The sequence below is a fragment of the Pseudomonas sp. BN102 genome (assembly GCF_029871245.1).
In the GTDB taxonomy this organism is placed as follows: domain Bacteria; phylum Pseudomonadota; class Gammaproteobacteria; order Pseudomonadales; family Pseudomonadaceae; genus Metapseudomonas.
In genome coordinates, this window is the sequence record NZ_SSON01000075.1 from 127,179 (window position 1) to 183,800 (window position 56,622).

General features: G+C 65.3%; 50 protein-coding genes (2 of these 50 running past the window's edge). 24 read left to right on the forward strand and 26 right to left on the reverse strand.

The features are described 5' to 3' along the window. A protein-coding gene (locus E8F12_RS21850; RefSeq protein WP_280327273.1) for a succinylglutamate desuccinylase/aspartoacylase family protein crosses the window boundary here: on the forward strand, positions 1-721 show its 3' portion. It extends 293 nt beyond the left edge of the window; the window shows 721 of its 1,014 coding nt (coding positions 294-1,014); its start codon lies beyond the left edge, outside the window; the stop codon is at positions 719-721. Positions 722-822: 101 nt separating this feature from the next. Here the strand turns inward: E8F12_RS21850 and E8F12_RS21855 are convergent, their stop codons facing one another. Further along, positions 823-2,406, reverse strand: a complete 1,584-nt coding sequence (locus tag E8F12_RS21855) for a peptide chain release factor 3 (protein ID WP_280327274.1) — start codon at positions 2,404-2,406, stop codon at positions 823-825. 436 nt (positions 2,407-2,842) lie between these two features. Here E8F12_RS21855 and E8F12_RS21860 point away from each other — a divergent pair, with 436 nt between their 5' ends. The 9 genes from E8F12_RS21860 (at position 2,843) to E8F12_RS21900 (ending at position 16,295) form a co-directional block, all read left to right on the forward strand. Then, positions 2,843-4,006: a type III PLP-dependent enzyme gene (locus tag E8F12_RS21860; RefSeq protein ID WP_280327275.1), complete on the forward strand. Its 1,164-nt coding sequence runs from the start codon at positions 2,843-2,845 to the stop codon at positions 4,004-4,006. 283 nt (positions 4,007-4,289) lie between these two features. Beyond that, a complete protein-coding gene (locus tag E8F12_RS21865; RefSeq protein ID WP_280327276.1) occupies positions 4,290-6,503 on the forward strand; it encodes a TonB-dependent siderophore receptor in 2,214 nt (737 codons plus the stop codon). A 181-nt stretch (positions 6,504-6,684) separates the two neighbouring features. Then, complete coding sequence (locus E8F12_RS21870; protein ID WP_280327277.1) at positions 6,685-7,365, forward strand: Fe2+-dependent dioxygenase; 681 nt, start codon at positions 6,685-6,687, stop codon at positions 7,363-7,365. A gap of 11 nt (positions 7,366-7,376) precedes the next feature. Continuing rightward, positions 7,377-8,480 (forward strand): alpha-hydroxy acid oxidase, encoded by a 1,104-nt coding sequence (locus E8F12_RS21875; RefSeq protein ID WP_280327278.1) that lies wholly within the window; start codon positions 7,377-7,379, stop codon positions 8,478-8,480. Between the two features lie 295 nt (positions 8,481-8,775). Continuing rightward, positions 8,776-10,980, forward strand: coding sequence for a TonB-dependent siderophore receptor (locus E8F12_RS21880; protein ID WP_280327279.1), 2,205 nt, complete (start codon positions 8,776-8,778; stop codon positions 10,978-10,980). A 185-nt stretch (positions 10,981-11,165) separates the two neighbouring features. Beyond that, positions 11,166-13,724 carry a sulfite reductase flavoprotein subunit alpha gene (locus E8F12_RS21885; protein ID WP_280327621.1) on the forward strand — a complete coding sequence of 853 codons (2,559 nt, stop codon included), beginning with the start codon at positions 11,166-11,168 and terminating at the stop codon, positions 13,722-13,724. Positions 13,725-13,957: 233 nt separating this feature from the next. Further along, a complete protein-coding gene (locus tag E8F12_RS21890; protein WP_280327280.1) occupies positions 13,958-14,704 on the forward strand; it encodes a 5-oxoprolinase subunit PxpA in 747 nt (248 codons plus the stop codon). Next, positions 14,701-15,378 (forward strand): 5-oxoprolinase subunit PxpB, encoded by a 678-nt coding sequence (gene pxpB, locus E8F12_RS21895; protein WP_280327282.1) that lies wholly within the window; start codon positions 14,701-14,703, stop codon positions 15,376-15,378. Before E8F12_RS21890 ends, pxpB begins: the two co-directional genes overlap by 4 nt. After that, entirely contained in the window at positions 15,375-16,295 is a 921-nt protein-coding gene (locus tag E8F12_RS21900) for a biotin-dependent carboxyltransferase family protein (RefSeq protein WP_280327283.1), read from the forward strand. The genes pxpB and E8F12_RS21900 overlap by 4 nt, the downstream gene beginning before the upstream one ends. Before the next feature lie 143 nt (positions 16,296-16,438). On the opposite strand, the gene E8F12_RS21905 is transcribed toward E8F12_RS21900, so the two are convergent. Next, positions 16,439-16,921, reverse strand: a complete 483-nt coding sequence (locus E8F12_RS21905; RefSeq protein WP_280327284.1) for an Lrp/AsnC family transcriptional regulator — start codon at positions 16,919-16,921, stop codon at positions 16,439-16,441. 133 nt (positions 16,922-17,054) lie between these two features. On the opposite strand from E8F12_RS21905, the gene E8F12_RS21910 reads away from it, so the two are divergent. Then, the gene (locus tag E8F12_RS21910) at positions 17,055-17,672 is read left to right on the forward strand and encodes a LysE family translocator (RefSeq protein WP_280327285.1); all 618 of its coding nucleotides are present in this window, start codon (positions 17,055-17,057) and stop codon (positions 17,670-17,672) included. Between the two features lie 146 nt (positions 17,673-17,818). Here E8F12_RS21910 and E8F12_RS21915 read toward each other — a convergent pair whose 3' ends face one another. From E8F12_RS21915 to E8F12_RS21940, 6 genes are all read right to left on the reverse strand, one after another. After that, complete coding sequence (locus E8F12_RS21915) at positions 17,819-18,790, reverse strand: peptide ABC transporter ATP-binding protein (protein WP_280327286.1); 972 nt, start codon at positions 18,788-18,790, stop codon at positions 17,819-17,821. Continuing rightward, positions 18,787-19,761 carry an ABC transporter ATP-binding protein gene (locus E8F12_RS21920; protein WP_280327287.1) on the reverse strand — a complete coding sequence of 325 codons (975 nt, stop codon included), beginning with the start codon at positions 19,759-19,761 and terminating at the stop codon, positions 18,787-18,789. Before E8F12_RS21920 ends, E8F12_RS21915 begins: the two co-directional genes overlap by 4 nt. A 141-nt stretch (positions 19,762-19,902) precedes the next feature. Further along, positions 19,903-20,808 (reverse strand): ABC transporter permease subunit, encoded by a 906-nt coding sequence (locus E8F12_RS21925; protein ID WP_280327288.1) that lies wholly within the window; start codon positions 20,806-20,808, stop codon positions 19,903-19,905. A gap of 12 nt (positions 20,809-20,820) precedes the next feature. After that, complete coding sequence (locus E8F12_RS21930) at positions 20,821-21,831, reverse strand: ABC transporter permease subunit (RefSeq protein ID WP_280327289.1); 1,011 nt, start codon at positions 21,829-21,831, stop codon at positions 20,821-20,823. Between the two features lie 202 nt (positions 21,832-22,033). After that, positions 22,034-23,635: an ABC transporter substrate-binding protein gene (locus E8F12_RS21935; RefSeq protein ID WP_280327290.1), complete on the reverse strand. Its 1,602-nt coding sequence runs from the start codon at positions 23,633-23,635 to the stop codon at positions 22,034-22,036. Between the two features lie 264 nt (positions 23,636-23,899). Continuing rightward, positions 23,900-24,463: a cupin domain-containing protein gene (locus tag E8F12_RS21940; RefSeq protein ID WP_280327291.1), complete on the reverse strand. Its 564-nt coding sequence runs from the start codon at positions 24,461-24,463 to the stop codon at positions 23,900-23,902. A gap of 160 nt (positions 24,464-24,623) precedes the next feature. On the opposite strand from E8F12_RS21940, the gene E8F12_RS21945 reads away from it, so the two are divergent. Continuing rightward, the gene (locus E8F12_RS21945) at positions 24,624-25,838 is read left to right on the forward strand and encodes a Xaa-Pro peptidase family protein (protein ID WP_280327292.1); all 1,215 of its coding nucleotides are present in this window, start codon (positions 24,624-24,626) and stop codon (positions 25,836-25,838) included. Positions 25,839-26,007: 169 nt separating this feature from the next. Here the strand turns inward: E8F12_RS21945 and E8F12_RS21950 are convergent, their stop codons facing one another. From E8F12_RS21950 to E8F12_RS21960, 3 genes are all read right to left on the reverse strand, one after another. Beyond that, a complete protein-coding gene (locus tag E8F12_RS21950; protein ID WP_280327293.1) occupies positions 26,008-27,594 on the reverse strand; it encodes an ABC transporter substrate-binding protein in 1,587 nt (528 codons plus the stop codon). 52 nt (positions 27,595-27,646) lie between these two features. Continuing rightward, entirely contained in the window at positions 27,647-29,248 is a 1,602-nt protein-coding gene (locus E8F12_RS21955) for an ABC transporter substrate-binding protein (RefSeq protein ID WP_280327295.1), read from the reverse strand. A gap of 212 nt (positions 29,249-29,460) precedes the next feature. After that, on the reverse strand, positions 29,461-30,177 hold the full coding sequence (locus tag E8F12_RS21960) for an SIMPL domain-containing protein (protein WP_280327296.1): 717 nt from the start codon (positions 30,175-30,177) through the stop codon (positions 29,461-29,463). Between the two features lie 347 nt (positions 30,178-30,524). Between E8F12_RS21960 and E8F12_RS21965 the strand changes: the two genes are divergently transcribed. From E8F12_RS21965 to E8F12_RS21975, 3 genes are all read left to right on the forward strand, one after another. Further along, positions 30,525-31,781: an ATP-binding protein gene (locus E8F12_RS21965; RefSeq protein WP_280327297.1), complete on the forward strand. Its 1,257-nt coding sequence runs from the start codon at positions 30,525-30,527 to the stop codon at positions 31,779-31,781. 24 nt (positions 31,782-31,805) lie between these two features. Beyond that, positions 31,806-32,366, forward strand: coding sequence for a response regulator transcription factor (locus tag E8F12_RS21970; RefSeq protein WP_280327298.1), 561 nt, complete (start codon positions 31,806-31,808; stop codon positions 32,364-32,366). 217 nt (positions 32,367-32,583) lie between these two features. Further along, positions 32,584-33,525 (forward strand): AEC family transporter, encoded by a 942-nt coding sequence (locus E8F12_RS21975; RefSeq protein WP_280327299.1) that lies wholly within the window; start codon positions 32,584-32,586, stop codon positions 33,523-33,525. Between the two features lie 142 nt (positions 33,526-33,667). On the opposite strand, the gene E8F12_RS21980 is transcribed toward E8F12_RS21975, so the two are convergent. From E8F12_RS21980 to gatC, 5 genes are all read right to left on the reverse strand, one after another. After that, positions 33,668-34,045 (reverse strand): carboxymuconolactone decarboxylase family protein, encoded by a 378-nt coding sequence (locus tag E8F12_RS21980; protein ID WP_280327300.1) that lies wholly within the window; start codon positions 34,043-34,045, stop codon positions 33,668-33,670. Between the two features lie 13 nt (positions 34,046-34,058). Then, positions 34,059-34,445, reverse strand: coding sequence for a septal ring lytic transglycosylase RlpA family protein (locus E8F12_RS21985; protein WP_280327301.1), 387 nt, complete (start codon positions 34,443-34,445; stop codon positions 34,059-34,061). 139 nt (positions 34,446-34,584) lie between these two features. After that, positions 34,585-36,030, reverse strand: a complete 1,446-nt coding sequence (gene gatB, locus E8F12_RS21990; RefSeq protein ID WP_280327302.1) for an Asp-tRNA(Asn)/Glu-tRNA(Gln) amidotransferase subunit GatB — start codon at positions 36,028-36,030, stop codon at positions 34,585-34,587. Positions 36,031-36,041: 11 nt separating this feature from the next. Further along, entirely contained in the window at positions 36,042-37,493 is a 1,452-nt protein-coding gene (gene gatA / locus E8F12_RS21995; RefSeq protein ID WP_280327303.1) for an Asp-tRNA(Asn)/Glu-tRNA(Gln) amidotransferase subunit GatA, read from the reverse strand. Between the two features lie 14 nt (positions 37,494-37,507). Further along, a complete protein-coding gene (gene gatC / locus E8F12_RS22000) occupies positions 37,508-37,795 on the reverse strand; it encodes an Asp-tRNA(Asn)/Glu-tRNA(Gln) amidotransferase subunit GatC (RefSeq protein ID WP_280327304.1) in 288 nt (95 codons plus the stop codon). A 218-nt stretch (positions 37,796-38,013) separates the two neighbouring features. On the opposite strand from gatC, the gene mreB reads away from it, so the two are divergent. Genes mreB through tldD form a run of 8 tightly spaced genes read left to right on the forward strand, consistent with a single transcriptional unit; the run spans position 38,014 to position 48,934 of the window. Continuing rightward, on the forward strand, positions 38,014-39,051 hold the full coding sequence (mreB, locus tag E8F12_RS22005; protein ID WP_280289767.1) for a rod shape-determining protein MreB: 1,038 nt from the start codon (positions 38,014-38,016) through the stop codon (positions 39,049-39,051). A 33-nt stretch (positions 39,052-39,084) separates the two neighbouring features. Continuing rightward, positions 39,085-40,155, forward strand: coding sequence for a rod shape-determining protein MreC (mreC, locus tag E8F12_RS22010; protein ID WP_280327622.1), 1,071 nt, complete (start codon positions 39,085-39,087; stop codon positions 40,153-40,155). Further along, the gene (gene mreD / locus E8F12_RS22015; protein WP_280327305.1) at positions 40,155-40,643 is read left to right on the forward strand and encodes a rod shape-determining protein MreD; all 489 of its coding nucleotides are present in this window, start codon (positions 40,155-40,157) and stop codon (positions 40,641-40,643) included. Before mreC ends, mreD begins: the two co-directional genes overlap by 1 nt. A 51-nt stretch (positions 40,644-40,694) precedes the next feature. Continuing rightward, a complete protein-coding gene (locus E8F12_RS22020) occupies positions 40,695-41,285 on the forward strand; it encodes a Maf family protein (protein WP_280327306.1) in 591 nt (196 codons plus the stop codon). A gap of 9 nt (positions 41,286-41,294) precedes the next feature. Next, positions 41,295-42,752: a ribonuclease G gene (gene rng / locus E8F12_RS22025; RefSeq protein WP_280327307.1), complete on the forward strand. Its 1,458-nt coding sequence runs from the start codon at positions 41,295-41,297 to the stop codon at positions 42,750-42,752. Between the two features lie 37 nt (positions 42,753-42,789). Next, positions 42,790-46,584, forward strand: coding sequence for a YhdP family protein (locus E8F12_RS22030; protein ID WP_280327623.1), 3,795 nt, complete (start codon positions 42,790-42,792; stop codon positions 46,582-46,584). A gap of 56 nt (positions 46,585-46,640) precedes the next feature. Continuing rightward, the gene (locus tag E8F12_RS22035; RefSeq protein ID WP_280327308.1) at positions 46,641-47,495 is read left to right on the forward strand and encodes a carbon-nitrogen hydrolase family protein; all 855 of its coding nucleotides are present in this window, start codon (positions 46,641-46,643) and stop codon (positions 47,493-47,495) included. Then, entirely contained in the window at positions 47,492-48,934 is a 1,443-nt protein-coding gene (gene tldD, locus E8F12_RS22040) for a metalloprotease TldD (protein WP_280327309.1), read from the forward strand. Before E8F12_RS22035 ends, tldD begins: the two co-directional genes overlap by 4 nt. An 18-nt stretch (positions 48,935-48,952) precedes the next feature. Here the strand turns inward: tldD and yjgA are convergent, their stop codons facing one another. Then, positions 48,953-49,474, reverse strand: coding sequence for a ribosome biogenesis factor YjgA (gene yjgA, locus E8F12_RS22045; RefSeq protein WP_280327310.1), 522 nt, complete (start codon positions 49,472-49,474; stop codon positions 48,953-48,955). 143 nt (positions 49,475-49,617) lie between these two features. Between yjgA and pmbA the strand changes: the two genes are divergently transcribed. Then, positions 49,618-50,964, forward strand: coding sequence for a metalloprotease PmbA (gene pmbA / locus E8F12_RS22050; RefSeq protein ID WP_280327311.1), 1,347 nt, complete (start codon positions 49,618-49,620; stop codon positions 50,962-50,964). A 161-nt stretch (positions 50,965-51,125) separates the two neighbouring features. Here the strand turns inward: pmbA and E8F12_RS22055 are convergent, their stop codons facing one another. The 9 genes from E8F12_RS22055 to E8F12_RS22095 form a co-directional block, all read right to left on the reverse strand. After that, complete coding sequence (locus tag E8F12_RS22055; RefSeq protein ID WP_280290805.1) at positions 51,126-51,398, reverse strand: HPr family phosphocarrier protein; 273 nt, start codon at positions 51,396-51,398, stop codon at positions 51,126-51,128. 15 nt (positions 51,399-51,413) lie between these two features. Further along, positions 51,414-52,271 (reverse strand): RNase adapter RapZ, encoded by an 858-nt coding sequence (gene rapZ, locus E8F12_RS22060; RefSeq protein WP_280327312.1) that lies wholly within the window; start codon positions 52,269-52,271, stop codon positions 51,414-51,416. Positions 52,272-52,280: 9 nt separating this feature from the next. Further along, positions 52,281-52,745, reverse strand: a complete 465-nt coding sequence (gene ptsN / locus E8F12_RS22065; RefSeq protein ID WP_280327313.1) for a PTS IIA-like nitrogen regulatory protein PtsN — start codon at positions 52,743-52,745, stop codon at positions 52,281-52,283. A 10-nt stretch (positions 52,746-52,755) separates the two neighbouring features. Then, positions 52,756-53,064 carry a ribosome-associated translation inhibitor RaiA gene (raiA, locus tag E8F12_RS22070; protein ID WP_280290808.1) on the reverse strand — a complete coding sequence of 103 codons (309 nt, stop codon included), beginning with the start codon at positions 53,062-53,064 and terminating at the stop codon, positions 52,756-52,758. Between the two features lie 86 nt (positions 53,065-53,150). Continuing rightward, the gene (locus E8F12_RS22075) at positions 53,151-54,647 is read right to left on the reverse strand and encodes an RNA polymerase factor sigma-54 (protein WP_280327314.1); all 1,497 of its coding nucleotides are present in this window, start codon (positions 54,645-54,647) and stop codon (positions 53,151-53,153) included. Positions 54,648-54,794: 147 nt separating this feature from the next. Continuing rightward, positions 54,795-55,520: an LPS export ABC transporter ATP-binding protein gene (gene lptB, locus E8F12_RS22080; RefSeq protein ID WP_280290810.1), complete on the reverse strand. Its 726-nt coding sequence runs from the start codon at positions 55,518-55,520 to the stop codon at positions 54,795-54,797. Beyond that, the gene (gene lptA / locus E8F12_RS22085) at positions 55,520-56,056 is read right to left on the reverse strand and encodes a lipopolysaccharide transport periplasmic protein LptA (RefSeq protein WP_280327316.1); all 537 of its coding nucleotides are present in this window, start codon (positions 56,054-56,056) and stop codon (positions 55,520-55,522) included. Before lptA ends, lptB begins: the two co-directional genes overlap by 1 nt. Then, positions 56,043-56,612: an LPS export ABC transporter periplasmic protein LptC gene (gene lptC / locus E8F12_RS22090; protein WP_280290812.1), complete on the reverse strand. Its 570-nt coding sequence runs from the start codon at positions 56,610-56,612 to the stop codon at positions 56,043-56,045. Before lptC ends, lptA begins: the two co-directional genes overlap by 14 nt. Before the next feature lie 7 nt (positions 56,613-56,619). After that, a protein-coding gene (locus tag E8F12_RS22095; RefSeq protein ID WP_280327317.1) for an HAD family hydrolase crosses the window boundary here: on the reverse strand, positions 56,620-56,622 show its final stretch. It continues 522 nt past the right edge of the window; 3 of the gene's 525 nt are visible here — the last part of the coding sequence; its start codon lies off the right edge, out of view; its stop codon occupies positions 56,620-56,622.

Below are 56,622 nucleotides of genomic sequence, written 5' to 3' on the forward strand. Positions count from 1 at the left end.
CCGCAACTTCAACCGGGGCTTCCCCGCATCCCTGGCCCAGGCTCGCCCGCTGGGTAACCTGGCCGTCTGGCAGAAGGCCTTGGCAAGCCTCGCGGCGGATGCCGACATCGTCCTCGACCTGCATACCGACGACGAGGCGCTGCAATACGTCTACCTGCACCAGTGCTTCTGGCCCGTCGGCCAGGACCTGGCGGCGGCCCTGGGGGCCGAGGTGGCGATCATCTGGGAGGGCGACAGCGATGGTGCCTTCGAGGAAGTGGTGATCGCTCCCTGGCTGGCGGAGGGACGCTTCGAGGGGCGCCTGGTCGCCACCGTCGAATTGCGCGGCCAGGGCGACGTCAGCGATGCCCTGGCGCAGCAGGATGCCGACGGCCTCTACGCCTTCCTCTGTGCCCGTGGCCTGATCGCGCAAGCGGCGGAGCTGCCGGAATGGCAGGGCAGGGCGGTGCCCATCGGGCATATGGAAACGGTCTTCGCGCCAGCGGCAGGGGTGCTGGTGTTCGAGCGGGAGCTGGGTGATGTCGTCCAGGCCGGCGAGCGCTTCGCGCGAGTCATCGCCATCCCCGGCGACCCGGCCAGCGAGCAGGTGCTGGTGGCGCCTCAGGCGGGGCGGATGGTCACCCGCTACCGCGACCGGCTGGTGCCGGAGGGAGCGATAGTCGCCAAGTTCACCGGCTCGGCGCCGTCCAGTACCTGGACCTCCGGTGCGCTCGATCCGTGATCCAGCGCGCCAGGGCTTGATCGTAGGGTGCGCCATGCGCACCGGAACTCCAACGCGGGGCTCCTGGCGCGCGCAGCGCAACCTACGGGGCTCCAGCTACGTCAGTGGTGCTCGCGGGTGGCGCGGAACTTGATATCCGGCCAGCGCTCTTCCATGAGGCTCAGGTTGACCCGGGTCGGCGCCAGGTAGGTAAGGTGGCCGCCGCCGTCCACGGACAGGTTCTCGAAGGCCTTGTCCTTGAACTCCTTGAGCTTCTTCTCGTCGCTGCACTCGATCCAGCGCGCCGACCAGACGTTGATCGCCTCGTAGGCGCACTCCACCTTGTATTCCTCCTTCAGGCGGCTGGCGACCACGTCGAACTGCAGCACACCGACCGCGCCGAGGATGATGTCGTTGTTGCGCTCGGGGAAGAACACCTGGGTGGCGCCTTCCTCGGCCAGCTCCTGCAGGCCCTGGCGCAGCTGCTTGGATTTCAGCGGGTCCTTCAGGCGCACACGGCGGAACAGTTCCGGGGCGAAGTGCGGGATGCCGGTGAAGCCCAGGGGTTCGCCTTCGCTGAAGGTGTCGCCGATCTGGATGGTGCCGTGGTTGTGCAGGCCGATGATGTCGCCGGCGAAGGCTTCGTCCAGCTGCTCACGTTCGGAGGAGAAAAAGGTCAGCGCATCGGCGATCTTCACGTCCTTGCCCAGGCGCACGTGGCGCATCTTCATGCCCTTCTCGTACTTGCCCGAGCAGATGCGCATGAAGGCGATGCGGTCGCGGTGTTTCGGGTCCATGTTCGCCTGGATCTTGAACACGAAGCCGGAGAACTTCTCCTCGGTGGGCTCGACAATGCGCTCGTGGGTGGCGCGCGAAAGCGGCTGCGGCGCCCAGTCGACGATGCAGTCGAGCACCTGGTCGACGCCGAAGTTGCCCAGCGCAGTGCCGAAGAACACCGGGGTCATATGGCCCTTGAGGAACTCCTCCTTGTTGAAGCTGTGGCAGGCGCCCTGCACCAGCTCCAACTGCTCGACGAAGTCGTCGTAGAGGTCGCCCAGGTGGGCGCGGGCCTCATCCGAGTCGAGCTTGTCGATGACCTTCATCTCGGTGCGTTCGTGGCCGTGGCCGGGGGTATAGACGATGACCTTGTCCTGGGCCAGGTGATACACGCCCTTGAAGTCCTTGTAGCAGCCGATCGGCCAGGTGATCGGTGCGGCCTTGATCTTCAGCACCGCTTCGATCTCGTCGAGCAGCTCGATCGGGTCGCGGATGTCGCGGTCGAGTTTGTTGATGAAGCTGACGATGGGCGTATCGCGCAGGCGGCAGACTTCCATCAGGGCGATGGTCCGCGGCTCCACGCCTTTGCCGCCGTCGAGCACCATCAGCGCCGAGTCCACCGCGGTCAGGGTGCGGTAGGTGTCTTCGGAGAAGTCTTCGTGGCCGGGGGTGTCGAGCAGGTTGACCATGTGCTCGCGGTAGGGGAACTGCATCACCGAGGTGGTGATGGAGATGCCGCGCTGCTTTTCCATCTCCATCCAGTCGGAGGTGGCATGGCGGTCGGACTTGCGCGACTTCACGGTCCCGGCCACGGCGATGGCCTTGCCCATCAGCAGCAGCTTCTCGGTAATGGTGGTCTTACCGGCGTCGGGGTGGGAGATGATCGCGAACGTGCGGCGTTTCGCGACTTCGGCGGCCTGAATGCTCATGGAAATGGAATCCGTCGACGAGTAGTCGGTCTGTCAAAAAAGGCGGCGATTATAGCGGTATTCGCAGGCCAAGCGGCGCCCATCGGGCGAGCGGAATCTCGGCGGTTGTGCGGTATTCCAGTTCGTTGTGTTGGATATCTGAAACAGTCAACTGGCGATGCGACAAAGGGATGCGCCAAAGCGGCAATTTTTGATTGATCTGTGCTTCCTGTGGTCCTAAAGTTCGCGCCCGAACGTCCATGCTGGCAACGATCCATCCGGCTCAAGTACTGACGACGAGAGGTTTGCAGTCCTGATCGACTGAAAATCCTCGGCGACATGCCTTGGGAAGTAGGCGAACCAAAGTGGGGAAACTGATCAGACGTTCAGGCCTGTTGTCCAAAGACTCGGCCACCCCTAACAACTTTCGTTTGTTTTGCCATATGGAGTCCCTCGCATGTCGATCAAGGTCGAAGATTACTTCTCGCCCGAAACTTTCCAGCGCATGAAGGCGTTTGCCGACAAGCAAGAAACCCCGTTCGTGGTGATCGACAAGCAGACCATCGCCGATTCGTACGACCAGTTGGTGAGCTGCTTCCCCTTCGCCAAGATCTACTACGCAGTGAAGGCCAACCCGGCCACCGAGATCACCGAGCTGCTGCGTGACAAGGGTTCGAATTTCGACATCGCCTCCATCTACGAGCTGGACAAGGTGATGAAGACCGGTGTCGGCCCTGAGCGCATCAGCTACGGCAACACCATCAAGAAAGCCCGTGACATCCGCTATTTCTTTGATAAGGGCGTGCGCCTGTTTGCCACCGACTCCGAAGCCGACCTGCGCAACATCGCCAAGGCCGCTCCGGGCGCCAAGGTCTATGTGCGCATCCTCACCGAAGGCTCCACCTCGGCCGACTGGCCGCTGTCGCGCAAGTTCGGTTGCAACCCGGACATGGCCCTGGACCTCTTGATCCTCGCCAAGCAACTGGGCCTGGTGCCCTACGGCGTGTCCTTCCACGTGGGCAGCCAGCAGCGCGACATCGACGTCTGGGACGCCGCCATCGCCAAGGTCAAAGTGATCTTCGAGCGCCTGAAGGAAGAAGACGGCATCACCCTGCAGATGATCAACATGGGCGGCGGCTTCCCGGCCAACTACATCCAGCGCACCAACAGCCTGGAAACCTACGCCGAGGAAATCATCCGCTTCCTCAAGGAAGACTTCGGCGACGAACTGCCGGAAATCATCCTCGAGCCGGGCCGTTCGCTGATCGCCAACGCCGGTATCCTGGTCAGCGAAGTCGTGCTGGTTGCGCGCAAGTCCCGCACCGCAGTGGAGCGCTGGATCTACACCGATGTGGGCAAGTTCTCCGGCCTGATCGAAACCATGGACGAGGCCATCAAGTTCCCGATCTGGGTCGAGAAGAAGGGCGAGGTGGAAGAGGTGGTGATCGCCGGCCCCACTTGCGACAGCGCCGACATCATGTACGAGAACTACAAGTACGGCCTGCCGCTGAACCTGGCCGCCGAGGACCGCCTCTACTGGCTGTCGACCGGCGCCTACACCACCAGCTACAGCGCAGTGGAGTTCAATGGCTTCCCGCCGCTGAAGGCCTTCTACCTGTAAGGTTGCATGCGTTTCAGACAAGGCCCGCCACATGGCGGGTTTTGTTTTTGGGCCGCGCAGAGGCGCGGGCGGACTTTGCCGTAGGTTGGCGCAGAGCGCAGCGAAGCCCAACGGATCGCGAGTCCGGGTCGTCAGCTTCCACCGCCTCCCAAGCCCTATTTGGCGCGTTGCCTGTAAGGCTCTTCCGTAACGATCAATGGCTTTTCCGAGTCTGCGTCGGATAGCTATTTGTGATAATCATTCTCAAATAGAGTCTCTCCCCATTCAACTGGGGAGCACTCTCATGCAACACCAAACCGCACCACTCAAGCTTTCGCCGCGCAACCTGCTGGCCGCCGCCGTCGGGATCGCCCTCGCCGGCTTCGGCACCCATGCCATGGCCGATGCAAAGGGCAAGGCATTGGAACTCGACAATGTGAATGTCGATGGCCAACGCGAAAAATCCTACAAGGTCGAGCGCTCGGCTTCGGCGAAGTACGCCGTCCCCCTGCTGGATACGCCGCAGACCATCACGGTGGTGCCCCGGGAAGTGATCCAGGACCAGAAGGCGCTGAGCCTGCGCGAAGTGCTATCCAATGTCTCCGGGATCACCTTCAACGCCGGCGAGGGCGGCGGCGGCTCCGGCGACAGCATCAACATCCGCGGTTTTTCCGCCAACTCCAACATGCAGATCGACGGTCTGCGCGACAGCGCCCAGAACAACCGCACCGACATGTTCAACATCGAGCAGGTCGAGGTGATCAAGGGCCCCAACTCGGTCTTCGGCGGCGCCGGCACCACCGGCGGCACGGTCAACCAGATCACCAAGCAGCCCCTGGCCGAACGCTTCACGCACATCGGCGCGGGCCTGGGCACCGACAGCTACCACCGCCTGACCCTGGACACCAACCAGCCACTGGAGGAGGTCGGCAACGGCAGCGCCTTCCGCCTCAATCTCATGGCCCACGAGAACGACGTGCCCGACCGCAAGCAGATCGAGCGTCAGCGCTGGGGGCTTGCGCCTTCCCTGGTGCTGGGGTTCAGCGAAGATACGCGCCTGACCCTGAGCTACTTCCACCAGACCGACGACAACCAGCCCGACTATGGCGTGCCCGCCTTCAACGGCAAGCGGGTCGCCGGTGTCAGCCGCGATGCATTCTTCGGCTGGCGCAACCTGGACAAGGAAGAGATCAGCCAGAACGCTGTCACCATCAAGCTGGAGCACCAGTTCAGCGACGATCTCTCGCTGCAGAACCTCACCCGCTACGGCCAGGTCCACCGCGACACGGTGATCTCCGCCGCCCACATCAAGATCGACAAGCTGCCGCCGGGCAAGTATCTGCCGGCGGGCCCGCAGGCCTACGGCCGCGACGTCACCAGCAAGATGTGGATCAACCAGACCAGCCTCACCGCCGACTTCGACACCTTGGGACTCGGGCATACCTTCGTCGGCGGCCTGGAGTCTTCCCGAGAGACCTATGACCGCGACGTCTATTCCTACGGCCTCCAGTTCCCGAAAGGCGGGTACGACCTGGCCAGCCCGCTGGGCTACTGGAGCGGCCCGACCGACAAGGGAACGTCCTCCAAGGTCGAGACGCGCCTGATTGACCGGGCGCTCTACGCCTTCGACACCATCGCCCTGGACGAGATGTGGGACCTGAGCCTGGGCCTGCGCTATGACTGGGTGGATGGCGACGCCGAGAATCGCAGCCTGGCCAAGGGCGCCTGGACCACCAAGGGCTACAGCTCCAGCGACGAACGTCTCAGCAGCCGTGCTGGGCTGGTCTTCAAGCCCACCGAATTCGGCCGCCTCTATATCGCCTGGGGCAACTCCTTCAACCCCTCGGCGGAGAACCTCGCCACCTCGGGCTCGGGCCTGAGCGAGGCAACCCAGAAGCTCGGTCCGGAAAAGAACGAGACCTGGGAACTGGGCACCAAGTGGGAGCTGCTGGACCGCCGCCTCGGGCTGGACGCCGCCATCTTCCAGGTGGACAAGAAGAACGCGCGGACCACCATGGCCGACGGTTCCACGGCGCTGGCTGGTGATCGCCGGGTACAGGGTTTTGAACTCGCGGCGACCGGCAAGCTCACCGAGCAGTGGAACCTGTTCACCAACTTCACCTTCCTCGACAGCGAAACCCGCAAGGACGCCAACACGCCGAAGGGCCTCGCAACCGTGGGCCAGGCCCTGGCCAACACGCCGCCACGCTCCTTCAACCTGTGGACCACCTACGACCTGCCGGGCAACGTCCGCGTCGGCTATGGCACGCGCTACGTCAGCGAGCGCAACCTCACCTCGTCCGACGACCGGATCAAGCTGGACGCCTACTGGCTGCATAACGCCATGCTGGGCTACAAGGTCAACGAAACCCTGGACCTGCAGCTGAACCTGAACAACCTGTTCGACAAGGACTATGTGGAACGCGTGCGAACCACCCTGGGCGACGCGGCGCGTTCCTCGGCCATCGAATACGGTGACGCGCGCTCGGCCGTGCTCTCCGCGATGCTGTCCTTCTGACCGTCCCCACTGGCACACGCCCCGGCCGCGCAACCGACCGGGGCGTTCGGCATGGGGAAGGGTCCTTTTCCCTGGTCTGGATCAAGGCTCGTCGACCACGGCGCTGTCATAGTGCTCCATCCCAATTTAGAATCATTCGCTACTGATTGGGGTTCGCCAAAGCCCACGGAGACGACCGACGATGATGCTGACCATCCCCGATGTACTGACGCCCGAGCAGGTACTGAAGTGCCGCGCGGCGCTGGAGCGGGCCAGTTGGCAGGACGGCCGCAATACGGCTGGACACATCGCCGTCAGCGCCAAGGACAACGAGCAACTGGCGCAGGACGATCCACTCGCCATCGAGATCGGCGACTTCATCCTCGAGCGCCTGGGCGGCAATCCGCAGTTCATGGCCGCCGCGTTGCCGCTGAAAGTGCTGCCGCCGCGCTTCAACCGCTATACGAGCGGCGGTACCTACGGCAACCACATCGACAACTCCATCTTCACTGTCCCGGGCACGCCGCATCGGGTACGTGCCGACCTGTCCGCGACCCTGTTCTTCAGCGAGCCGGAGGACTATGACGGTGGCGATCTGGTGGTGGAAGACCATTTCGGCAGCCACCGCGTGAAGCTGCCAGCCGGGCACCTGGTGCTGTATCCGAGCGGCAGCCTGCACCGGGTCGAGCCGGTCACGCGCGGTGCGCGGCTTGCGTCCTTCTTCTGGATCCAGAGCCTGGTCCGCGAGGACGGCCAGCGGGCGATGCTGCTGGAGCTGGACGAAAGCATCCAGGCGCTGACCCGCCAATTGCCGGACAGCCCGGAGCTGGTGCGCCTCACCGGCCTCTATCACAACCTGCTGCGGCATTGGTCGAACACCTGAGCAGGCCCGCCATGACGCTCCTTCCGAAGCTCCAGCAGATTCCCGCCGAAATCGCCGCGGTCGCCGACTACGAGCCCTTCGCCCGTGAGCGGATGACGCCCCAGGCCTGGGCCTATCTGGCCGGCGGTGCGGCGGACGAACTCACCCTGGCCGACAACCTCGCGGCCTTCCAGCGCGTGCGCCTGCTCAATCGGGTGCTGGAAGACCTCAGGGGCGGTCATACGCGGCTGCAGCTCTGTGGCCTCGACCTGGACTACCCCATCCTCCTGGCTCCTGTGGCCTTCCAGAAACTGGCCCATCCGGACGGTGAACTGGCTAGCGTGCTCGGCGCCTCGGCCATGGGAGCGGCCATGGTGGTCAGCACCCAGTCCAGCGTCAGCCTGGAGGCCATCGCCCAGGCGGCGCAGACGCCGCTCTGGTTCCAGCTCTACATCCAGCCGGACCGGGGGTTCACCCGTGAGTTGGTACAGCGCGCCGAGGCCGCCGGCTACCGCGCGCTGGTGGTGACGGTGGACGCACCGGTGAATGGCATGCGCAACCGCGAACAGCGCAGCGGCTTCGTCCTCCCGGATGGTGTCGATGCCGTCAATCTGAAGGGCATGCGCAGCCTGCCGCCAAGCGTCGCCCAGCCGGGCGCCAGCCCGCTGTTCGGCAGCCCGCTGCTGGAGCACGCGCCCACCTGGAAGGACCTCGAGTGGTTGCAATCGCTCACCCGCTTGCCGGTGCTGGTCAAGGGCGTGATGAACCCACGGGATGCCACGCGGGCGGTGGAGCAGGGCGTGGCCGGCATAGTGGTCTCCAACCACGGCGGGCGCACCCTGGACGGCATGCCTGCCACCCTGGATGTGCTGCCGGCGGTGGTTCGGGCGGTGGAGGGCAAGGTGCCAGTATTGCTGGATGGCGGTATCCGCCGCGGCACCGACGTATTCAAGGCCCTGGCCCTGGGCGCCAACGCGGTGATGATCGGCCGGCCCTATGTGCATGGCCTGGCAACGGCCGGCGCTTCGGGGGTGGCCCACGTGCTGCACCTACTGCGCGCGGAGCTGGAGGTGGCCATGGCCCTGGCTGGGTGCCCGAACCTTGGCGCCATCGACGCTTCGCTGATCTGGCGCTGAGATTGGGCGTTGCCTGAAGGCTCTCGTATCGGCGGGCATTGTTTAACGCCTGAAAAATGACCGATCAGTCACGATTACTTTCTCTTTTCTCAGAACGCGAGTAGTTCATTGAAATTCGGGATGATTCCTGGAGATCGATGAATTTGGTCTCTTCTTGTCTAGAGGTTCGCAGCCTATATCTATGTAGGAAATTTCCGATAGAAATGTAAATTTTGTGTAAAGATCGTGTGCTTATCTTTACTGATAAACGTTCGCAAATAGAATCGCGCCTCAAATTCACTGGGGAGTGATTCTTATGAGCAACAAGAATAATCTACCGCAACGCGCCATCCTGGCCACGGCCATCGGCTTGGCGATTACTTCTTTCGCAGGTCTCGCAATGGCGGCCGAAAAGAACGAGGCGCTGCAACTCGATAGCGTCAAGGTCGATGGCAAAGTAGAAAAAACCTACAAGGTCGAGCAATCCTCCTCCGCGAAATACACCGCGCCGCTGCTGGACACCCCGCAGACCATCACCGTGGTACCCAAGGAAGTCATCCAGGAGCAGCAGGCCCTGAGCTTGCGCCAGGTGCTGTCCAACGTCTCCGGCATTACCTTCAACGCCGGCGAGGGCGGTGGCGGCTCTGGCGACAGCATCAACATCCGCGGCTTCTCCGCGAACAACAACATCCAGATCGACGGCCTGCGCGACAGCGCCCAGACCAGCCGTACCGACACCTTCAACATCGAGCAGGTCGAGGTCATCAAGGGCCCGAACTCGGTGTTCGGCGGCGCCGGCACCACCGGTGGCAGCATCAACATCATCAGCAAGCAGCCCATGGACCGTGCCTTCGCCCGCCTTGGCGGCGGCCTCGGCACCGACAACTACCACCGCCTGACCCTGGACGCCAACCAGCCGCTGGAAGGCGTGGGCAGCAACAGCGCCTTCCGCGTGAACCTGATGGCCCACGAGAACGACGTGCCCGGCCGCGACGAAATCGACCGTGAGCGCTGGGGCGTTGCGCCCTCCCTGCGCCTGGGCTTCAACGATTCCACCCGCCTGACCCTGAGTGCCTTCCACCAGACCGACGACAACCTGCCCGACTACGGCGTACCCGCCCTGAACGGCAAGAAGCTCGGCGGCGTCAGCCGTGAGGACTACTTCGGCTGGGAAAACCTGGACAAGGACGAGATCGAGCAGAACGCCTTCACCGCGAACCTCGAGCACGATTTCAACGAGAACCTGCGCCTGCAGAACCTGACGCGCTACAGCCGCATCGACCGCAACACCATCGTCTCGGCATCCCACGTGGACCTCACCGGCGTGCCGGCGGGCCGCTACCGCCCGACCGGCCCGCAGGCCTCCGGCCGCGACACCACCACCGAGATGTGGATCAACCAGACCAACCTCCGGGCCAGCTTCGACACCCTGGGCCTCGGCCACGAACTGGTAACTGGCGCCGAGATCTCCCGCGAGGACTTCGATCTCAAGAGCTACAACCACGGTCTCGGCAACGCCCTGTATCCGTCCAACGGTTTCGACCTGAGCAATCCGCCCGGTCACTGGGATGGCCCGGTGAGGAAGGCCACCACCGGCTACACCGAGAACCAGCTGGACGACAAGGCGCTGTACGTCTTCGACACCATCGCCCTGCACGAGCAGTGGGACCTCAACATCGGCCTGCGCTACGACTGGTTCAAGGGCCACAGCGACACCTTCTCGGCGACCCACGCCCAGACCGGCAGCTTCACCTCCAAGGACGAGAAGCTCAGCAGCCGCGCCGGCCTGGTCTACAAGCCGGTGGAAAACGGTCGCTTCTACGTGGCCTGGGGCAACTCCTTCAACCCCACCGCCGAAGGCATCGCCTCCAACGGTGGTGGCCTGACCGCGGCGACCGAGAACCTGGATCCGGAAAAGAACGAGACCTGGGAGCTGGGCACCAAGTGGGAACTGCTGGCTGGCCGCCTGGCGGTGGATGGTGCGCTGTTCCGCGTGGAGAAGACCAATGCGCGTGAAACCATGCTCGACGGCTCGACCCAACTGGCTGGCAAGCAGCGCGTGGAGGGTGTGGAACTGGGCCTGACCGGCCACATCACCGAGCAGTGGGACGTGTTCGCCAACTACACCTTCCAGTCCAGCGAGACGCTGAAGGCCGCCGACACCGCCGCCGGTATCGCCCGCGAAGGCCAGGCGCTGGGTAACACCCCGCCGCGCTCCTTCAACCTGTGGACCACCTACGAACTGCCGGAAGGTTGGACCCTGGGCTACGGCGCGCGCTACGTCAGCGAGCGTAACGTCAGCTCCAGCACCACCGCCAAGCTGGACGCCTACTGGGTGCATAACGCCATGGTCGGCTACCGGGTCAACGAAGACCTCGACCTGCAGCTGAACGTCAACAACCTCTTCGACAAGGACTACGTGGAGCGCGTACGCCAGCAGAACGGTACCAACGCACGTTCCTCGGCCATCGAGTACGGCGATGCCCGTTCGGCGATCCTGACCGCGACCTACGCGTTCTGACGAACGACCCGGGGGCCCTGCGCAAGGCAGGGTCCTCGGACAAGGCTGTAAATAAAAGGTAAAAGATCCGATTCCTGGTTTAATGCATCCCGTTCTCAAATAAAATCGCCTCCCGGTCAGGCATGGGGCCGACCGCAAGAGCGATCCGCCGCGCCGTCAGGCGCGCGCCCGAGGAAGATCACGTGTTGAAGAAGACCCTGTTCCAGCTGCACTGGCTATTCGGTATCAGTGCCGGGCTGGTTCTGGCCCTGATGGGCATTACCGGGGCCGCCTACAGCTTTCAGGAGGAAATCCTCCGTCTGCTCAACCCAGAGAGCCTGCAGGTCCAGGTGCGCGACAGTGGCGTGCTGCCGCCTGCCGAGCTGGTGAGCAGGATCGAAGCCGCCGAAGGCAAGAAGGTCGTCCGCCTCGGGGTGGAAACCGGGTCTGATCACGCTGCCCGTGTCTTCTTCGCGCCCCCGCCCGGTGAGCACCGTGGCCCCATGCGTTACTTCGACCCTTACACCGGTGAGCTGCTGGGCGAGCCGTCTGGCCAGCAGTTCTTCGACCTGATGCTGCAGCTGCACCGCTTCCTCGCCATGGGCGAGTTCGGCAAGCAGATCACCGCCGCCTGCACCCTGATCCTGATTTTCTTCTGCCTCTCCGGCCTCTACCTGCGTTGGCCGCGCAAGGCCGGCAGCTGGCGCGCCTGGCTGACCCTCGACTGGTCGCGCAAGGGTCGCAGCTTCAACTGGGACCTGCACGCGGTGGCCGGTACCTGGTGCCTGCTGTTCTACCTCCTGGCCGCGCTGACCGGCCTGTTCTGGTCCTACGAGTGGTACCGCGAAGGCCTCAACCGCCTGTTGTCCGATGCTCCCGCCGGCCAGCAGGGCAAGCCCGGCGAGCGCCGCGGCGAGGGCCGCGGCCGACCCGGCATGCAGGCGCCCTCCGGCCCGCCGCTGGTGGTTGACTACGACGCCGTGTGGAAGAGCATCCGTGACACCGCGGGCCCGGACATGACCGCCTATAACCTGCGCCTGCCGCCGGTGGGCGGCCAGCCGGCCACCGTCTTCTACCTGCTGGAAGGCGCCGACCATCCGCGCGCGCTGAACCAGATGACCCTCGACCCGGCCAGCGGCAAGGTTCTGCGCAGCGACCGCTACACCGACAAGAGCTTCAAGGCCCAGTTGCTCACCAGCATCTACGCCCTGCACGTAGGCGAATACTTCGGCCTGCCGGGGCGCATCCTGGTGATGCTGGCCAGCCTGAGCATGCCGCTGTTCTTCGTCACCGGCTGGTTGCTTTACCTCGACCGCCGGCGCAAGAAGCGCGCGATCAAGGCCACCCGTGGCGGGCTGGCGGAAAGCGCCGGCAACGATTCCTGGCTGATCGGCTTCGCCAGCCAGAGCGGTTTCGCCGAGCAGGTGGCCTGGCAGAGCGCCGGCCAGCTGCAGGCTGCAGGCCTGCCGGTGCGCGTCGAGCCCCTTGCGGCTCTGGACGGCGGCACCCTGGCCCAGGCCCGCAATGCGCTCTTCGTGGTCAGCACCTTCGGTGACGGCGAGGCCCCGGACAATGCCCGCGGCTTCGAGCGCAAGGTGCTCGGCCAGGCCTCCCAGCTCGCCGGCCTGCGTTTCGCCGTGCTGGCCCTGGGTGATCGCCAGTACGAGCAGTTCTGCGGCTTCGGCCGGCGCCTGCAGGCCTGGCTGAAAGGGCAGGGCGCCAGCCAGTTGTTCGACCCGGTGGAAGTGGACAATGGCGACAGCGGCGCCCTGCAGCAGTGGCAGCAACAGCTCGCCCAGGTTTCCGGCAACGCCGTACTGACACCCTGGAGTGGCCCGGCTTTCGAGAGCTGGACCCTGGAAGGCCGCGAACACCTCAACCCCGGCAGCCAGGGCGAATCCACCTGGTTGCTGCGCCTGCGTGCGCCCTCGGGCAGTCAGATGGACTGGCAGGCCGGCGACCTGGTGGAGATCCTGCCGCGCCAGGCCGAGCCGCGCATCCAGGCCTGGCTCGACCGGCATGGTCTGGACGGCAGCGCCCAGGTGGAACTGGACGGCCTGCGCCAGCCGCTGCGCCAGGCCCTGGGCGGACGCCTGCTGCCGAGCTCCTTCGAGCACCTGGTGGGCCTGCAGCCGCAAGCCCTGGTGCAGGCGCTGATCGGCCTGTCGGTGCGCCAGTACTCCATCGCCTCGCTGGCCAGCGACGGCATGCTGGAGCTGATCGTGCGCCAGGAACAGCACGCCGACGGCAGCCTGGGTATCGCCTCCGGCTGGCTGACTCACTACCTGCAAGAGGGCGCCGCCGTGCCCTTGCGCCTGCGCCGCAACAGCCGTTTCCACCTGATCGACGAAGACCGCCCGCTGATTTTCATCGGCAACGGCACAGGCCTTGCCGGCCTGCGCAGTCTGTTGAAAGCGAGCATCGCATCCGGGCGCCAGCGCAATTGGTTGCTCTTCGGCGAGCGTAACCAGGCCCATGACTTCTACTGCCGCGATGAGTTGCAAGGCTGGCTCGCCAGCGGTGACCTGCAGCGCCTCGACCTGGCCTTCTCCCGCGATCAGGCGCACAAGGTCTATGTGCAGGACCGCCTGCGCGAGGCCGCCGATGAATTGCGCGCCTGGCTGGCGGAGGGTGCGGTGATCTATGTCTGTGGCAGCCTGCAGGGCATGGCCGAAGGCGTCGACCTGGCCCTGCGCGACATCCTGGGTGACGAAGCCCTGCAACAGTTGAGCGACGAAGGCCGCTACCGCCGCGACGTGTATTGAAGGCGCCCGGCGCCGCACCGAGTGATCCCTGCTCCTGGGGAAACGTTCGCCCCGCCAAGTGCGGGGCGTTTTTTTGGGACGTTCGGAGGCGCTTCTGTAGGTTGGGCAGAGCGCAGCGAAGCCCAACGACGGCCCTGTCGGCGCACTGGATGTTGGGCTTCGCGTCGCTCAGCCACAACCTACGAGGAGATTCGCCCCTACAAGAACGGCGGCTTTTAGCCATAATCGGCTTCATGAACAGACGAATCCTGCTGAACTGCGACATGGGGGAAAGCTTCGGTGCCTGGAACATGGGCAACGATGAGCACGCCATGCCGCTGGTGGACCAGGCGAACCTCGCCTGCGGTTTCCACGCCGCCGACCCCCTGACCATGCAGCGTACCGTCGAACTGGCGTTGCGCCACAACGTGCGCATCGGCGCCCATCCGGCCTATCCGGACCTCGCTGGTTTCGGCCGCCGCCATATGGCCTGCACGCCGGAGGAGGTGCGAGCCCTGGTGCTCTACCAGATCGGCGCGTTGGAAGCTTTTTGCCGCGCCGTCGGTACTCAGGTCGCCTATGTGAAGCCCCATGGCGCCCTGTATAACGACCTGGTGCGCGACGACTCGCTGCTCGCCGCGGTGCTCGACGCCTGCGCCAGCTACCGCAAAGGCCTGCCGCTGATGGTCCTGGCCCTGGCGGACAACAGCCGCGAGCTACAACTGGCCGACGCGGCTGACGTGCCGCTGATGTTCGAGGCCTTCGCCGACCGTGCCTACCTGTCCGACGGCCAATTGGCGCCCCGGCGCCTGGCGGGCGCGGTGCATCACGAGCCCGAGCGCATCCTCGACCAGGCCATGGCGATCGCCACTGGCGAACCATTCCCCGATATCGACGGCAAGCCGCTGCGGCTGACCGCCGACAGCCTCTGCGTGCACGGCGATAACCCGGAGTCCCTGGCTGTACTGCGCCGTCTGCGAGGCAAGCTGGACGCCCTATGATCCGCCTCGAACCCGCTGGCGCCGAAGCCCTGCTGCTGGTGCTGGCCGACGAACCGGATGCGCGGCTGCCACAGCGCATCGCCGTGCTGGCCGAGACCCTGCGCCAGCAATTCGGCCACCTGCTGGTGGACCTGGTGCCGGGCTGGACCACCCTGCTGCTGCACTACGACCTGACCCGCACCGACCATCTCGCCCTGGCCCAGCATATCGAACCGCTGCTCGAGGACTGGCTGAAGGCGCCGGCTGCGACCGACGCCGGCAAGCTCCACCAGATTCCCATCTGGTACTGCGGCGAGGACCTGGCGAAGGTGGCCGAATCCTGTGGCCTTTCCGCGGCTGAGGTAGTGGATATCCACAGCGGCGGCGAATACCACGTCGGCGCCATCGGCTTCTCCCCCGGCTTCGCCTATCTCGGCGGCCTGGATGCGCGCCTGGCGCTGCCGCGCCGAGGCAGTCCGCGCATCCGCGTGCCCGCCGGCAGCCTGGCTATCGCCGAGCGCCAGACCGCCATCTATCCACAGGCCTCCCCCGGTGGCTGGCACCTGCTGGGGCTGTGCCCCTGGTCGCTGTTCGACGCCAGTCGCGACCCGCCGTGCCCACTGGCCCTGGGAGACCGGGTGCGCTTCTTTGCCATCGACGAAGCGCGCTACCGCGCCGAAGGCGGCGAGGCATGAGCGGCCTGCGGGTGATCAAGCCCGGCCCGCTGAGCCTGCTGCAGGATGCCGGGCGCTTTGGCTGGCAACACCTGGGGGTTTCCCCCGCCGGGCCGATGGACCCGCTGGCGATGGCCTGGGCCAATCGTCTGCTGGGTAATCCTTTCGGCTGCCCAGTGCTGGAAATCGCCTTGGGCGGTGTCGAGTTGGAAGCCGAAGAGACGCTCTGGGTAGCGCTGGCCGGCGCGGATATGCCGCTGGACGTGGACGGCGAACCACGACGCAATTGGTCGCGCTTTCGCCTGGAGGCCGGGCAGCGCCTGCAGGTCGGCTTCGCCCGCAGCGGCCAGCGCGCCTCCCTGGCGATGGCGGATGGCATCCGCGCCAAGCCGGTGCTGGGCAGCGTCGCCTGCCAGTTGCGCGAAGGCCTGGGCGGACTGGACAGTGAAGGCGCCAAGTTGGCCGAGGGTGACCTGCTGCAAGGCGGCAACGCCGACTTTCCCCGCGGTGCCAGCGTGCCCTGGCCCTGGCAGCCGGACTACAAGGCCGCGCAATTGATGCGGGTGATGCTGGGGGGCGATGCGGCCAGCTTCGCCGAGGAGCAGGTCCGCGCCTTCTTCGAGCAGCCCTGGCAGTTGAGCCCGCAGTCGGACCGCATGGGTGCGCGACTGCAAGGCGCGCCCATCCTGGCGCCGCGGCGGCAGTGGTCGCAGGGCGTGGTCAGCGGCGCCATCCAGGTGCCGCCGGACGGCCAGCCAATAGTGCTGATGGCCGACCGCCAGACCATGGGTGGCTACCCCATCCTCGGCTGGGTCCACCCGCTGGACCTGGGACGCCTGGCGCAGTGCACGGCGAACCAGATCCTGCGCTTCACCCCCATGAGCCTGGAGGATGCCCAGAAAGAACTGCGGGAGTTCTATCGCTTCTTCGGCCGTTGAGGGCATCGACCTTGCCGGTTCCTTGTGGGGGCGAATTCATTCGCTAAGCAGCCCGCAGGGGTGCCCTTCAGCGCCGCAGGGGGGCTGCTGCGCAGCCCTTAGCGAATGAATTCGCCCCCACAGAAGAGCGGTTCGCCCCCCGTTTATCTCGGCAGGTGGTTCAACGGCAGCGGCGAAGGCGCCTTTACTGTCTGGATCGCGAAGTTGCTGCGGATATCGCTAACGCCGGGGAGCTTGAGCAGGGTGCCGGTAAGGAAGTGCTCGTAGGCCCGCAGGTCCGGCACCACCACTTGCAGCAGGAAGTCCGCCTCGCCCGATACCAGGTGCACGGAGATGACTTCCGGCAGGCTGATCACCGCTTCGCGGAAAGCGTCGGCCTGTTCCTGGCGATGACGTTCCACCTTGATGCCAACGAACACTGTCAGCCCCAGGCCCACTTCGTCGCGGTCGAGGCTGGCGTGGTAGCCCCGGATGACGCCGGCTTCCTCCAACAGCCGGACCCGGCGCAGGCAGGGCGAGGCGGACAGGCCGATCTCGTCGGCCAGTTGCACGTTGGAAAGGCGGCCGTCGCGCTGCAGGGCGGCGAGAATCCGGTGGTCGAGGGCATCCAGTTTAAGTTTTGGCATGAGTGGCCTGTCTATCTGCATATGGTTGGCAGGAAATGCCATGAATCATGGCTGTGCCAGTCAAATACGCAAGCACCTGCCCCGGCCTTCGGGCCTAGAATTTTCCCTCTCGACACTGCTCTGGAGCGGAAAAATGACCGGATTCCTTATCGCCCTGGCAGTGGTCTACCTGCTGCCAGGGCCGGACATGATCCTCCTGCTGCAAACCGGGGCCCGCCAGGGCCGCGGCATGGCTCTGGCCACGGCACTGGGGTTGGCCCTGGCGCGCAGCTGCCATGTGGCGCTGGCCGGCCTGGGGCTGGCGGTGCTGTTCAAGACCGCGCCCTGGACCTTCGACCTGGTGCGCCTGGCCGGTGCGGCCTACCTGCTCTGGCTCGGGCTGCGGCTGCTCCAGGCGCAGTCCTCGGCCCTGGTGGTGGAGGGTGAGCGGCAGCCATCGCGGGCCTACTGGCTGGCCATGCGCCGGGGCCTGCTGACCAACCTGCTCAACCCCAAGGCGCTGGTGTTCTGTTCCGTACTGCTGCCGCAGTTCGTCAGCCCCGAGGCCGGGCCGCTGGCGCTGCAGTTCGCCGGGCTGGGTGCCCTGCTGGTGGCGGTGGGGCTGGCGTTCGACACGGCCTATGCCCTGGCGGGCGCGGGCCTGGGCCGCTGGCTGGGGCGGCGGCCGCTGGTGCAGCGGTTGCAGCAGTGGCTGTTCGGCGGGGTGCTGGTGGGGTTCGGGGTGAGGTTGGCGGTGTTGCGGGAGCTGTGATCCGGGCGAATGTTGGGCTTCGCAATCGTAGGTTGGGCCGGGCGGCGTTCCGCTGGGTTCGACGAAGCCCAACGATCCCGACTTCGGAGCGGGGAATGTTGGGCTTCGCTGCGCTCTGCGCCAACCTACGGGGCCGCTTTGCGGCCCTAGGCGTTGATGGTCTCCGCATGGTGGCAGGCCACCTGGCGGGCATCGAGCAGGCGCAGTTCCGGCACTTCCACCTTGCAGCGCTCGGTGGCGTAGGGGCAGCGTTTGTGGAAGGCGCAGCCGGACGGCGGGTCGAGGGGGTTGGGCAGTTCGCCGACGATCTTGATCTTCGGCTTCAGCGGGTCCGGGTGGATGACCGGTGTGGCCGAGAGCAAGGCCTTGGTGTAAGGGTGCAGCGGGCGGGCGTAGATCAGTTCGCTCGGGCCCATTTCCACCGGGCGGCCGAGGTACATCACCAGCACGTCGTTGGCGACGTGGCGCACCACCGCGAGGTTGTGGGAGATGAATACGTAGCCGGTGTTGTAGCGCTCCTGCAAGTCCATGAAGAGGTTGAGCACCTGGGCCTGGATGGACACGTCCAGCGCCGAAGTGGGTTCATCCGCCACCAGCACCTTGGGGTTGAGCATCATGGCGCGGGCCAGGGCGATGCGCTGGCGCTGGCCGCCGGAGAACATGTGCGGGTAGCGCTGGTAGTGCTCGGGGCGCAGGCCCACCTGCTGCATCATCGCCTGCACCTGCTCGCGTCGCTCGGCACGGGACAGCGGGGTGTTGATCAGCAGCGGCTCGGCCAACTGGTCGCCCACCTTCTGCCTCGGGTTGAGCGAGGCATAGGGGTTCTGGAAGACCATCTGCACGTCGCGGCGCAGTTGCTTGCGGTCTTCCTTGCTGGCGCCGGTCACTTCGCGGCCGGCGATTCGCAGGGAGCCGGAGGAGGGCTCCTCGATCAGGGTCAGGGCGCGGGCCAGGGTGGACTTGCCGCAACCGGATTCGCCAACCACGGCCAGGGTCTTGCCGGCTTCCAGCTCGAACGACACGCCGTTCAGGGCGCGCACCAGGGCGTGGGGCTTGAACAGGCCGCGGGAGATGTCGTAGTGGCGGGTCAGTTCGCGGGCGGTCAATACGGCACTCATTGCGCCACCTCAATCAGGTTAAGGGGGTAGAAGCAGCGCACGGCGCCATGGGCGTGCGGGTCCAGAGTCGGACGGTGAGCTACGCAGTTGGGCTGGCCGTAGGGGCAGCGCGGCGACAACAGGCAGCCGTGGGGCCGGTCGTAGCGGCCGGGGACGATGCCGGGCAGGGTCGCCAGGCGGCGGGCGCCCAGGCAGTGCTCGGGAATGGCCTTGAGCAGGGCTTCGGTATAGGGGTGGGTGGGCGCATCGAACAGGCGCGGCACTTCGCCGATTTCCACTGCTTGCCCTGCGTACATCACGCAGACGCGGTCGGCGGTTTCGGCGACCACCGCCAGGTCATGGGTGATCAACACCAGGGCCATGCCCTGGTCGCGCTGGAGGTCGAGCAGCAGGTCCATGATCTGCGCCTGGATGGTCACATCCAGGGCGGTGGTGGGTTCGTCGGCGATCAGCAGCTTGGGCTCGGCGGCGATGGCCATGGCGATGGCGACGCGCTGGCTCATGCCCCCGGAAAGCTGGTGCGGATAGGCGTCGAGGCGGCTGGCGGCGCCAGGGATTTCCACCCGCTCCAGCAACTGCAGGGCGCGCTGGCGGGCGGCCTTGCCCTTCAGGCCCATGTGCTGGTGCAGCACTTCCTCGATCTGGAAGCCCACGGTGTAGCTGGGGTTGAGGGCGGTCATCGGGTCCTGGAAGACCATGGCCAGGTCCTTGCCCACGATGTGCCGGCGCTGCTTGCCCTTGAGCCTGAGCATGTCGTGGCCGTCGAAGCTCAGGCTGTCGGCGCTGACGATGCCGGGAGCGTCGATGAGGCCCATCAGGGCCATCATGGTCACCGACTTGCCGGAGCCGGACTCGCCGACGATGGCCAGCACTTCGCCCTTGTCCACCGAAAGGTCGAGTCCATCGACCACGGGTACCGCGTTGGCGTCGCCGAAGCGCACGCTGAGGTTCTTGATTTCAAGGAGGCTCATACGGCGGTCTCCAGGCAATACGCAACGCTTGAACGCGACATTGCGGGAGCGAGCTTGCTCGCGAAGGGGGGCAGCAGGTTCGCCAGCAAGCTGGCTCCTACGGGGAGCCGGCGCGGAACGAAGATTTTCATAACGGGCTCCTCAGACTGCATTCTTGAGTTTCGGGTCCAGCGCATCGCGCAGGCCGTCACCCATCAGGTTGATCGCCAGCACGCTGAGCAGGATGGTCAGGCCGGGCAGCGAGACGACCCACCAGGCGCGTTCGATGTAGTCGCGCGCGGAGGCCAGCATGGTGCCCCACTCGGGAGTGGGCGGCTGTACGCCGAGGCCGAGGAAGCCCAGGGCGGCGGCGTCGAGGATGGCCGAGGAGAAGCTCAGGGTCGCCTGCACGATCAGCGGCGCCATGCAGTTGGGCAGCACGGTGACGAACATCAGGCGCCACAGGCCGGCACCGGCCAGGCGCGAGGCGGTGACGTAGTCGCGGTTCTGCTCGACCATCACAGCTGCGCGGGTCAGGCGCACGTAGGAGGGCAGCGAGACGATGGCGATGGCGATCACGGTGTTGATCAGGCCCGGGCCGAGGATGGCGACAATGGCCACCGCCAGCAGCAGCGAGGGCAGGGCCAGCATGATGTCCATCAGGCGCATGATCGAGGGGCCGAGCAGGCGCGGGAGGAAGCCCGCCACCAAGCCGAGGAGAATGCCCGGGATCAGCGACATCACCACCGAGGACAGGCCGATCAGCAGCGACAGGCGCGCGCCGTGGATCAGGCGCGAGAGCAAGTCGCGGCCCAGCTCGTCGGTGCCGAGCAGGAACTGTGCCTGGCCGCCTTCCAGCCAGGCCGGCGGGGCCAGCAGGAAGTCGCGGAACTGCTCACTGGGGTCATAGGGCGCGATCCAGGGGGCGAACAGCGCGCAGATCACGATCAGGATCATGAAGGCAAGGCCGCCGACGGCGCCCTTGTTGTGGGAGAAGGCTTTCCAGAACTCCTTGAGCGGAGACGGATAGAGGATGCTCGGGTCGACCTGGGGTTGCATGGCGTTCAAGGTCAGGTCTCCTCAGCGTTGATGACGGATGCGCGGGTTCACCAGGCCGTAGAGGATGTCCACGACGAAGTTCACCAGGATGACCAGGCAGGCGATTAGCAGGATGCCGTTCTGCACCACCGGGTAGTCGCGGGCGCCGATGGCCTCGATCAGCCATTTGCCGATGCCGGGCCAGGAGAAGATGGTTTCGGTCAGTACCGCGCCGGCGAGCAGGGTGCCGACCTGCAGGCCGAACACCGTGAGCACGGGGATCAGCGCATTGCGCAGGCCGTGGACGAAAACCACGCGGGCTGGCGATAGGCCCTTGGCGCGGGCGGTGCGCACATAGTCCTCGCGCAGCACTTCGAGCATCGCCGAGCGGGTCATGCGGGCGATCACCGCCAGCGGGATGGTGCCCAGGACGATGGCCGGCAGAATCAGGTGGCGCAGGGCGTCGCCGAAGGCGCCTTCCTCCTCGCTGAGCAGGGTGTCGATGAGCATGAAGCCGGTCTTGGGCTCGATGTCGTAGAGCAGGTCGATGCGCCCGGACACCGGGGTCCAGCCCAGGCCCACGGAGAAGAACATGATCAGCAGCAGGCCCCACCAGAAGATCGGCATGGAGTAGCCCGCGAGCGAGATGCCCATAACCCCGTGGTCGAACAGCGAGCCGCGCTTGAGCGCGGCGATCACCCCGGCCAGCACGCCCAGGGTGCCGGCGAAGATCAGCGCGGCGATGGCCAGTTCGAGGGTGGCGGGGAAGAGGGTGAGGAATTCGTCCCAGACACCCTCGCGGGTGCGCAGCGATTCGCCCAGGTCGCCCTGTGCCAGCTTGCCGACGTAGTCCAGGTACTGCTCCGGCAGCGGTTTGTTGAGGCCGAGGCGTTCCATGGCCTGGGCGTGCATTTCCGGGTCGACCCGGCGTTCACCCATCATCACTTCCACCGGGTCGCCGGGAATCAGGCGGATCAGGGCGAACGTGAGCAGGGTGACGCCGAAGAAGGTGGGGATCAGAAGCCCCAGTCGGCGTGCAATGAAACTCAGCATCTTGGCGAATCACTCCTCATCTTTTATTCGTGCCGGCCAACAAAGGTGGCCGTTCCCAGCAGTTTAGGCCGCGTGGGTAAAGGCGCCGGCCCGAGGGTGTCGGGTACGGCGCCTGGCATTCGTCGTGGCAGGTGAGAAAAGCCTCGTCCGGTCTGTGCCGGTTGGAGGAATGCAACGAGGCCGGTTGCCCGGCCCCCTCTGCTCAGCGCTCGTTGGAAACGCCGTAGAAGCTGTTGCGGCCGAACGGGCTGATCAGGAAATCCTTCACGCTGGCGCGCATCGGCTGGTAGACCGTGGAGTGGGCGATCGGGGTGATCGGCACCTGCTGTTGCAGGACGTGCTGGGCCTGCTTGTAGAGCGCGGTGCGCTGCTCGACATCGGCGGTGGCCTTGGCGGCCTTCACCAGTTTGTCGTAGCGGGCGTCGCACCATTTGGAGAAGTTGTTGCCGTCCACGGAGTCGCAGCCGTAGAGGGTGCCCAGCCAGTTGTCCGGGTCGCCGTTGTCGCCGGTCCAGCCGATCAGCATGGCGTCGTGCTCGCCGGCGTGGGCCCGCTTGATGTACTCGCCCCACTCGTAGCTGACGATGCGCGCCTTGATGCCCACCTTGGCCCAGTCGGCCTGGAGCATCTCGGCCATCAGCTTGGCGTTGGGGTTGTACGGGCGCTGCACCGGCATGGCCCAGAGGGTGATCTCGGTGCCTTCCTTGACGCCGGCGGCCTTCAGCAGCGCCTTGGCCTTTTCCGGGTCGAAGGCGCGGTCCTTGATGGTCTCGTCATAGGACCACTGGGTCGGCGGCATGCCGTTCACAGCGAGCTGGCCGGCGCCCTGGTAGACGGCGTCGATGATGGCCTGCTTGTTCACCGCCATGTCCAGCGCCTGGCGCACTTCGAGCTTGTCGAAGGGGGCGCGGGTGACGTTGTAGGCGATATAGCCGAGGTTGAAGCCGGGCTCGCTCGGCACCTGCAGGTTCGGGTCCTTCTTCAGGGCCTCGATATCCGCCGGGCGCGGGTTGAGGGTGACCTGGCATTCGCCGGCCTTGAGCTTCTGGGTGCGCACGGAGGCGTCGGTGTTGATGGCGAAGATCAGGTTGTCGATCTTCACGTCACCCGGAACCCAGTAGTCCTTGTTGCCGGTGAAGCGGATCTGCGCATCCTTCTGGTAGCGCTTGAGCACGAAGGGACCGGTGCCGATGGGCTTCTGGTTGATTTCCGCAGCCTTGCCGGCCTTCAGCAGCTGGTCGGCGTACTCGGCGGACTGGATGGCCGCGAAGTTCATCGCCAGGTTCTGGATGAAGGCGGCGTCCACTTCGTTCAGCGTAAAGGCCACCGTCAGGTCGTCGACCTTTTCCACCTTGGCGATGTTCTTGTCCAGGCCCATGTCGGTGAAGTAGGGGAATTCGGTGGGGTAGGCCTTACGGAAGGGGTGGTTCTTGTCGAGCATGCGCTGGAAGGTGAAGAGCACATCATCGGCGTTGAGCGTGCGGCTCGGCTTGAAGTACTCGGTGGTGTGGAACTTCACGTCTGGGCGCAGGTGGAAGACGTAGCGCTTGCCGTCCTCGCTGATGTCCCAGTTGGTTGCCAGGGCCGGCACGGCGCGGGTGCTGCCGCGCTCGAACTGCACCAGGCGGTTGAAGACGGTTTCCGAGGTCGCGTCGAAATCGGTGCCGGTGGTGTACTGGCCCGGGTCGAAGCCGGCGGGGCTACCTTCGGAGCAGAAGACCAGGTTGCTGGCGGCGTGGGTGAGGCCGGAGCCGAGGATCAGGCCGGCGGCGAGCATAGTCTTGAGCTGGGTTTTCTGACGCATGCGAACCTCGTTGTTGTTGTTCTGAGGGCGGCGTATCAGGTGGTCGAAGCCTGTTGTGTCCGTAACACCTGGCCCTGCGGCGTCGTGGGCCGCAGGCTGCCCGTCAATCGCGAGCCTGGGGCCGGATGCCGGCGTTCCCGGGCGGGCGATGGCCGCTTAGCGCGAAGGGATGCTCCCGCGCCTGCCGGTCGAGGCCGAACTTAAGTGATGCTGAAATTAAGGTCAACTTAAATTCAGTGGCGCTTACTTACGGGAACCGGGCGGTCAGGGCGTGGGGTGATCGTCGAACAGGCCCATGGTGGTGACGGTCAGCACCTCGGCCACTTCGTCGCCGGCATTGGCGAGGAAATGCGGCTTCGCAGCATCGAAATGCACCGAATCCCCGGGGCCCAGGGGGTAGTTGCGGCCTTCGATGGTGTAGACGATCTGTCCGGAGAGGACATAGGCGAACTCCGCGCCCTCGTGGGAAATCAGCTCGGACTGGTAGCCCACCGGCATGCTCATTTTCACGGCGTTGATCAGGTTGCCGGGGAAGTTGCTGGACAGGCGCTCGTAGGCCAGCGGTTGGCCGCCGATGGTGTAGCGCACGCGCTGGCCCTGGTGGGAATCGGGCTGGTGCTGGGCGGGTTGGTCGAACAGGCTGTTCAGTGGAATTCCCAGGGATTTGGCGATGTTCGCCAGGGACGATATGGACACGCCGGTGAGGTTGCGCTCCGCCTGGGACAGGAAGCTGGCCGTGAGGCCCGATTCGGCGGCGACTTGGCTCAGGGTCTTGTTGGCGGCGCGGCGATAGCGGCGCAGACGTTCCCCGATGCGATCTACGGTCATTGGCGTGGCTCTTGTTCTGAAGGGCGCCAGTATAACGAGTGGCGCTTCATAGAAAAGGCTTGTCGCATTACTGAAATTAAGTGGGACTGAAAAATTGCTTTGACGGTTGTTTAAGTAGTACTTAAATTCTCCGGACTGCAACATCACTCGGGAGAACAAGATGACAGTGGGTGTGGGTGGGAAGACCCCGGAACAGGCTCTCGCTGGCCTGACCAACATGACCGCGGGCATGGAGCCAATCGGGCTGGGCGAATACCAGGCGCGGATCGCCAAGGCCCAGGGTCTGATGCGTGAGCAGGGCCTGGCAGCCCTCTACCTCGATGCCGGGAGCAACCTGCGCTACTTCACCGGCGTGAAGTGGAGCCCCAGCGAGCGCATGGTCGGCGCGGTGCTGCCCGCAAACGGCGCGCTGGCCTACATCGCCCCGGCCTTCGAGGAGGGCACCATCCGCGATTTCCGCGAGGTGGAGGGGGGCATCCACACCTGGCAGGAACACGAGAGCCCCTACCGCCTGCTGCTGGAAGTGCTGGGTGGCATGGGCATCGCCCCTGACGCTGTGGTGGGTCTGTGCCCGTCCCTGGCCTTCTTCATGTTCGACGGCATCCGCCGCCTCGGTTCGGGCTACGAATTCGTCGATGCGGCCCGCGTGATCGATCCCTGCCGCTTCCACAAGTCCACCGCGGAGCTGGCGCTGATGCAGCAGGCCAAGGACATGACCCTGGAGGTGCACAAGGCGGCCGCCAGCATCCTGCGCGAAGGCATTAGCACCCTCGAGGTCGCCGAGTTCATTCACCAGGCGCACCGCAAGGTGGGCGCGCCGGGTTCCACCTTCTGCATCGTGCTGTTCGGCGAAGCCAGCGCCTTCCCCCATGGGGTGAAGCATGCGCAGGTGCTGAAGGAAGGCGACATGGTGCTGATCGACACCGGCTGTCAGCTCCATGGCTACCAGTCGGATATCACTCGCAGCTATGTGTTCGGAACCCCGAGCGAACGCCAGCGCGCCTTCTGGAGCCTGGAAAAGGCGGCGCAACAGGCGGCTTTCGACGCGGCTCGCCTCGGCGCGCCCTGCGGCTCGGTCGACGCCGCTGCCCGCCGTTGCCTGGAGGCCGGTGGCCTCGGGCCGGGCTATCAGCTGCCCGGCCTGCCGCACCGCACTGGCCATGGCATCGGCCTGGACATCCACGAAGGGCCCTACCTGGTGCGTGGCGACGAGACGCCGCTGGCCGAGGGCATGTGCTTCTCCAACGAGCCGATGATCTGCGTGCCGGGCGAGTTCGGGATTCGCCTGGAGGATCATTTCTACATGACCGCCGAAGGCCCGCGCTGGTTTACCCGGCCGAGCCATTCCATCGACGATCCATTCGGGTTGGTCTGAGGGGCGGACCTTCGGCCCGCTTGGCGAATGAATTCGCCCCTACAGGGAAGGCACGGAGAGGTCGGCCTGAGTCACCCCTCGCCCTTTGGGAGAGGGGCCGGGGCGGGCCGCGTTCGGGTGAGGGAGGTTGGGTTGGCTCGGTGTTGGGCTTCGCTTCGCTCTGCCCAACCTACGGAAGGACCCTTACCCTTGAGAAGTTGTTCGACCCCAGCGGACTCAGCTGGAACCCCTCGACCCCCTTGCGCAGGGCGGCGAACTGCTTGGGGTGGGCCAGGGGAATCCAGGGCGCCTGCTCGTGGAAGATCGCCAGGGCCTGGCGGTAGAGCTCAGCGCGGCGGGCCGGGTCGGTCACCTTGCGGGCTTCGCGGATCAGCCCGTCGAACGCCTTGTCGCACCAGCCGGCCTGGTTCTCCCCTGATTTCGCTGCGGCGCAGGACAGGTTGGGGGTAAGGAAGTTGTCCGGGTCGCCGTTGTCGCCGGCCCAGCCCATGAACACCAGGTCGTGTTCGCCATTCTTGGCGCGCTTGATCAGCTCGCCCCATTCATAGACGCGAATCTCCGCCTTGATGCCGATGGCCGCGAGGTCCGCCTGGAGCATCTGCGCGCCAATGCCGGGGTTGGGGTTGGTCGGACCGCCGCCCGGGCGGGTCCAGATGGACAGCTTGAATCCCTCCTTGTGGCCAGCCTCGGCCAGCAGCCGCCGGGCCTGTTCCGGATCAAAGGGCCACGGGTTCAGCTTGTCGTTGAAGCCGAGCAGGGTGGCCGGGTAGGGCGCCACGGCGATACTGGCATTGCCTTCGCCATACTGCGCGCGCAGGTAGGCGCGGGTGTCGACGGCGAGGTTGATGGCCTGGCGCACCCGCACGTCGTCCAGCGGTGGGTGGCGGGTGTTGATGCCGACGTAGGCGACGAGCAGGGAATCCAGTTCGAGGACATTCAGCGCCGGATCCTGGCGCAGGGCGGCGATGTCGGTGGGGCGCGGGTACACCGCCACCTGGCAGGCGCCGGCCTTGAGCTGCTGCACGCGCACGTTGGGATCGGGGGTTATGGCGAACAGCAGCTTGTCGATTGCCGGTTTGCCTTGCCAGTAGTCCGGGTTGGCGCGGAAGCGGATCTGCGCGTCCTTGCGGTAGCGCTCGAAGACGAAGGGGCCGGTGCCCACCGGCTCGCGGTTGAGCTGTTCCGGCTTGCCGGCCTTGAGCAACTGGTCGGCGTACTCGGCGGAATAAATGGAGGCGAACCCCATGGCGAGATCCGCGAGGAAGGGGGCCTCGGGGTGCTTCAGGGTGAAGCGCACGCGGTGCTCGTCGAGCTTCTCGGTGCGCTCGATCAATTGCCCCAGGGCCATGGATTCAGCATAGGGGAAGCCGCGCGGGGAGAGCTTGTGCCAAGGGTGGTTCGGGTCGAGCTGGCGCTGGAAGCTCCAGAGCACATCGTCGGCGTTGAACGCGCGGCTGGGCGTGAACCAGGGCGTGGCGTGGAACTTCACGTCCTTGCGCAGTTGCAGTTCATAGACCAGGCCGTCGTCGCTGATGCTCCAGCTTTCCGCCAGGCCCGGTTGCAGGCGGGTGCTGCCGGGGGCGAACTGTACCAGGCGGTCGAAGACGGTTTCAGATGAGGCATCGGCCGTGGTGGCGGCGGTGTACTGGACGATGTCGAAGCCTTCGGGGCTGGCTTCGGTGCAGACCACCAGGGACTGGCTGGCTGCGGCGTGGAGGGGAAGGCAGAGGGCGAGGGACAGCAGGCAACGACGCATCGGGCTTCCTTCATGAAAAAGAAAACGGGGCCCGAAGGCCCCGTTTGCCGGCTTACTTGCCGATGCTCACACCGTAGAAGGAGTTGAGGCCGAACGGGCTGATCTTGAAGTCCTGCACGTTCTTGCGCATCGGTTGGTACACGGTGGAGTGGGCGATCGGGGTGATCGGCACATTGTCCTTGAGAATGTGCTGCGCCTGCTTGTACAGCTCGGTGCGTTTGGCCTGATCGGTGGTGCGTTTGGCTTCCTTGATCAGTTTGTCGTAGCTGGCGTCGCACCACTTGGAGAAGTTGTTGCCGTCTACCGCGTCGCAGCCGTAGAGGGTGCCCAGCCAGTTGTCCGGGTCACCGTTGTCGCCGCTCCAGCCGATCAGCATGGTGTCGTGCTCGCCGCCCTTGGCGCGCTTGAGGTATTCGCCCCATTCGTAGGTGACGATCTTCGCCTTGATACCCACCTTGGCCCAGTCGGACTGCAGCATCTCCGCCATCAACTTCGCGTTGGGGTTGTAGGGGCGCTGCACCGGCATGGCCCAGAGGGTGATCTCGGTGCCTTCCTTGACGCCTGCGGCCTTCAGCAGCTCCTTGGCTTTTTCCGGGTTGTAGCCGGCATCCTTGATGGTCTCGTCATAGGACCACTGGGTCGGCGGCATGCCGTTCACGGCCAGTTGGCCGGCGCTCTGGTAGACCGCGTCGATGATGGCTTGCTTGTTCACCGCCATGTCCAGCGCCTGGCGCACTTCCAGCTTGTCCAGCGGCTTGTGCAGGACGTTGTAGGCGATATAGCCATCGTTGAAGCCCGGCTGCGATGGCATTTTCAGGTTCGGGTCTTTTGTCAGCGATTCCAGGTCGGCCGGGCGCGGGAAGAGGGTGATCTGGCATTCATTGGCCTTGAGCTTCTGCATGCGCACCGAAGCATCGGTGCTGATGGAGAAGATCAGGTTGTCGATCTTCACGTCACCCGGAACCCAGTAGTCCTTGTTGCCGGTGAAACGAATCTGCGCGTCCTTCTGGTAACGCTTGAACACGAAGGGGCCGGTGCCGATCGGCTTCTGGTTGATGTCCGCGGCCTTGCCTTGTTTCAGCAGCTGGTCTGCATATTCGGCGGACTGGATCGATGCGAAGCTCATCGCCAGGTTCTGGATGAAAGCGGCGTCGACGCTGGCCAGGGTGAACTTGACGGTCTGGTCATCGACCTTCTCCACCTTGGAGATGTTCGCGTCCATGCCCATGTCGGTGAAGTAGGGGAATTCGGTCGGGTAGACCTTACGGAACGGGTGATCCTTGCTGAGCATGCGCTGGAAGGTGAAGAGCACGTCATCGGCGTTGAATTCTCGGGTCGGCTTGAAGTACTCGGTGGTGTGGAACTTCACGCCCTTGCGCAGGTGGAAGGTGTAGGTCAGGCCATCTGCGGATACGTCCCACTTCTCGGCCAGGCCCGGGATCACGGCGGTGCCGCCGCGTTCGAACTGGGTCAGGCGGTTGAAGACGGTTTCCGCGGAAGCGTCGAAATCGGTGCCGGTGGTGTATTGGCCCGGGTCGAAGCCGGCGGGGCTGCCTTCGGAGCAGAAGACCAGATTGCTTGCAGCGCTGGCGAAAGGTGCGCTGGCGATCAGCCCAGCAGCGACTAGAGCCTGGATGACGGCGTTTTTACGCATGTTGACCTCATGTTTTGTTCTGTTTGTCATCGTGAGGGGTCCCTTTTGGGGACCTTGCGTGAAGCTATGCAGGGCATATGCCCGACGCAATAGCTGGACGGGAAAGAGTGTAGCCGGCGGAATAAAGCTGTAAGGGCTTGTCGCAATTCTGCAAATTCAGGCCGCAGAAAGGAGAAGGGCGCCGCGCCGAGCGGGCGGCACCCAGTGCCGCATCAGGGCATTTGCACTTCGATGGTGCCGTCGGCGCTGACGTTGACGCGGCTGGTGCCGGCCTCGATCTCCGGGGCGGCGGCGCCTTCGGCATAACCCTTGGCGGCCATGGCGCGCATCATGATCGGCTGCGGTGGCTGGAAACCGCCGCTGTTCAGGCTCAGATTGACCAGCTTGTAGGCCTTGCCGCCGAGGGCGGCGGTAGCGAGCTGGGCGCGGGCCTTGAAGGCGTCCACGGCCTGCTTGATCAATTCGTCCTCGTGGGTCTTGCGAGTCTTCTCGGCGATGCTGAAGTTCATCCCAGCCATCTTCAGTTTACCCAGCAGGTCGGCGCTGAGCTGGGACAGGGTGGCGAAATCGGCGCTTTCCAGGCGCAGTTCCGCGCGTTCGCGCCAGGCGGTGATCTTCTGGCCCTTATCGTCGTACACCGGGTAGCTGTTGCGGCTCCCCAAGCTGACGGTGACGCCCTTGGACTTGCGTGCTTTCTCGACGGCGGCGTTGAGGGTGCGGGTGATTTCGTCGGCCAGCTTGGCCGGGTCGGTGTTCTGCGACTCGCTGTACAGGATCACGTGCATCAGGTCATGGGCCACTTCCTGGCTGACTTCGGCGCGCACCGCCACCTGGTTGTAGTGGACCTCGTCGCCGGCCTGGGCCGAGAGGCTGCCGAGGCTGGCGGCGCAAAGGGCGAGGGCGGCGGCGAGGCGGGTGAACTTGGGCATGACGACTCCTTGTGGGACTGGGTTCGCGCGGGTTGCGCGGTGATTCTCCGTATTGGACGAGGGTAACCGGCCATTCGGGTTAACCGGCGCAGTTGACCAGAAGCAGGGACGGATGTTCCAGGCATGCTGGCTTTCTGATGACGTGGTAGGGGCGAATTCATTCGCCAAGCAGACCGCAGGTCTGCCCCACGAGGTCGAAGGGGGCAGCTGCGCCGCCCTTGGCGAATGAATTCGCCCCTACAGGAATGCCGTACCCGCATTGGGTAGATGACTACTGCGGCGAGTTGCCGCACAGCGGCGGGCCGGGGCGTGCCTTGGTTATACTCCGGCCAACTTTGGGAGTGCCCATGCTCGAACCCGTACAGCTGTTGTCCGCCAGCCGCCAGAACCTCCTGCGGCTGACCCTGATCCGCATCCTCGTCCTCGCTGCCCAGGCCGGCTCGGTCGGTCTCGCCTACAAGTCCCAACTGCTGCAGCTGCCCTGGTTGGCCCTGAGCCTGACCCTCGGCGTGTCGCTGGTGCTCTGCCTGGGCACGGCGCTGCGCCTGCGCGGCCCCTGGCCGGTGACCGAGCTGGAATATTCGGTGCAGCTGGGCTTCGACCTGATCATCCACAGCGTGCTGCTGTATTTCTCGGGGGGCTCTACCAACCCCTTCGTCTCCTATTACCTGGTGCCGCTGACCATTGCCGCAGCGACCCTCCCCTGGCTCTACACCGTTACCCTGGCCGGCCTTGCGCTGGCGGCCTACACCCTGCTGCTGGTGCTCTTCCACCCGCTGGAGATGCCCGCCGGACAGCGCGAGTCGCTGCTGGTCTACGGCATGTGGCTGAGCTTCGCCCTGGCGGCGGCGCTGATCACCTTCTTCGTCGCGCGGATGGCCGAGGAGCTGCGTCGGCAGGACCAGCTGCAAGCTGTGCGCCGCGAGGAAAGCATGCGCGACCAGCAACTGCTGGCGGTGGCGACCCAGGCCGCCGGCGCCGCCCACGAGCTGGGCACGCCGCTCGCGACCATGAGCGTGCTGTTGAAGGAGCTGCGCCAGGAGTATGGCGACAGGCCGGCGCTGCAGGATGACCTGGCCCTGCTGCAGGAGCAGGTGATGCTCTGCAAGGACACCCTGCAACACCTGGTGCGCGCTGCCGAGGCGGACCGCCGCCAGGCGGTGGTGGAACAGACAGTGATGGAATGGCTGGAGGTTGCTCTCAACCGCTGGCACCTGATGCGCCCCGAAGCCACCTACCGCTACCAATGCCTGGGCCTTGGTACGGCCCCCCGGCTGAAACCCCCGGCGGACCTGACCCAGGCTCTGCTGAACCTGCTCAACAACGCCGCCGATGCCTGCCCGGAAAAGCTCGACATCCGCCTCAACTGGGATCACCAGTGGATAGTCCTGAGCATCCGCGACCACGGCGCCGGCGTGCCCCTGGCCATCGCCGAGCAACTGGGCCGGCCCTTCTTCACCACCAAGGGCAAGGGTTTCGGCCTGGGCCTGTTCCTGAGCCAGGCCAGCGTCACCCGTGCCGGCGGTACGGTTAAACTCTATAACCATGAAGAAGGCGGCACCCTGACCGAGCTGCGCCTGCCGCGCGCCTACGGCGTCGCCTGAGTGCCTTGACGACGAGGAAACGAAATGACTGACGAACCCCTGATCGAAGGCGAAGAACAGCCCCACCTGCTGCTGGTGGACGACGATGCCACCTTCACCCGCGTCATGGCGCGGGCCATGGGCCGTCGCGGATTGCGGGTGTCGGTCGCCGGCTCCGCTGAGGAAGGCCTGCTGCTGGCCAAGGAAGACCTGCCCGACTACGCCGTGCTCGACCTGAAGATGGACGGCGACTCGGGTCTGGTGCTGCTGCCCAAGCTGCTGGAGCTGGACCCGGAGATGCGCGTGGTGATCCTCACCGGCTATTCGAGCATCGCCACGGCGGTGGAAGCCATCAAGCGCGGCGCCGCCAACTACCTGTGCAAGCCGGCCGACGCCGACGACGTACTCACTGCGCTGCTTTCCGAGCACGCCGATCTGGACAGCCTGGTGCCGGAAAACCCCATGTCGGTGGACCGACTGCAGTGGGAACACATCCAGCGGGTGCTGGCCGAGCACGACGGCAATATCTCCGCCACCGCCCGCGCCCTGGGCATGCACCGGCGGACATTGCAGCGCAAGCTGCAGAAACGGCCTGTGAAGCGCTAAGCCTGCTTCGGCCTGTCTCGTTCTTGTAGGGGCGAATTCATTCGCCAAGGGACACGCAGTGTCCCCCTGCAAGCCAGTGGGGCAGTCCTTCGGCTTTCTTGGCGAATGAATTCGCCCCACAGGGTGTGCCTGCCGTCTGAAAGCCCCGCGAAAGGCTTTTCCCCTCCGCCCTTGGTATCCTTAGCCGCCTAACTATCTTCCGTGCCAAGGTTCGCCAATGCTCGCCGTCGTCCAGCAGACCCTCAGCATCACCGCCCCGGTGTTCTCCATGCTGTTCCTGGGTGTGGGGCTCAAGCGCCTCGGCTGGATCGACGCGGCTTTCATCAACACGGCGTCTTCCCTGGTGTTCAAGGGCACCATGCCGACCCTGCTGTTCCTCGGTATCGTCCAGGCGGACCTGCGCACCGCGTTGCAGCCGGCGTTGATCGGCTACTTCGTCGCGGCGACCCTGGTGTGCTTCCTGATCGGTTGGGGCTGGGCGGTCCTGCGCTGTCCGCAGGCGGATCGCGGCATCTATACCCAGGGCGCCTTCCGCGGCAACAACGGCATCATCGGCCTGGCCCTGGCCACCAGCATGTACGGCGACTACGGCCTGTCAGTGGGCGGCATACTCGGCGGGGTGGTGATACTCAGCTACAACACCCTGTCGTCCATCGTCCTCGCCATCTACAGCCCGGACGCCAAGAGCGACCCGCTGAGCCTGGCCAGGAGCATCTTCAGCAACCCGCTGATCATCGGCGTGCTGGCGGCGATCCCGGTGGCCTACTGGCAATTGCCGTTGCCGGCCTGGCTGATCACCTCGGGCGAGTACTTCGCCCAGATGACCCTGCCGCTGGCGCTGATCTGCATCGGCGGGACCCTGTCCCTGGCGTCGCTGCGCGCGAGCAGCCGGATGGCCATCAGCGCCAGCCTGATGAAGATGGTCTGGCTGCCGATCCTGGCCACTTTCGGCGCCTGGCTCTGCGGCTTCCGCAACGCCGAGCTGGCGATCCTCTTCCTCTATTTCGGCAGCCCTACCGCCGCGGCGAGCTTCGTGATGGCCCGCGCGGTGAACGGCAACCACGAGCTGGCGGCGGCGATCATCGTGATGACCACTCTGGCCGCGGTGGTGACCACCAACGTCGGGCTGTTCTTGTTGCAGTGGGCCGGTGTGATCTGAGGCGCCACGTGGAGCGCAGGTAGGGTGCGGCGCTTTCGTAGGGTGGACATCGCTTTTCATGTCCACCCTCGGGGCTTGGGTCGAGCGTCCTGGTGGATCGATGAAGCGTGGTCCCCCTACATGGCGGCTCGGTGAAGTCGGTTCAGGCCTTTTGGTAGTCGTCTATGACTTCCTGGGCGGCGCGGAAAGCGTCGATGGCGGCGGGAACCCCGGCATAGACGGCGCAATGCAGCAGGGCTTCGCGGATTTCTTCGACCGTGCAGCCATTGTTCAGCGCGCCGCGCACATGGCCTTTCAGCTCCTGCGGGCACTTGAGGGCGGTCAGCGCGGCCAGGGTGATCAGGCTGCGGGTCTTGCGCGACAGGCCTTCGCGGTTCCAGACGCCACCCCAGGCATGTTCGTTGACGAAGTCCTGCAGCGGCTGGGTGAACTCGGTGGCGTTGCCCATGGCGCGGTCCACGAAGGCGTCGCCCATGACTTCCCGGCGTACCTGCAGGCCGGGTTTGCGTTCTTCGCTCATTGTGATTCTCCTGTCAGTCGAGACTTTCTACCCGCACCGGCACCACGCCGCTGCGAAGCATGCCCAGGGCCTCGGCGGCTTTGCGGGAAACGTCGATGATGCGCCCGCGTGAATAGGGGCCGCGGTCGTTGATGCGGACCACCACCGTGCGGTCGTTCCTGAGATTGGTGACGCGCACCCGGGTGCCGAAAGGCAGGGTGCGGTGGGCGGCGGTCAGTGAGTTCTGGTTGAAACGCTCACCGCTGGCGGTGCGTTTGCCGTGGTGCCGGGCGCCGTAATAGGAGGCCTTGCCTTCGGCGCGATAGTCGCCCGATGGTGTCTCACGATCACGCTCGAAGGGGGAATAGGAGCAGCCGACCAGCAGACTGGTGAAGGCGAGGAGGAAAAGCAGGCGCTGCATGGCATTACCTGTGTAGGGGCGAATTCATTCGCCAAGCAGGCCGAAAGGCTGTCCGCCTGGTGCCTGCGGGGAACGCGGTGCGTTCCTTGGCGAATGAATTCGCCCCCACAAGGCGCCAGGCGGGATCTGCCGGGCAGTATTACCCTTCGAGCTTTTTCTTCAGCAGTTCGTTCACTTGACCGGGGTTGGCCTTGCCCTTGGAGGCCTTCATCGCCTGGCCGACGAAGAAGCCGAACATCTTGCCGCGCTTGGCCTCGTCGCTGGCGCGGTACTGTTCGACCTGGGCGGCATTGGCGGCCAGCACTTCGTCGAGCATGGCGTCGATGGCGCCGGTATCGGTGACCTGCTTGAGCCCCTTCTGCTCGATGATCTGGTCGGCCGAGCCTTCACCGGCGGCCATGGCCTCGAAGACCATCTTGGCGATCTTGCCGGAGATGGTGTTGTCCTTGATGCGCAGGATCATGCCGCCCAGCTGCTCGGCGGAAACCGGCGACTGCTCGATCTCCAGGCCTTCCTTGTTGAGCAGGCTGGAGAGTTCGACCATCACCCAGTTGGCGGCCAGCTTGGCGTCGCCGCAGACCTGGTTCACGGCTTCGAAGTAGTCGGCCATCTCGCGGCTGGCGGAGAGGACGCTGGCGTCGTAGGCAGAGAGGCCGAACTCGCTCTGGAAGCGCTCGCGCTTCTGGGTCGGCAGCTCCGGCAGGCTGGCGCGGATTTCGTCGAGGAAGCTGTGCTCGATCACCACCGGCAGCAGGTCGGGGCAGGGGAAGTAACGGTAGTCGTTGGCCTCTTCCTTGCTCCGCATGGAGCGGGTCTCGTCCTTGTTCGGGTCGTACAGGCGGGTTTCCTGCACCACCTTGCCGCCATCCTCGATCAGTTCGATCTGCCGCTGCACTTCGTGGTTGATGGCCTTCTCGATGAAGCGGAAGGAGTTGACGTTCTTGATCTCGGCGCGGGTGCCGAAGGCTTCCTGGCCTTTCGGGCGCACGGAGACGTTGCAATCGCAACGCAGCGAGCCTTCGGCCATGTTGCCGTCGCAGATGCCGAGGTAGCGCACCAGGGCGTGGATCGCCTTGACGTAGGCCACTGCTTCCTTGGCGCTGCGGATGTCCGGCTCGGAAACGATTTCCAGCAGCGGGGTGCCGGCTCGGTTCAGGTCGATGCCGCTCATGCCGTGGAAGTCTTCGTGCAGGCTCTTGCCGGCGTCCTCTTCCAGGTGCGCGCGGGTGATGCCGATGCGCTTGACGGTGCCGTCTTCCAGGGTGATGTCGAGGAAACCCTTGCCGACGATGGGGTGATCCATCTGGCTGGTCTGGTAACCCTTGGGCAGGTCCGGATAGAAGTAGTTCTTGCGGGCGAAGACGTTCTTCCCGGCGATCTGGGCGTCGATGGCCAGGCCGAATTTGCAGGCCATGCGCACTGCTTCCGCGTTCAGCACCGGCAGGGTGCCGGGCATGCCGAGGTCAACCAGGTTGGCCTGAGTGTTGGGCTCGGCGCCGAAGGTGGTGGCGCTGCCGGAGAAGATCTTCGATTGGGTGCTGAGCTGTGCGTGGATTTCCAGCCCGATGACTGTTTCCCATTGCATATGCGTGTTCCTCAGAATCCAGCCGGAGCTTGTTTGTGCCAGTCGGTCGCCTGCTGGTACTGGTGAGCGACGTTGAGCAGGCGGCCTTCCTGGAAGTATGGGGCCAGCAGCTGGACGCCGACCGGCAGGCCGTCGACGAAACCGGCGGGCATGGAGAGGCCCGGCAGACCCGCCAGGTTGGCGGTGATGGTGTAGATGTCTTCCAGGTACTGGGCGACCGGGTCGTTGTTCTTCTCGCCGAGCTTCCAGGCCGGGTTGGGCGTGGTCGGGCCGAGGATCACGTCGACTTCGGCGAAGGCGCTGATGAAGTCGTTCTTGATCAGGCGGCGGATCTTCTGCGCCTTCAGGTAATAGGCGTCGTAATAGCCGGCGGACAGGGCGTAGGTGCCGACCATGATGCGGCGCTTCACCTCATCGCCGAAGCCTTCAGCGCGGGAGCGCTTGTAGAGGTCTTCCAGGCTCGAGGGGTTCTCGCAGCGATAGCCGAAGCGCACGCCGTCGAATCGCGACAGGTTGGAGGAGGCTTCCGCCGGGGCGATCACGTAGTAGGCCGGAATGGCGTGCTGCATGTTCGGCAGCGAGACTTCCTTGACGGTGGCGCCGAGCTTCTTCAGCTCCTCGACCACGGCCAGTACCGCGTTGGCGATGCGGCTGTCGAGGCCGGCGCCGAAATACTCCTTCGGCAGGCCGATGCGCAGGCCGGCCAGGGGCTGGTTCAGGGCGGCCAGGTAATCATCCACCGGCTGGTCGACGCTGGTGGAGTCCTTCGGGTCGAACCCGGCGATGGCGCCTAGCATCAGCGCGCAGTCCTCGGCCGTGCGGGCCAGCGGGCCGCCCTGGTCGAGGCTGGAGGCGTAGGCGATCATGCCCCAGCGGGAAACCCGGCCGTAGGTGGGCTTGATGCCGGTGAGGTTGGTGAAGGCGGCCGGCTGGCGGATCGAGCCGCCGGTGTCGGTGCCGGTGGCGGCGGGCACCAGGCGTGCGGCCACGGCCGCGGCCGAACCGCCGGAGGAACCGCCGGGGACGCGTTCGAGGTTCCAGGGATTCTTCACCGCGCCATAGTGGCTGGATTCGTTGGAGGAGCCCATGGCGAACTCGTCCATGTTCAGCTTGCCGAGGCTGACGGCGCCAGCGGCCTTGAGGCGCGCAACCACCGTGGCGTCGTAGGGCGCCTTGAAGCCGCTGAGGATCTTCGAGGCGCAGCTGGTCAGCACGCCCTCGGTGCAGAACAGGTCCTTGTGCGCAATGGGGGCGCCGAGCAGGGCGCCCTGCTCACCGGCGGCGCGCCGTGCGTCGGCTGCCCGGGACTGTTCGATGGCCGGTTCGTCGGTGATGCTGATAAAGCTGTTCAATTGCGGATCGAGCTGATGGATACGCGCCAGCAGGGTGCGGGTCAGCTCTTCGGCGGAGAATTCCTTGGCGGCGAGGCCGCGGGCGATCTCGGCGAGGGTCAGTTGATGCATGGGGAACCCTTTCCTTATTCGATGACTTTGGGCACGAGGTAAAGGCCGTTCTCGACGGCCGGGGCGATGGCCTGGTAGGCGTCGCGGCGATTTTCCTCGGTGACGCTGTCGGCGCGCAGGCGCTGGGTGGCGTCCAGGGGGTGGGCCATGGGCTCGATGCCGTCGGTGTCCACGGCCTGCATCGCGTCGATCAGGCCGAGGATGTTATTGAGGGTATCGGTGGTACGCGGGATATCGGCCTCGTTCAGGCCCAGTCGGGCGAGATGGGCGATTTTTTCCACGTCGGAGCGTTCAAGCGCCATCGGGTGTCTCCAACTAGAAGCGGCCTGCGTGGGCAGTCGACCGTGCGGGAATCGAGCGGGGAACGGTGCTGCGAACGGGCGGTCAAAGGCCGCGATGATGGGCCTTGGTGGCCCGGAAAAACAGGCAATTTAACATATCGGCGCCTTGCCCAAAATCCCCGTCATTGTTAGAGTTTGCCGCACTTTTTTACCCACGCGTTGCCTAGGGTCCCTCTCCCATGTTCAAGAAACTGCGTGGCATGTTTTCCAGTGATCTGTCGATCGACCTGGGCACTGCCAATACCCTTATTTACGTGCGCGAGCGCGGTATCGTCCTCAACGAACCCTCCGTGGTCGCCATTCGTAACCATGGCAACCAGAAAAGCGTGGTAGCCGTAGGCACCGATGCCAAGCGCATGCTCGGGCGTACTCCTGGCAACATTTCCGCCATCCGTCCGATGAAGGACGGTGTGATCGCCGACTTCAGCGTCTGCGAGAAGATGCTCCAGTACTTCATCAACAAGGTTCACGAGAACAGCTTCCTGCAGCCGAGTCCGCGCGTCCTGATCTGCGTGCCCTGCAAGTCCACCCAGGTGGAGCGTCGCGCGATTCGTGAATCCGCCCTGGGTGCCGGCGCCCGTGAAGTATTCCTGATCGAAGAACCCATGGCCGCCGCTATCGGCGCCGGTCTGCCGGTGGAAGAGGCTCGCGGCTCCATGGTCGTGGACATCGGCGGCGGCACCACCGAAATCGCCCTGATCTCCCTGAACGGTGTCGTCTACGCCGAATCCGTCCGCGTTGGCGGCGACCGCTTCGACGAATCCATCGTCACCTACGTGCGCCGCAACTACGGCAGCCTGATCGGCGAATCCACCGCCGAGCGGATCAAGCAGGAAATCGGCAATGCCTTCCCGGGCGGCGAAGTCCGTGAGATCGACGTTCGCGGCCGTAACCTGGCCGAAGGCGTGCCGCGCAGCTTCACCCTGAACTCCAACGAAGTGCTCGAAGCCCTGCAGGAGTCGCTTTCGACCATCGTCCAGGCCGTCAAGAGTGCCCTGGAACAGTCGCCGCCGGAACTGGCGTCCGACATCGCCGAGCGCGGCCTCGTGCTGACCGGTGGTGGCGCGCTGCTGCGCGACCTGGACAAGCTGCTGGCCCAGGAAACCGGCCTGCCGGTGATAGTCGCCGAAGATCCGCTGACCTGCGTCGCCCGTGGCGGCGGCCGTGCACTGGAGATGATGGACCGTCACGCGATGGATCTGCTCTCCACCGAGTAAGGTTGGGGAGCTTCAGTGCCATAGGAGCGGGCCATCAAGCCGCTATTCACCAAGGGACCTTCGCTCGGCGTGCGCATGCTGGTGTTCGCCGTGCTCTCGGCTGCGCTGATGGTGGTCGACGCCCGCTTCGACACCCTCAAGCCCATGCGCAGCCAGATGGGCCTGGTCCTCACGCCTTTCTACTGGCTGGCTGACCTGCCGGTTCGCGCCTGGGACGGCGTCAGCGACCAGTTCACCAGCCGCAGCACCTTGGTCGCCGAGAACGAGAAGCTCAAGGCCGAGGCCCTGCTGATGCAGCGTCGCCTGCAGAAGTTGGCGACCCTGACCGAGCAGAACGTGCGCCTGCGCGAGTTGCTCAACTCCTCCGCCCTGGTGGACGAGAAGGTCCTGGTGGGCGAGTTGATCGGCGTCGATCCCAATCCCTTCACCCACCGCATCCTGATCGACAAGGGCGAGAAGGACGGCGTGTTCCTCGGCCAGCCGGTGCTCGACGCTCGCGGCCTGATGGGGCAGGTGGTCGAGGTGATGCCCTACACCGCCCGCGTGCTGCTGCTGACCGATACCACTCACAGCATCCCGGTGCAGGTGAACCGCAACGGCCTGCGCGCCATCGCCAGCGGTACCGGCAACCCGGAGCGCCTGGAATTGCGCCACGTGGCCGATACCGCCGATATCAAGGAAGGCGACCTCCTGGTCAGCTCCGGGATGGGCCAGCGCTTCCCGGCCGGTTACCCGGTGGCGACGGTCAAGGAAGTCATCCACGACTCCGGCCAGCCCTTCGCCATCGTGCGTGCCGTGCCCACCGCCGCGTTGAACCGCAGCCGCTACATGCTCCTGGTCTTCACCGATACCCGCAGCCCTGAAGAACGCGCCAACGACGCGGCCAAGGCCCAGGAGGCCGCTGACCGCGAGGCCGCGGTGCGCCCGGCCGATGGCAGTGCGCCGGTCCCCGCTGCCCAGGCGGCACCCGTCGCACCGAATGTGCCGGCAACGCCCGCCGCCGCCCCGACCGCTCCGACTATCCCGGCCACCCCGTCTGCGGCGCCCGCCGCGGCCGCCCCTGCCAAGCCGCCGGCGGCGCAGAACACCCAGGAGGGCCAGTAATGGTCGGCCAGCGTTCCAACAATGGCTGGGTCATCTGGTTCAGCCTGATCCTGGCCCTGGTACTCAGCGTCGGGCCGTTGCCCAGCTTCATGGAGATAGGCCGGCCGCTCTGGCTGGCGCTGTTCCTCACATACTGGGCCCTCGCCCTGCCGCACCGCGTCGGCATGACCACCGCCTGGTTGCTGGGCCTCGCGGAGGATGTCCTCTACGGCACGCTGCTCGGGCAGAACGCCCTGATCCTCGCCTTGATCACCTTCCTGGTGCTGACCCTGCACCAGCGTCTGCGCATGTTCCCCATGTGGCAGCAGTGCCTCGTGTTGCTCGTGGTTTTCGGCCTGGCCCAGCTGGTGCAGCTGTGGCTCAATGCCCTTACCGGTAATCGTCCCCCGACCCTGGTCTTCCTGCTGCCCGCACTGGTCAGCGCGCTGCTCTGGCCTTGGGTATACGCCGCCCTGCGCGGTACGAGTCGCCGCCTCAACGTCAATTGATCGGCTTGCGGCCATGTCGCAAGCCTCTGTCTTCGACAGGGAGAAGTCCGCATGGCCACGCTGTACCTGGCTTCGGGGTCGCCGCGCCGGCGCGAATTGCTGGCGCAGATCGGCGTCCCCCATGTCACCCTGATCGCCTCCATCGATGAAGCCGCATTGCCCGGCGAGGCTGCGTCCGCCTATGTCGAACGCCTGGCCCGGGAGAAGGCCCTGGCCGGCCTCGCCAGCCTGGAGCAGTCGGACGGCGCTTGCGTGCTGGGCGCCGATACCGCCGTGGTGCTGGATGGCCACATCCTCGGCAAGCCGGCCGGCCGTGCGGAGGCCCTGGCTACATTGGCACTGCTTTCCGGCCGCGAGCATGAGGTGCTCACCGCCGTCGCCCTGGCCGATGCTTCGCGCTGCGAGGCACGGGTGGTCAGCAGCCGGGTGCGCTTCCGCGCCATTCCCCCTGCCGAACGTGAAGCCTACTGGGCCAGCGGCGAGCCTGCCGACAAGGCGGGCAGCTACGCTATCCAGGGGCTGGGTGCGGTATTCGTCAGTCACGTGCAGGGCAGTTATTCAGCGGTAGTGGGATTGCCGCTGCTGGAAACGGCGGAGATGCTCGCCGGGTTCGGCATTCCTTGTTGGCAGCACCTGGGATAGGTCAACGGCATGAGCGAAGAGATTCTGATCAATATCACGCCGATGGAATCGCGCGTGGCGGTAGTCGAGAACGGTGTGCTGCAAGAGGTGCATGTCGAGCGCACGCAGCGCCGCGGCATAGTCGGCAACATCTACAAGGGCAAGGTGGTGCGGGTGCTGCCGGGAATGCAGGCGGCCTTCGTCGACATCGGCCTGGACCGCGCGGCGTTCATCCACGCCTCGGAAATCAGTACCCGCGAAGGCAGTGCGGTGGAAAGCATCAGTGCCCTGGTGCACGAGGGCCAGAGCCTGGTAGTGCAGGTCACCAAGGACCCCATCGGCAGCAAGGGCGCGCGCCTGACCACCCAGCTGTCGATTCCCTCGCGCTACCTGGTGTACATGCCGCGCACCAGCCATGTGGGCATTTCCCTGAAGATCGAGGACGAAGCCGAGCGCGAGCGCCTCAAGCAGGTGGTGGCCGACTGCATTGCCGCCGAGGGCATCGAGGAGGCCGGCGGTTTCATCCTGCGTACCGCCGCCGATGGCGCCCGCGCCGACGAGATACTGGCGGATATCCGCTACCTGCGCCGCCTGTGGGAGCAGATTTCCGCCCAGATGCAGACCGCCCCCGCGCCGTCGGTCATCTACGAAGACCTCAGCCTGGCCCTGCGCACCCTGCGCGACCTGGTCAATCCGCGTATCGAGAAGATTCGCATCGACTCCCGCGAAACCTTCCAGAAGGTCACCCAGTTCGTCGACGAACTGATGCCGGAAATCTCCGACCGCCTGGAACACTATCCCGGCGAGCGGCCGATCTTCGACCTCTACGGCGTCGAGGACGAAATCCAGAAGGCCCTGGAGCGCAAGGTCCTGCTCAAATCCGGCGGCTACTTGATCATCGACCCCACCGAGGCGATGACGACCATCGACGTCAACACCGGCGCCTTCGTCGGCCACCGGACCCTCGAAGAGACCATCTTCAAGACCAACCTCGAGGCCGCGACCGCCATCGCTCGCCAGCTGCGCCTGCGCAACCTGGGCGGGATCATCATCATCGACTTCATCGACATGGAAGATGAAGAGCACCAGCGCCAGGTGCTGCGGACCCTGGAAAAGCAGCTGGAGCGCGATCACGCCAAGACCAACATCATCGGCATCACCGAACTCGGCCTGGTGCAGATGACCCGCAAGCGCACCCGCGAAAGCCTGATCCAGGTGCTCTGCGAACCCTGTTCGTGCTGCCAGGGGCGTGGCCTGCTGAAGACCGCGGAGACCATCTGCTACGAGATCTTCCGCGAGATCCTGCGCGAGGCCCGCGCCTACCAGGCCGAAGGCTACCTGGTGCTGGCCAATCAGAAGGTGGTGGATCGCCTTCTGGATGAAGAGTCGGGGAACGTCGCCGATCTGGAGGCGTTCATCGGTCGCCCCATCAAGTTCCAGGTAGAAACCATGTACTCCCAGGAACAGTACGATGTGGTCCTGCTCTGAGGCGCTGAGCTGAGTGGAAGCCTTGGCTCGTGGGTTGATGCGCGCCCTGCGCTGGCTGCTGGCGCTCTGCGCCCTGTGCCTGGTGCTGGCGGCGCTCTACGTCAGCCTGGGACGCGAGTTGGTGCCGCTGGTGGCCGAGTATCGCGCCGAGGCTGAGGCCAGGGCCTCCGCCGCGCTGGGGCAGCCCTTGAAGATTGGCAGCCTCGAAGGCCGCTGGAATGGCCTGGCGCCACTGCTGATTGCCCATGACGTACTGCTGGGGGAGGGTGCCGGCGCCCTGCGCCTGGACCAGGTCCGCGTGTTGCCCGACGTGTTCGGCAGCCTGCTGGCGAACCAGCCGCGCATCGACCGCTTGGAGCTGGACGGCGTCCAGATCAGCCTGCGCCAGGATGAGGCCGGCAAGTGGCACCTGGAAGGCTTCGCGGCCAGTCCGGACAAACCACTGCCCGGCCCCAGACAGGTGCGCGACCTGCTGCGGCGGATCGGCCTGGTCTCGGTCCTCAACAGCCAACTCACCCTCGAACCCCATGGGCAGGCGCCTGCCAGCTTCACCCAGGTCAGCCTCAGTCTGCAGGCCGGCCCCAGCCGCCAGCGCCTCGACGGCCGCCTGAGCCTGCCCGACGGCCAACCCCTGGCCCTGCTACTGCGTGCCCGGATGGACGCGGACGCCTGGCTGCAAAGCGAGGCCGATCTCTACCTCAGCCTGCCGCAAAGTGACTGGGCACGCTGGGTACCGGCCAACCTGACCCGCGACTGGCGCCTGCAACGCCTGCAGGCCGGCGGCGAAGCCTGGCTGGAATGGGCCAAGGGCGGCCTGCAACGGGCGGTGGCCCGGCTGCACGTGCCCGAGGCCAGCGGCGCCTATGCCGAGCGCAAACCGGTAACCCTGGGCAACCTTGGCCTGAATGCCTACTTCACCCGCACCGAAGAAGGTTTCCAGGTCCTGCTGGACTCCCTGGCGGCGAACATCGGCAAGGAGCGCTGGGGCGAGGCCCACATCCGCCTCGACTACAAGGCTGGCGAGCAGCAGGAGTGGCGGCTTGGCGCCGACCGCCTGGACGTGGCGCCGCTGCTGCCGCTCGTGGACGCCCTGGTGCCCCTGCCCGAACAGGCCGCGGAACTGGTCGCCGGGCTCAGGCCCCGTGGCGCCCTGCGCAACCTGAGCCTGAATTACCGGCCGCAACAGGAAGGTGCCAAGCGACTGCAGTTCAGCAGCAACCTGGCCGGCGTGGGGTTCAATGCCTACCGCGGTGCGCCCGCCGTGGAGAATGCCAGCGGCAGCCTGACCGGCGATCTACAGCAGGGCGAATTGCGCCTGGACGCCAATGACTTTGTCCTGCACCTGGATCAGCTCTTTCCGAAGCCCTGGCACTACCGCGAAGCCCGCGCGCGGCTGACCTGGAGCCTGGATGACGCCGCCTTCACCCTGGCCAGCCCCTACATGCGCCTGGTGGGGGAGGAAGGTAACATCGCCGGCGACATGCTGATCCGCCTGATGCGGGCTCCCGAGGCCGAGGACTACATGGACCTGCGCGTCGGCCTGAGCGACGGCGACGCCCGCTACACCGAGAAGTACCTGCCGACCCGCTCGCCCGGGCTCAATCCGGCCCTGGCCAAGTGGCTGAAGGAAGCGATCAAGGGTGGCGCGGTGGATGAGGGCTACTTCCAGTACCAGGGCTCCCTGGCCAAGGGAGCCGACCCGGAGGCACGTTCCCTCAGCCTGTTCTTCAAGGTGCATGACGCCAGGCTGGCCTTCCAGCCGGGTTGGCCCGAGCTGCGCGAGGCCCGTGGCGATGTGTTCATCGAGGATACCGGCGTGCGAGTCAAGGTGCCGGCCGGGCGGATCCTCGACACCCGGGTGAGCGATGCCGAGGCCGAGGTGCCCCATGTGGAGCCCGGCCAGGTGCCGCACCTGCTGCTGGACGCCAAGCTGGCCAGCAGCTTCCGGGATGGGCTGAAGATCCTCCAGGAAGCACCGATAGGCACCGGCCCCATCTTCGCCGGCTGGCAGGGCCAGGGTCCGCTGGACGGCAGCCTGAAGCTGAACGTTCCCCTGGAGAAAGGCCACCCGCCCCATGTGGTGGTGGACCTGCGCACGGCCGACGCCCAGCTGAAGATCGCCCGTCCGGAGCTGGCCTTGACCCGGCTCAAGGGTGCCTTCCGCTACGACACCGCCAGCGGCCTCAGCTCCCAGGACATCCGCGGCCAGGTCTTCGGCCGCGAAGTGCGGGCCAGGGCCCAGGCCGAGGGCCGCGATGGCAAGGCCCGCTCGCGGATCCTGGCCAACGGCAGCATCACCCTGAAGGACCTTACCGCATGGCTCGGGGTCACCCAGCCATTGCCGGCCTCGGGTGCTCTGCCCTACAGCCTGAACCTGAGCCTGGATGGCAAGGACAGCCAACTGAGCATCGATTCCAACCTCAAGGGCCTGGCCGTCGACCTGCCGGCGCCTTACGGCAAGACGGCCGACGAATCCCGCGACACCAGCTGGCGCATGACCCTGGATGGCGAAGAACGGCGTTACTGGCTGGTCTATGACAAGCTGGCCAGCCTGGCCCTGGCGGCCCCCGTGGGCAAGCTGGATGAGGCGCGTGGCGATCTGGTGCTGGGGGGCGGTGCGGCCAGCCTGCCGGGCGCAAAGGGCCTGCGCGTGCGAGGTCGAGTCGAAGAACTGGATACCGCACCCTGGATGGAACTGGCCAGGCAGTACCTGCCCAAGGAGGGTGTCGAGAAGGCCCGTCTGCTGAGCAGCGCCAACCTGGAAATCGGGCGCTTCAAGGGTTATGGGTTGAGCCTGGAGAACCTCAAGGCCAGCCTGGAGCGTTCGTCCGGCGGTTGGAATCTCGGCCTGGATAGCGCCTTGCTCCAGGGCAGCGTGGTGATGGCGGACGCCAGGGATGTGCCCATCGCCATCCACATGAAGCAGATTCGACTGCCCAAACCACCGGAAAACGAGGCTGAGGCCGACGCCAAGCCCGACCCGCTGGCCGCGGTCGACCCGCGCCAGGTACCGGCGCTGGATGTGCGCATCGACCAGGTGGTGCTGGGCGATGCGCCGCTGGGCGCCTGGTCGTTCAAGGCGCGACCCAATGCCAAGGGCGTGGCCTTCAACGAGCTGGACCTCGACCTCAAGGGGCTGAAGGTCAGCGGCTCGGCCGGATGGGAAGGAACCGCGGAGAGCAGCAGCTCCTGGTACAAGGGCCGGCTGGAAGGCAAGAACCTGGCGGATGTGCTCAAGGCCTGGAACTTCGCTCCTTCGGCCACCAGCGAGCGCTTCCGTATGGACGTCGATGGGCGCTGGCCGGGGTCGCCGGCCTGGGTCAGCCTCAAGCGCTACTCCGGCTCACTGGACGCCAGCCTGCACAAGGGCCAGTTCGTCGAGCTGGAGGGCGGCGCCCAGGCCTTGCGAGTGTTCGGCCTGCTCAATTTCAACTCCATCGGCCGGCGAATACGCCTGGACTTCTCCGACCTGCTCGACAAGGGGCTGGCCTACGACCGGGTCAAGGGCCTGCTGGTGGGCAGCGAGGGCCGTTTCGTGACCCGCGAACCGATCAAGCTCGAAGGTCCCTCCAGCGGCCTGGAGCTCGATGGCACCCTGGACCTGGCCGCCGACCGCATCGACGCCAAGTTGCTGGTGACCCTGCCGGTGACCAATAACCTGCCGCTGGCGGCGCTGATCGTCGGCGCGCCGGCCATCGGCGGCGCGCTGTTCGTCGTCGACAAGCTGTTGGGCGACAAGGTGGCGCGGTTCGCCAGCGTGCAATACAACGTCCAGGGCTCCTGGAAGAGCCCGAAGATCACCTTCGAAAAGCCTTTTGAAAAGCCTCGTTGAAGCGAGCAAGCGCTGCTTGGGTTAGCATGCATTCCATGCCCCGTGCGGAGATTCAGATGTCCCTTGCCGTGATTCAGATGGTCAGCCAGGACGATGTCCTGGCCAACCTCGCCAGTGCCCGGCGCCTGCTGGAGCAGGCCGCCGAAGGCGGCGCCTTTCTCGCGGTGCTGCCGGAAAACTTCGCCGCCATCGGCCGCCGCGACCTGGCCAGCCTGGGCCGCGCCGAGGCCGCCGGTCAGGGGCCCATCCTGCCCTGGCTGCGCCAGGCGGCGCGCGACCTGAAACTGTGGATAGTGGCCGGCACCCTGCCGCTGCCGCCCGACGACCGGCCGCAGGGAAAACCCAATGCCTGCTCGTTGCTGATCGACGAGCAGGGCGAGCGGGTGGCGCGCTACGACAAGATTCACCTGTTCGACGTCGACGTGACCGACAACCGCGGCCGTTATCGCGAGTCCGACGACTATGCCCACGGCGCCCGGGTGGTGGTGGCCGATACCCCGGTGGGCCGACTCGGTCTGACCGTCTGCTACGACCTGCGTTTCCCCGAACTCTACGGCGCCCTGCGCGAAGCCGGCGCCGAACTGATCAGCGCGCCTTCTGCCTTCACCGCAGTCACCGGCGCCGCGCACTGGCAGGTGTTGGTGCGCGCACGCGCCATCGAAACCCAGTGCTACCTCCTGGCGGCCGGACAGGGCGGTATTCATCCGGGCCCGCGCGAGACCTTCGGGCATTCGGCGATAGTCGATCCCTGGGGCCGGGTGCTGGCCGAGCAGGCCCAAGGCGAGGCCGTACTGCTGGCCAGCCGTGATGCCAAGGAGCAGGCGGCCATTCGCCAACGCATGCCGGTGAGCACCCACAGACGATTCTTGACGCCGGCCACTCCCGGGCCGGCGCGTACGGAGAAGTTATGAGCGACCTCTTGTTAACCGTCAGCGAGCACCTGCTGGCGCCCGGTGAACTCAGCATCGAGCAGTTGCCGGCGATCCTCGGCGAACTCGCCGGTCCCGGCATAGATGCCGCCGACCTGTACTTTCAGGGGCAGATTTCCGAGTCCTGGGTGCTGGAGGACGGCATCGTCAAGGAAGGCAGCTTCCACCTCGACCAAGGCGTGGGCGTGCGGGCCCAGTCCGGCGAGAAGACCGGCTTCGCCTACAGCAATGCCATCACCGCCGATGCCCTGCGCCAGGCGGCGCGCGCCGCGCGCTCCATTTCCCGGGCCGGGCAGGAAGGGCGCGTGCAGGCCTTCGCCAGCCCGCAGGTGACCCGGTTGTACGATTCCAGCAGCCCGCTGGATGTGATCAGCCGCGCCGAGAAGGTGGAATTGCTGAAGAGCGTCGACGCCGCGACCCGTGCCCTGGACCCGCGCATCAAGCAGGTCACCGTGAGCATGGCCGGGGTCTGGGAACGCATCCTGATCGCCGCCAGCGACGGCAGCCTGGGCGCCGATATCCGCCCGCTGGTGCGCTTCAATGTCAGTGTGATCGTCGAGCAGAACGGCCGGCGCGAACGCGGCGGCCATGGCGGCGGCGGGCGCACCGACTATCGCTATTTCCTGCAGGAAGACCGCGCCATGGGCTATGCCCGCGAGGCCCTGCGCCAGGCCCTGGTGAACCTGGAAGCGGTGCCGGCACCGGCCGGAACCCTGCCGGTGGTGATGGGCGCGGGCTGGTCCGGCGTGCTGCTGCACGAGGCGGTGGGTCATGGCCTGGAAGGCGACTTCAACCGCAAGGGCAGTTCGGCCTACAGTGGCCGCATGGGCGAGAAGGTCGCGTCCAGTCTCTGCACCATCGTCGACGACGGCACCCTGGCCTATCGCCGCGGCTCCCTGAGCATCGACGACGAGGGCACCCCGACCCGCTGCACCACGCTGATCGAGAATGGCGTGCTCAAGGGCTACATGCAGGACAAGCTCAATGCCCGTCTGATGGGCGTCGCGCGCACCGGCAACGGCCGCCGCGAGTCCTACGCCCACCTGCCGATGCCGCGCATGACCAACACCTACATGCTGGCCGGCAAGAGCGACCCGCAGGAGATTATCGCCTCGGTGGAGCGCGGCCTCTACTGCGCCAACCTGGGCGGTGGCCAAGTGGACATCACCAGCGGCAAGTTCGTCTTCTCCACCAGTGAGGCCTACCTGATCGAGAACGGCAAGATCACCACGCCGGTGAAGGGCGCCACGCTGATCGGCAACGGTCCCGAGGCCATGAGCCGGGTATCCATGGTCGGCAACGACCTGGCACTGGACAGCGGCGTCGGGACCTGCGGCAAGGACGGACAGTCGGTGCCGGTGGGCGTGGGCCAGCCGACCCTGAAGATTGATGCGATCACGGTAGGCGGGACGGGGGCCTGATGACGGCCCCTGGTAGGATCAGCGCAAGCCGCGCTTGGCTTCGTCCAGGTCGCGGATGTACTTGAACACCTTGCGCGCGGCGGCCGGCGGTTTGTTGTGGGCCGCCTCGTGCTGGGCATGACGGATCAGGCCGCGCAGGTGCTGGCGGTCGGTAGTCGGGTATTCGACGACGAAGCTCTCCAGGGCAGTGTCGCCGCCCTCGATCAGGCGGTCGCGCCAGCGCTCCAGGGCGTGGAAGCGCTCGTTGTACTCGCGGGTGGAGCTGTCGAGTTGGTCGATCAGGCCGATGATGGCCTCGATATCCTGCTCGCGCATGAGCCTGCCGATGTACTGGAGGTGCCGTTTGCGGGCAACGTGCGCCTTGTGCTTCGGGGCCTCCGCCAGGGCCCGTTGCAGGGCGTCGGTCAGCGGCAGCTTGGCCAGCACGTCGGGTTTGAGGGTGGTCAGGCGCTCGCCGAGGTCCTGCAGGGCATGCAGCTCGCGCTTGATCTGGGATTTGCTCTTCTCTCCGGAGAAGTCGTCGTCGAGGAATTCAGACATGGGGGTGGTCCAATGGGAAACGCCGCCATGATAACCAGTCGGGGCCGCCTTGTCCGGCCCGGCTGGCGCCGCCAGAGCGCGGTACGTGCGGCGAGGCGCCCGATGCGCCCGCCGCGTCTCGGATTTTCTGAACTGGAGTGGCTATGAGTGAAGTAGAAGTGGTCGGCCCGGAAGCATTGCCGGAACTGCAGGCGCGGGTCGAGCGCATCCTCGCCGAGGCCCGGCGCCAGGGCGCAAGCGCCTGTGAGGTGGCTGTTTCAGTGGAGCAGGGATTGTCCACCACCGTTCGCCAGGGCGAGGTGGAAACAGTCGAATTCAACCGTGACCAGGGGTTCGGCATCACCCTTTACGTCGGGCAGCGCAAGGGCTCGGCCAGCACCTCGGCGAGCGGCGAAGACGCCATTCGCGAGACAGTGGCGGCGGCCCTCGCCATCGCCAAGCATGCCTCCGAGGACGACTGCGCCGGTCTGGCCGATGCGGCGCTCATGGCCCGCGACCTGCCGGACCTCGACCTTTACCACCCCTGGTCCATCACCCCCGAGCAGGCGGTGGAGCAGGCGCTGATCTGCGAAACGGCGGCCTTCGAGGCCGACAAGCGCGTCAGCAAGGCAGACGGCACCACCCTCAACACCCACCAGGGCTGCCGCGTCTATGGCAACAGCCATGGCTTCGTCGGCGGCTACGCCAGCACCCGGCACAGCCTGAGCTGCGTGATGATCGCCGAGGCCCAGGGGCAGATGCAGCGGGACTACTGGTATGACGTCAACCGCATCGGCAGCCAGCTGGCGGACCCTGTAAGCATCGGCCGGCGCGCCGCCGAACGCACGGCCGCACGCCTGGGTGCCCGGCCGGTACCCACCTGCGAAGTGCCGGTACTGTTCGCCGCCGAACTGGCTACCGGCCTGTTCGGCAGCTTCCTTTCGGCCATTTCCGGCGGCAACCTCTACCGCAAGTCGTCCTTCCTCGAAGGCGCACTCGGCCAGCGGCTCTTCCCCGAGTGGCTGTCCATCGACGAGCGGCCGCACATCCCGCGCGCCATGGCCAGCGCTACCTTCGACAACGACGGCCTGGCCACCTATGCCAAGCCGTTCGTGGAGAAGGGCGAGCTGGTGTCCTACATCCTCGGCACCTATTCCGGACGCAAGCTGGGCCTGCCCAGCACCGCCAACGCAGGCGGCGTGCACAACCTCTTCGTCAGCCACGGTCAGGAAGACCAGGCGGCGCTGCTGCGGCGCATGGGCCGCGGCCTGCTGGTGACCGAGCTGATGGGGCAGGGGCTGAACATGGTCACCGGCGACTACTCTCGCGGCGCCGCCGGCTACTGGGTGGAGAATGGCGAGATCCAGTTCCCGGTGCAGGAAGTGACCATCGCCGGCAACCTCAAGGACATGTTCCGCCAGATACTCGCGGTCGGCAGCGACCTGGAGCTGCGCGGCAACATCCGTACCGGCTCGGTGCTGATCGAGAAGATGACGGTCGCCGGCAGCTGAGCCGGCCTTCGCCTGAGCTGCAAACGCGCCCATTCGGGCGCGTTTTTTGTTTCTGCCGGATGACAGCTGCGAGAGCCTGGGGGGTGGCGGCGGGGGGGGCTGCCTGATGAGGAGGCTGGACACCGCGCTGGCCTGATATCAGGCGCTGGGGCGGCCCGGAATCATTCGCCTTCGTCGAACCTGTTGTTGATCAGCTCGATCAGGGCATTGAGGGCATCGTCGTCCTGATCACCTTCGGTGTGCAGGTGGATGGGCGTGCCCTTGCCAGCGGCCAGCATCATCACGGCCATGATGCTCTTGCCGTCCACCAGGCTTTCCGGGGAACGTCCAACGCGGATCTGGCAGGGGAAACGCCCGGCGACGCCGACGAATTTCGCCGCTGCCCGGGCGTGCAAGCCGAGCTTGTTGATGATGGTGATCTCGCAGGCAGGCATCGCGTTCCAATCCTTCTAACTGAGGTCGCGGTGGCGAACCTGGACATTCTTCAAGCTGGGTTTCAGTGCCGCCCCCAGGCGTTCGGCAAGGTATACCGAACGGTGGTGCCCGCCGGTGCAGCCGATGGCGATAGTGACATAAGCGCGGTTGCTGGCGGCGAATCGCGGCAGCCATTTGTTCAGGTAACCGAGGATATCCTGATACATCTCCTCGACGTCGGGTTGTCCGGCCAGGTACTCGGCGACGGCCGGCTCCAGACCGGAATGGTCACGCAGATCGGGCTTCCAGTAGGGATTTGGCAGGCAGCGCACATCGAACACCAGATCGGCATCCACAGGCATGCCGCGCTTGAAACCGAAGGATTCGACCAGGAAGGCGGTGCCGGGCTCCGGCTGGTTCAGCAGGCGCAGCTTGATGGTGTCACGCAGCTGGTAAAGGTTGAGGCGCGTGGTGTCGATCTTCAGGTCGGCGAGATCGGCAATGGGCGCCAGCAACAGCTCCTCGTCCTTGATGGCTTCGGCCAGGGAGCGGTTGTCATTGGTCAGCGGGTGGCGTCGGCGCGTTTCGGAAAAACGCTTGAGCAGCGTGTCGTGCTCGGCGTCGAGGTAGAGCACATCACACTTGATATGGCGGCCGCGGGCTTCATCCAGAAGTTCGGGGAAGCGCAACAGCTGGCTGGGCAGGTTGCGCGCGTCGATGGACACGGCGACCTGGGGTTCCAGCAGCTCGGTCTGCAGCAGGGCCCGTTCGGCCAGCTCGGGAAGCAGGGTGGCGGGCAGGTTATCGATGCAATAGAAACCGTGGTCCTCGAGAACATCGAGGGCGGTACTCTTGCCCGACCCGGAGCGGCCGCTGACGATAATCAGGCGCATGGCGAGGCCCTAGCGTCCGCTCTGTACGTCCACGACCACCTGGTACAGGCTGGTGTTGTCGGGAGCCTGACGCAAGCGCTCACGCACATCGCTGCGGTCGAGCATGCTGGCGATCTGCCGGAGCAGTTCAAGGTGCTCATCGGTGGCGGCTTCCGGGACCAGGAGGACGAACAGCAGGTCCACGGGGGCCCCATCGATGGCGTCGAAATCGACCGGTGCGTCCAACCGCAGCACAGCGCTGATCGGTGATTTGCAGCCGGTGAGGCGACAGTGGGGGATGGCGATGCCGTTGCCGAAACCAGTGGAGCCCAGCTTCTCCCGGGAAACCAGGCTTTCGAAAATATCCTGGTTGTCGAGGTCGGGAAGGTCGCGGGCGACCAGCTTGGCGATCTGTTCCAGAACGCGTTTTTTGCTGCCCCCCGGCACGTTCACCAGGGAACGGCCGAGGGTCAGGATTTGCTCGAGTCGAATCATGGGGAGGGGATCAGCGGGCAGTCGCACCCTGCTGGCGGTTCAATTGCTTTTCCTTGTGCTTGATCAACTGGCGATCGAGCTTGTCGGTGAGCAGGTCGATGGCTGCGTACATGTCTTCATGCTCCGCGTTGGCTACGACTTCGCCGCCGGCGATGTGCAAAGTGGCTTCGATTTTCTGTTTGAGTTTTTCGACGTTCATTATCACCTGTACGTTGGTGATGCGGTCGAAATGGCGCTCCAGACGGTCGAACTTTTCGACAACGTAGTTGCGCAGGGCGTCGGTCACATCCAGTTGATGTCCACTGATGTTGACTTGCATACCGCTTTCTCCTTATTGCCCGTGTATAAGAGACAGGCTAACGGGCCTGTCACCGGAACACTTTTTGGCGTGGGTCAATATCCGCGTCACATCAGTCGCTTTCGTTCGCTGGAAGGCGCTATCCCAAGGGATTCACGATACTTGGCTACTGTGCGACGGGCCACTTGAATGCCCTGTGCCTCCAGTAAACCAGCGATCTTGCTGTCACTCAACGGCTTTTTCGGATTTTCCGCTGCGACCAGTTTTTTGAGGATGGCGCGGATCGCGGTAGACGAGCATTCGCCGCCTTCCGAGGTGCTGACGTGGCTGGAAAAGAAGTACTTCAGCTCGTAGATCCCGCGGGGCGTGTGCATGTATTTCTGCGTGGTCACGCGCGAGATGGTGGACTCGTGCATGCCCACGGCTTCGGCGATGTCATGCAGGACCAGGGGCTTCATCGCCTCATCGCCGTACTCCAGGAAGCCGCGCTGGTGCTCGACTATCTGGGTAGCCACCTTCATCAGGGTTTCATTGCGGCTCTGCAGGCTCTTGATGAACCAGCGCGCTTCCTGGAGCTGATTGCGCATGAAGGTGTTGTCGGCGCTGGAGTCGGCACGGCGGACAAAGCCGGCGTAATGCGGGTTGACCCTCAGGCGTGGCACGGCTTCCTGGTTCAGCTCCACCAGCCAGCGTTCGTTGTGCTTGCGCACGATGACGTCCGGCACCACGTACTCGGGCTCGCTGGCTTCGATCTGCGAGCCGGGGCGTGGGTTCAGGGCCTGGATCAGTTCGATGATCTGGCGCAGCTCGTCTTCCTTGACCTTCATCCGCCTCATCAGCTGGCTGTAGTCGCGGCTGCCCAGCAGGTCCAGGAAGTCGCCGGCCAGGCGCAGGGCCTCGCTCAGCCAGGGCGTGTCGGCGGGCAGCTGGCGCAGCTGCAGGATCAGGCATTCGCGCAGGTCGCGGGCGCCGATGCCTGCGGGCTCGAACTGCTGGATACGGTGCAACACCACCTCGACCTCATCCAGCTCGATGCCGAGCTCGGGATCGAAGGATTCGACGACTTCTGCCAGCGATTCCTCGAGGTAGCCGTCGTTGTTGATGCAGTCGATCAGGGTGACGGCGATCAGTCGGTCGGTATCGGACATGGGCGCCAGGTTGAGCTGCCAGAGCAGGTGGCTCTGCAGGCTCTCGCCGACCGAGGTGCGCGAGGTGAAGTCCCACTCGTCGTCATCGTTGCTCGGCAGGCTGCTGGCGCTGGTCTGGTAGACGTCTTCCCAGGCGGTGTCGACGGGCAGTTCGCTGGGGATGCGTTCGTGCCATTCGCCATCTTCCAGGGCTTCGGCATTGGTCTCGACGCTGGACTCCTGGAAGCTCGATTCCTGGCTGCCGGTGTTGGGCAACTGGTCTCCTTCGGCCATCGGGTCGGAGTTGTCGAAATCGTCGCCATCCTCCTGTCGTTCGAGCATGGGATTGGACTCCAGGGCCTCCTGGATCTCCTGCTGCAGATCCAGGGTGGACAGTTGGAGTAGGCGGATGGCCTGTTGCAGCTGCGGGGTCATCGTCAGCTGCTGGCCCATCTTGAGGACTAGCGATGGTTTCATGGCAGGGGGCTTAGCACCTTATTCGCCGGCGCTCTCGCGCCATCCACTACAGGGCGCCGGAGCGCCACCAGGAAGCAAATTATATGCCTGACCTTGAAGGATTTTCCTAGTTCTCGCAACCCATCTTGTAGGAGACCTCGCGGGAGGCTACAAGCGGAACTCGTGGCCCAGGTAGACGTCCTTCACCAGTTGGTTGGCCAGGATGGCCTCCGCATCGCCTTCGGCGATCAGTTGGCCTTCACTGACAATGTAGGCGGTCTCGCAGATATCCAGGGTCTCGCGGACGTTATGGTCGGTGATCAGCACGCCGATCCCCTTGGCCTTGAGATGATGGATGATCTGCTTGATGTCGCCCACGGAGATCGGGTCCACGCCGGCGAAGGGTTCGTCCAGCAGGATGAATTTGGGCGAGGTGGCCAGGGCGCGGGCGATTTCGACGCGACGGCGCTCGCCGCCCGACAGGCTCATGCCGAGACTGTCGCGGATGTGGCTGATGTGGAATTCCTGCAGCAGGCTTTCCAGCTCCTTGCGGCGTCCGGCGCGATCGAGGTCCTTGCGGGTCTCGAGAATCGCCATGATGTTGTCCGCCACGCTCAGCTTGCGGAAGATTGAGGCTTCCTGCGGCAGGTAGCCGATGCCGGCACGGGCGCGGCCGTGCATGGGCTGGTGGGTGACGTCCTGCTGGTCGATCAGGACGCGACCCTGGTCGGCCTTGACCAGGCCGACGATCATGTAGAAGCAGGTGGTCTTGCCCGCGCCGTTGGGGCCGAGAAGGCCGACGATCTGTCCGCTGTCGATGGACAGGCTGACGTCGCGGACCACCTGACGGCTCTTGTAGCTCTTGGCCAGGTGCTGGGCTTTGAGGGTCGCCATTACTGTGCTTTCTGCTCTTTCTTCTTCGGCTGGATGACCATGTCGATCCGCGGGCGCGGCGTGCTGACATTGGCGCCGGTAGCGCGGCCCGCATTGACGATCTGGCGTTGGGTGTCGTAGACGATCTTCTCGCCTTCGAAGGTATTGCCCTCCTGGACCACCTTGGCCTGGTCGAGCAGGATGATGCGCTCGTTGGCGGCGAAGTACTGGATGGTCAGGCCGTAGGCCTTGACGATCTGCTTGTCCACAGCCGGCTTCTGCTCGTAGTAGGCGGGCTTGCCGACCGAGGTGAAGACCTCGATGTCACCGTTGGCGTCCTGGGTGATGGTGACGGTGTCGCCGGTGATCTTCAGGGTGCCCTGGGTGATCACCACGTTGCCGCGGTACACCGCGACGCCTTGCTTGTCATCGAGCTCGGCGCTGTCGGCCTGGACGCGAATCGGTTGTTCGCGGTCCGTAGGCAGTGCCCAGGCGGTGGCACTTCCCAGTGCGACACCCAGGCTGAGCAACAGGGGGAGGGTATTAACGAACCTCATGCTGGCCTCTTACGTTGGACTGCAGGAGCATCCTGCTGTCATTCAAGTACGCTTTCATTCCTTGCGCCGTAGTCACCCCATTGGCCGCCTCGATTCTAACGGCTTGCTGGGTCTGCGCATATTCCTCATCGGGGAACACGGTCAGTCGGCTGGTTGTCAGGATTGTCGGGCGCCCCTTGGCGTCGGTGCGGGCGACCCTGACCTTGTCGATCAGTTCGACCTGCTTGCCTTCGGGGGCGACCTCGCCGCGCTCGCTCTGCACATGCCAAGGGAAGGCGGTGCCACGGTGCAGCAGCAGGTCGGGATTGGTCAGCATTGTGACATCAGTGGCCTTTATATGTTCGAGGCGCTTAGCGGTCATTTCGTAGTGGAGCTTGCCGTCGGGCTGGAACTGGGTGCTCTTGCCATTTTCCACGTAGAAGTCGATGGCGTTGTCGCTGCCCGCGGCCGGTGTCCGTTCCATAAAGCTCTCCGGACGAATATTCCAGTAGCCGAGGGCGATGAGCAGCGCGGCGATCGGGGTCAGGGTCAGCGCCAGGCGGAAGTTCTTCGACATGGTGGCCTCA

Bases quoted from the DNA above. Each gene is read 5' to 3' on its own strand.
- E8F12_RS21855 (WP_280327274.1), bottom strand. From the start codon at position 2,406: ATGAGCATTCAGGCCGCCGAAGTCGCGAAACGCCGCACGTTCGCGATC.
- E8F12_RS21860 (WP_280327275.1), top strand. From the start codon at position 2,843: ATGTCGATCAAGGTCGAAGATTACTTCTCGCCCGAAACTTTCCAGCGC.
- E8F12_RS21865 (WP_280327276.1), top strand. From the start codon at position 4,290: ATGCAACACCAAACCGCACCACTCAAGCTTTCGCCGCGCAACCTGCTG.
- E8F12_RS21870 (WP_280327277.1), top strand. From the start codon at position 6,685: ATGATGCTGACCATCCCCGATGTACTGACGCCCGAGCAGGTACTGAAG.
- E8F12_RS21875 (WP_280327278.1), top strand. From the start codon at position 7,377: ATGACGCTCCTTCCGAAGCTCCAGCAGATTCCCGCCGAAATCGCCGCG.
- E8F12_RS21880 (WP_280327279.1), top strand. From the start codon at position 8,776: ATGAGCAACAAGAATAATCTACCGCAACGCGCCATCCTGGCCACGGCC.
- E8F12_RS21890 (WP_280327280.1), top strand. From the start codon at position 13,958: ATGAACAGACGAATCCTGCTGAACTGCGACATGGGGGAAAGCTTCGGT.
- pxpB (WP_280327282.1), top strand. From the start codon at position 14,701: ATGATCCGCCTCGAACCCGCTGGCGCCGAAGCCCTGCTGCTGGTGCTG.
- E8F12_RS21900 (WP_280327283.1), top strand. From the start codon at position 15,375: ATGAGCGGCCTGCGGGTGATCAAGCCCGGCCCGCTGAGCCTGCTGCAG.
- E8F12_RS21905 (WP_280327284.1), bottom strand. From the start codon at position 16,921: ATGCCAAAACTTAAACTGGATGCCCTCGACCACCGGATTCTCGCCGCC.
- E8F12_RS21910 (WP_280327285.1), top strand. From the start codon at position 17,055: ATGACCGGATTCCTTATCGCCCTGGCAGTGGTCTACCTGCTGCCAGGG.
- E8F12_RS21915 (WP_280327286.1), bottom strand. From the start codon at position 18,790: ATGAGTGCCGTATTGACCGCCCGCGAACTGACCCGCCACTACGACATC.
- E8F12_RS21920 (WP_280327287.1), bottom strand. From the start codon at position 19,761: ATGAGCCTCCTTGAAATCAAGAACCTCAGCGTGCGCTTCGGCGACGCC.
- E8F12_RS21930 (WP_280327289.1), bottom strand. From the start codon at position 21,831: ATGCTGAGTTTCATTGCACGCCGACTGGGGCTTCTGATCCCCACCTTC.
- E8F12_RS21935 (WP_280327290.1), bottom strand. From the start codon at position 23,635: ATGCGTCAGAAAACCCAGCTCAAGACTATGCTCGCCGCCGGCCTGATC.
- E8F12_RS21940 (WP_280327291.1), bottom strand. From the start codon at position 24,463: ATGACCGTAGATCGCATCGGGGAACGTCTGCGCCGCTATCGCCGCGCC.
- E8F12_RS21945 (WP_280327292.1), top strand. From the start codon at position 24,624: ATGACAGTGGGTGTGGGTGGGAAGACCCCGGAACAGGCTCTCGCTGGC.
- E8F12_RS21950 (WP_280327293.1), bottom strand. From the start codon at position 27,594: ATGCGTCGTTGCCTGCTGTCCCTCGCCCTCTGCCTTCCCCTCCACGCC.
- E8F12_RS21955 (WP_280327295.1), bottom strand. From the start codon at position 29,248: ATGCGTAAAAACGCCGTCATCCAGGCTCTAGTCGCTGCTGGGCTGATC.
- E8F12_RS21960 (WP_280327296.1), bottom strand. From the start codon at position 30,177: ATGCCCAAGTTCACCCGCCTCGCCGCCGCCCTCGCCCTTTGCGCCGCC.
- E8F12_RS21965 (WP_280327297.1), top strand. From the start codon at position 30,525: ATGCTCGAACCCGTACAGCTGTTGTCCGCCAGCCGCCAGAACCTCCTG.
- E8F12_RS21970 (WP_280327298.1), top strand. From the start codon at position 31,806: ATGACTGACGAACCCCTGATCGAAGGCGAAGAACAGCCCCACCTGCTG.
- E8F12_RS21975 (WP_280327299.1), top strand. From the start codon at position 32,584: ATGCTCGCCGTCGTCCAGCAGACCCTCAGCATCACCGCCCCGGTGTTC.
- E8F12_RS21980 (WP_280327300.1), bottom strand. From the start codon at position 34,045: ATGAGCGAAGAACGCAAACCCGGCCTGCAGGTACGCCGGGAAGTCATG.
- E8F12_RS21985 (WP_280327301.1), bottom strand. From the start codon at position 34,445: ATGCAGCGCCTGCTTTTCCTCCTCGCCTTCACCAGTCTGCTGGTCGGC.
- gatB (WP_280327302.1), bottom strand. From the start codon at position 36,030: ATGCAATGGGAAACAGTCATCGGGCTGGAAATCCACGCACAGCTCAGC.
- gatA (WP_280327303.1), bottom strand. From the start codon at position 37,493: ATGCATCAACTGACCCTCGCCGAGATCGCCCGCGGCCTCGCCGCCAAG.
- gatC (WP_280327304.1), bottom strand. From the start codon at position 37,795: ATGGCGCTTGAACGCTCCGACGTGGAAAAAATCGCCCATCTCGCCCGA.
- mreB (WP_280289767.1), top strand. From the start codon at position 38,014: ATGTTCAAGAAACTGCGTGGCATGTTTTCCAGTGATCTGTCGATCGAC.
- mreD (WP_280327305.1), top strand. From the start codon at position 40,155: ATGGTCGGCCAGCGTTCCAACAATGGCTGGGTCATCTGGTTCAGCCTG.
- E8F12_RS22020 (WP_280327306.1), top strand. From the start codon at position 40,695: ATGGCCACGCTGTACCTGGCTTCGGGGTCGCCGCGCCGGCGCGAATTG.
- rng (WP_280327307.1), top strand. From the start codon at position 41,295: ATGAGCGAAGAGATTCTGATCAATATCACGCCGATGGAATCGCGCGTG.
- E8F12_RS22030 (WP_280327623.1), top strand. From the start codon at position 42,790: ATGCGCGCCCTGCGCTGGCTGCTGGCGCTCTGCGCCCTGTGCCTGGTG.
- E8F12_RS22035 (WP_280327308.1), top strand. From the start codon at position 46,641: ATGTCCCTTGCCGTGATTCAGATGGTCAGCCAGGACGATGTCCTGGCC.
- tldD (WP_280327309.1), top strand. From the start codon at position 47,492: ATGAGCGACCTCTTGTTAACCGTCAGCGAGCACCTGCTGGCGCCCGGT.
- yjgA (WP_280327310.1), bottom strand. From the start codon at position 49,474: ATGTCTGAATTCCTCGACGACGACTTCTCCGGAGAGAAGAGCAAATCC.
- pmbA (WP_280327311.1), top strand. From the start codon at position 49,618: ATGAGTGAAGTAGAAGTGGTCGGCCCGGAAGCATTGCCGGAACTGCAG.
- E8F12_RS22055 (WP_280290805.1), bottom strand. From the start codon at position 51,398: ATGCCTGCCTGCGAGATCACCATCATCAACAAGCTCGGCTTGCACGCC.
- rapZ (WP_280327312.1), bottom strand. From the start codon at position 52,271: ATGCGCCTGATTATCGTCAGCGGCCGCTCCGGGTCGGGCAAGAGTACC.
- ptsN (WP_280327313.1), bottom strand. From the start codon at position 52,745: ATGATTCGACTCGAGCAAATCCTGACCCTCGGCCGTTCCCTGGTGAAC.
- raiA (WP_280290808.1), bottom strand. From the start codon at position 53,064: ATGCAAGTCAACATCAGTGGACATCAACTGGATGTGACCGACGCCCTG.
- E8F12_RS22075 (WP_280327314.1), bottom strand. From the start codon at position 54,647: ATGAAACCATCGCTAGTCCTCAAGATGGGCCAGCAGCTGACGATGACC.
- lptB (WP_280290810.1), bottom strand. From the start codon at position 55,520: ATGGCGACCCTCAAAGCCCAGCACCTGGCCAAGAGCTACAAGAGCCGT.
- lptA (WP_280327316.1), bottom strand. From the start codon at position 56,056: ATGAGGTTCGTTAATACCCTCCCCCTGTTGCTCAGCCTGGGTGTCGCA.
- lptC (WP_280290812.1), bottom strand. From the start codon at position 56,612: ATGTCGAAGAACTTCCGCCTGGCGCTGACCCTGACCCCGATCGCCGCG.